Source organism: Olsenella phocaeensis (assembly GCF_048189965.1).
GTDB classification, from domain to species: Bacteria; Actinomycetota; Coriobacteriia; order Coriobacteriales; family Atopobiaceae; genus Olsenella_I; species Olsenella_I phocaeensis.
This window is the reverse complement of record NZ_DBEZHV010000009.1, coordinates 55,973-103,272: the sequence shown is the minus strand read 5'-3', so window position 1 is coordinate 103,272 and position 47,300 is coordinate 55,973. Positions and strand designations below refer to the sequence as shown.

Below are 47,300 nucleotides of genomic sequence, written 5' to 3'. Positions count from 1 at the left end.
CGCGAGGGCGACCTCGCGGAGGGGCGGCGGGAGGGGAGGGGGGCGCCCTCCCCGGAGCGCCTCCCCGCCGCCGGGGCGCGCGCCGTGGCCGGGGCGACGGGGGGCGTCCGCGACCGCCCGGGCGGGGGGCCGGCCCCCAGGGGGCCGGGTCGGGCCACCAGCCGGATCATGCGCTCGGACGTCCCGAGGACGAAGGCGGTCGCGAGGACCGTGCGCGAGGAGGGGGAGGGCATCCTCGACTGGTTCCCCCGCAACGCGACGAACGCGGTCCCGGAGGGGCCCAGCTCGGCCACCCAGTCCGTCAAGAGGGCCTCGGGGGGCTTCGGGGACCTGGCCTGCCCGGAGGCCATGGCCTTCCTCAGGCTGGGACGCCTGGACTTCTCGGCCCGGCTGGCGTCGGGGTGTGCTAGCCACCAGAAGTGACGATGAGCCGGTTTGTCCAAGGGGCTCAGAAACATGCCCGCCATGGCGCCCACGTTGGGTACCGTGGAAAGGGAGTTGACCGCCGTGGCATCCACGCCAGGCATGGCCGCAGCCATGGTGTTGAGGATGCCGCCGACCGCCTGGGCCGTTGCCTGCATGACTGCGATGGAGAGGATGGATACCTTGAAGAGAAGCCCGTCTTGCTTGCGTTTGGTCGGTGTCATCGTGTGCCTCCGTCCGTTGGCTGACAAACCACGTGCTCGCTGACTGGAACTATAGGGACGGGTGGTCAGCCTGTTTGGACTGGTGGTCTTGTGCGGTGGGCGTGGAGTCCGCTCTGAAGGTGGGCGACTTGGCGAGAGAGGAAGACCCGTGGTGCCTTACCGGCCGCAGAACCTGGCGAAGGAGTTCGAGAACCACCAGGAAGGCCGAGTGGTGGGGTGCAGGCGGAATGCAGGCCGCAGGCGCGACCGGAATCGGGGCGTTAAACACCACATTGACAATGGTATAGCAAACCTGCGGCCAAGGCTCGCCGGCTGCACTGGCTTCAGGATCGTCACCGTGCGCGGCATGGGATACAAGGCGACTTTCCAATGAAGAGGGACGGTCGCATCAACACGAGTACGGCTCCACGATGGAGAAGCCCAGGTCGCGCAAGCCGGCGCAGAAGAGGTCCCGCTTGCGGGTGTAGAGCTCGGGCAGCCCCTCGTAGTAGGAGTCAGGCAGGGTGAGCCCGGCCACGGCCGCCTCCATGAGGGGCGCCGCAGCGCCCACGGTGAGGAAGTCGTGCACCTTCTTGGCGCGGTCGATCACTCCTCGGGGGCGATCACGTAGCCAAGGCGCCAGCCGGTCATGGCGTAGGTCTTGGGGAGGGAGGAGCAGGAGAGGGTTCGGCCCCACATGCCAGGGAGCGACGAGAAGTAGGTGTGCTGGGGGCTATGGTAGACCCTGGGTGAAGTTGGTGGACGGCCCGTTCACGCCTGTGACAAGAAAATGTGACGGAAGCCCCGGGGCGTCGTCGAAGAGGTCATACCAGAGCCGCATGAGGTACACGCGCAGCGCGAGCTCGATCTCCTCGCGGCCCTCGCCCACCTCACGGCAACGGGCACCGCCACGCCTGTCGTAGCGCTCGTTGCGAAGCAGGAGTCGCGAACAGCCTTCGCAAAACACGGGTCAAAGGGAACATCGGCGCCGTGCGTCATCAGCTCCCGTCACATCCCGACAAGGCCAATCCCGCCCGCTACAGCGTGGGCAGCAAGGGCGCAACGACATCGGCGGCCGAGTTGAGCATGACGGCCAGGGTAAATCCGGCAAGCGCCATCATGAACACCCCAAGCAGGGCAGTGGCGATGCCGGCAGCGACGTTGTGCTCGTTGACGTATATCGCCTCGGCCGGCTCGCGCGGGTTGACCAAAAGCGTGCAGGGATCCCCCACCCCGAGAGGCTCGCGGCCCCTCTTCGTCGGCTTCCGGTTGGCAGGACCGGCTGGCGGCTCTGGGGGCCGGTATCCGGCAGCGGCACGGTCCACCCTGCCGCTCAGGTCGTCGGCCTCGTATGTCTGGTCCTGATAGTCGAACGTGGCGGTGTACACCCGTGAGTAAGACTTGCCGGTGGGTATGATGCGGGAGTCGGTGATCGTGGCCTCGACCTGCGCCGTGCAACGCCGACGCGCGGTCGCCTTGCTGATGCCCCAGACGACCCCGTACGCGCCGATGCACAAAAGCGCCGTGCACGTGTACGCGAAGGTGACGAGCGCGCTCGCGGTCTCTGGGAGGGCGAAGATCGCGAGGGTGACGATGATGCCGGCCGCCGCGAGAACCTTCCACCCCGTGCCCCTCTTCCTCGAAGACGAGCCCTGCGTGAACAAGTAGCAAAGTATGGCGATGGACGCGGACATCCAAGCGCAGAGCAAGGCGATGCCGCTATCGGGAGCGAACGATTCCATGCGGCTCCTTCCAAAAGGGCTCGATGCGAGAGCACCGTCCCCTATGCCTGGCGCCGCATCCGCTTCGCCACGCGAGCCTAGAGGTCGATGTATGTCTTGCTCGAAGGCAGCCTGTCGGCGGAGGGGATGTCAACGTAGTTCTTGGCGTAGTCGTTCGGGTTGACGTACACGTCGATGTGGTCGCCCGCATGGAGCGCATCCTCGACCGGCCAGTAAGCGCAGGCGCTGGTGAAGCGGTAGTTCTGCCCGCCCTCCTTGTACGTGCACCGGACCTGCCGGCCGGGCACGCCGTTGAACGTCCGGTTGTCGAGGACCGTTACCTCCTGCACTGTCGCGTCGAGCCGTTTGCCCGTCTGCTTTAGGTTCCCGACGCGCCGCCGGCGCACACGGGGAACGATCAGGAGCGACAGCCCTGTCACCAGGCAGAGGGCGCCCGACCCTCCGAAGCCCGCCAGGGTCATGGTGGCGAAGCCGGGGACGGCGACGTTGCCGGGACGCTCGGGGTCGACCAGAAGCTCCAGCTGCTCCCCCTCGTACATCGAGCCGTCGTAGGAGTTCAGGAGCACGTCGTCGTAGCTCTTGCCGTCATACTCATAGCTCACGTACACGTCGTAGTTGGTGCTTGTGCTGCTGTTGCTGCCAGTGCCGTTGCGGGTTCTGTAGACGTCGATCCGGTCGATCTGCGCCTGCACCGTCTCGCCCGCTGCGTACTTCTGGTTCGTGCTCACGAACAGAGCGATGCCAATCGTGAGCACGATAGCCCCGATCACCGTAAATATGGCACCCAGTATGGTGAGGAGCTTCCTGCTGTCCATGTATCTTGTTCCCTTCTGTCTGCGGGCTCCGGTTCCCCAGGCAAAGCTCATATAGTAGGGTACTACGCTGCATGAGGGGCCTTACCATCTTTCCCCTCGGGTAGGCGGGACAGAGCAAACGATTTCAACCGCGTTCACCTTGGTCAATCTGCCGCTCCAGCTCGTATTCGTGGCCGACACGCACTTTCCATGCGATAGGTAGTGCGGGACGGCTGCGTGCTTCTGCCTTTCCGTGGACCTTACATGCGAGCGGTAGTCGGGCCGGAGCCGTGCCTTGGGCAGCCGTCGCATCGGTTGTAGAGCGCCTGCCAGCTGGGATACACCAGCTCGTCGCGCACCTCAGCGGTGTTCCTGTCATGCTTTATATAGAGTCCCACAGCCCGTTTTCTCTGTTCGGATGAACATGGCACCAGAACCTCCAGACGTCATCGTTTGGTGCGGATTTCTGATACCACCCCCAGTGTCAACCAAACTGGGGCAGGTTCAGTCCCCCATCATTCTTCACGAAGCCATCATCCCTCGCGGACGCGGGCCTGTCGCAGAGCCTCCCCATCATGTATCGCCGCTTCCTGGGCGCGCCCCCGGGCCAAGAGGCCCCGACCGCAGACCCTGATTCGCAGCTAGCCGAGATGTGTACGGGAGACGCGATTTTGGGCGATGGCGGCAAGAACGCACCCCCTCCGAGCTGCGGTTCCCCAGGGCGGCCCGGCCGCCCGGGGTGCCATTCCCCGCAGTGGGGGGAAACGCGCCCCCTCCGCGGGCCGCCTGCCTGCGCAGACGGGAACGGGCGCCCGTACACATCTCGGCTAGCTGCGAATCAGGGTCTGCCGCGCCCGGCTCCAGGAGCAGCACGCCCCCTCGGGGGGCGAGGACGGTCAGGAGCCCGTCGCCGAAGGGCCTCCCCCGTGGCCGCGGCAGAAGGCGGCCGGCATGCCAGCCCCGTCCCCGTCAGAGGCGGGGGAGGTCCTGTGGGGCTCGGCGAGCCTCTCGAACATCAGCTAACCCTCCCCTCGCGCACAAGCGGCAGGACGCCGCCGCACATGGCGGCGCCGACCCCGCCGAACGCAAGCGCAAGGCCCTCGCTGGACGCGAAGCCCATGCAAAGCATCAGAGCGCAGGCTGCCAGAACGACGATGGACACCGCCCTCGCCGCACCGGCAAGTGCGGGCCTTGCGGGAAGCGCGAGCAGAAGAACGCCCAAAACCACGAGGCATACCCCAATGGTGCGGTGCGGGCCATCCCACACGCTGAAGCGAACGCGCCCGGAATTCTCCACGCTCGAGCGCACAATGTCGCCAGCGCCCAACTGGGCAAACGTGCTGGCGCGCGTGCGTATCAGCGTGCTCAGCGAAATTGGCGTGCGTATCAGCGTACTCGGCGGTACTGCGTGTGCGCGTCAGCGTGCGTGACGCAGCCGCAGCGTGACGCAGCCGCGGCCGCAGCGTATTGTCTCCGCCGTCGCGCCGGCGGCATGCGCCCCCCTCTCGCCTGTATTATCAGCGTGTTGCGCCCTTGCCGAGAGCTTGCCTGGGCATGCCCACTGCGAGCACAATGCCATACGTGCAAACGCAAAGCTGATCGCCGAGGAGCGCCAGACATGTCCCTCTACCTGCCCGAGCAGTACGACCCCAAGATGAGCGTCCGCCAGACCGAGAACGCCATCAAGTACATCCGCGATACCTTCCAGCGCGAGATGGGCCGCGAGATGAGGCTCTCGCGCGTCTCTGCCCCGCTCTTCGTGGAGAGGAGCTCCGGCCTCAACGACAACCTCAACGGCGTCGAGCGCCCCGTGAGCTTCGACGTGCCCTGGCAGCCGGACGAGACCGTGGAGGTCGTGCAGTCGCTGGCCAAGTGGAAGCGCATGGCGCTGCGCAAGTACGGCTACCAGCCGGGCGAGGGAATCTACGCCAACATGAACGCCGTGCGCCGCGACGAGGAGCTGGACAACCTGCACTCCTGCTACGTGGACCAGTGGGACTGGGAGCGCGTCATCCGCCGCGAGGACCGCAACGAGGAGACCCTGCGCAGCACCGCGTCCGAGGTCTTCCGCATCATCAAGCACATGCAGCACGAGGTCTGGTACAAGTACCCGGACGCCTTCTACCGCCTGCCCGACGAGATGCACTTCGTGGACAGCGAGGAGCTGCTGCAGCGTTATCCCGGCCTCACGCCGCGCGAGCGCGAGGACGCGATCACCCACGAGCTGGGCTGCGTCTTCCTGATGCGCATAGGCGAGAGGCTCTCCAACGGCGAGCCGCATGACGGTCGCGCGCCGGACTACGACGACTGGCAGCTCAACGGCGACATCCTCTTCTGGTACGAGCCCCTGCAGCGCGCGCTCGAGATCTCGAGCATGGGCATCCGCGTTGATGCCGCGGCACTGCGCTCCCAGCTCCAGAAGGCGGGGTGCCCCGAGCGAGCCGAGCTTCCGTACCACCGCGCGGTGCTGGCGGACGAGCTGCCCTTCACCATCGGTGGCGGCATCGGACAGTCCCGCCTGTGCATGCTGCTCTTGGGCCGCGTCCACGTTGGAGAGGTGCAGGCCAGCATCTGGCCTGAGGACATGGTGCGTGCCTGCGAGGAGCACGGGATGCGGCTGCTCTAGCGTTCTAGCATGGCCGCTCCGGTCATGGCCTCGCACGACCGTCGCGTGCGCCCGCATTCCAGCCAAAGGGCTCGGGCCTCTCCCCTCCGTGCTACGCTCTTCCCGTCACGATGCCGTGGGGACGGCACGGACGTCGTCGGAAGGGGAGTGCCATGCTCGACTTCACCTACTTTGCGCCCACCAAGATTCACTTCGGCCGAGGCCAGATCAGCCACCTGAGCGAGCTGCGCCAGAGCGGCGATCGGGTGCTTCTCTGCTACGGCGGCGGCAGCATCAAGCGCAATGGCATCTACGACGAGGCGCTTCGCGTCTTGGGCGAGGCCGGCATTCAGGTCTTTGAGCTCGATGGCGTCGAGCCCAACCCCCGCATCCAGACGGTGCGACGCGGCGTCGAGCTCTGCCGCTCCAACGGCATCGACATGGTCCTCGCCATCGGTGGGGGCAGCTCCATCGACTGCGCGAAGGTGGTCGCGGCGGGCGCCCGCTACGACGGGGACCCCTGGGACCTGGTCATCCATCCGCAGCTGATCGAGGCCGCGCTACCCATCTACACCGTGTTGACGCTCTCGGCCACGGGGTCCGAGATGGACGCCTTCGCAGTGATCAGCGACCTCGAGAAGAACGAGAAGTGGGGCACGGCGTCGCCTGCGCTGCTGCCCACGATGTCCGTGCTCGACCCCAGCTACACCTTCTCGGTCCCCGTGCGGCAGACTGCCGCCGGCACTGCGGACATGATGAGCCACACCTTCGAGAACTACTTCCACTTCGAGCCGGGCAGCTTCCTGCAGGAGCGTCTGGCCGAGGGAATCCTCAAGACCTGCATCCACTACGGGCCCATCGCCCTGGCCACGCCGGACGACTACGAGGCGCGCGCCAACCTCATGTGGGCGTCGAGCCACGCCATCAACGGCCTGGTGAGCGAGGGCTGCTCGCCGGCGTGGTGCGTGCACCCCATGGAGCACGAGCTCTCGGCCTTCTATGACATCACGCATGGCGAGGGGCTCGCGATCCTGACGCCCGCCTGGATGGAGCACGTGCTGGACGAGCGCACGGCTCCCGTGTTTGCGCGCTATGGCCGCAACGTCTGGGGCGTGACTGAGGCCGACGACATGGCCGCGTCGCGCGAGGCCATTCGCCTTACGCGCGAGTTCTTCTTCGGGACGATGGGGATGCCCGCGACGCTGCGCGAGGTGGGCATCACGAGCGACGAGCACTTCGCAGTCATGGCCAAGAAGGCGGCGGCTGGCTCCAAGGGCAGCTTCGTGGAGCTGAGCGAGGAGGACGTCGAGCAGATCTACTCTGCCGCCCTCTAGCGGGAGCGAGGGCCAGGCGAGAGGGACGCGCGTACGGCGCTGGTGGCGGTGCGAGGCGTGGCCGGTTGTGTTACGGCTGCGGCTCGTGCCGCCAGTACGTCGTTGCGCATGCCTCTGGGTCGCTGGCACGCCGTTGCGCGCATTCGTCTGGACTCGCCACGCAGTTGTGCACGTCCCCGGCATCCTCCACGCTAAAGCGCACGCCCGTCCCCCTCGCCATCTGCGCAAACGCAGGGTCTGCTGTGCGCAGCAGCGTGCTGGGCGAAAGGGGCGTGCGCAATCGCGTGCGGGACGAGGCGCGGAAGGTCTGGCGCGCTCGCTTCAGCTTTAAGGAGGGGAAGGGCTACAAGTACAGGCCCGTTGTCGTTCTGGCGTCTGCTCCCTGACGTCAGTTACGCCATATTAGCAGGTAGATAGGTATATTTGACATTACGGGGCATCCTTGCGGGCACTCGGTCGGTCGGGTTATGATGTGGCCGGAGTGAATTATTCATCGGTTCCGCAGGAGGATGGCATGGAAACGAAGTCCATCGGGGTGGTGGCTCTGCTTGTCGTCTCTCTGGTCCTAGTTGTTTGGGGAGCGTTGCTCGTGTCCGGCAGGGGTCTCAGGTCCATTGCGGGAAACAGGAAGGCGACCGATGAGCAAATCGAGGCCCAGAAGCGAGACGGGCTGGGCCACGCGATTGGCGGCATACTGATTGGGATGGCCGCCATCTGCATGGTAGAGCTCATCGTGATGTACCTCTGATGGCCCATGCCTTTGAAGCGATCATCGATTGCTTGGGTTGACCGCATCGCTCAGATTCCGGTCTCGTACCTGGGGATTGCAGGACGCATCGGCCGACTGAGCGACAGGGATCCCTTGGCGCTCGCTTGCATTCTGAGTAAGATTGCATCGAATGTTCACTGATGTCTTGCGTGCTGGGCGGTCCATGTGCGGCCGTGCCGCCAGTACGTCGTTGCGCACGCCTCCGGGATCCTCCACGCTAAAGCGCACATCTCCGGCATCCGCCACGCAGCTGCGCACATCTCCGGCATCCTCCACGCTAAAGCGCACGCCCGTCCCCCTCGCCATCTGCGCAAACGCAGGGTCTGCTGTGCGCAACAGCGTGCTGGGCGAAAAGGGCGTGCGCAACAGCGTGCTGGATGAAAAACGTGTGCGCATGCGCGTGCGGGATGGGCACTTCGTGCGCTCGTGCGTGCCAAGCGAGAAAGGCACCGCTCATCTCGCTTGAAAGACTTCGAGATAGTACCCGATTTGGGTACTATTCGGGTAAGTACTGCAAAGGAGGTAAAGTATGGCAACTGTGACACCCCCTCATGACGCGGAGATAAAGACACGCGCTCCCCGCAAGGTGCGCGATGGGGCGCGGAAGGTCTACGCGCGCTGGGGCATCAGCCTGAATGACGCGATCAACATGTTCCTGGTCAAGTCGATAGAGGTCGGCGGCCTTCCCTTTGACCTCCGTCCTGAGGCTCCGAGCTTCGAGGAGCTCTCGGCGCTGGCATACAAGGCACAGCTGGACTCCTCGGACACCGCCATCCTCCCTGCGGACTGGGACGAGGATGAGTGACTTGAACCTATGCAGATGGGAGGTCTGGCACGCCCGCTTCAACTTTCAGGAAGGGAAGGGTTACAAGTACAGGCCCGTTATCGTGCTGGCGTCTGATGGCAGAGACCAGCTGGTCATGATGGTTACCAGCGCCACCAACAAGCTCCATCTTGAGAATGACTACAGGCTTGTCGACTGGGCACAGGCGGGGTTGGACAAGCCGTCGATCGCTCGGGTGGATCGCATTGCCCAGATTCCTGCCTCGTACCTGGGGACTGCGGGACGCATTGGCCGATTGAGCGAGAGGGATGCCCTGGCGCTTGCCGGCATCCTGCGGAAGGTCGCGTCGGAGGCGCGCTAATGCCTGCAAGGCAGGTCGGCATGTGTGCGAGCTGTGCCGCCACGCAGTTGCGCACGCCTCCGGCATCCGCCACGCGCTTGCGCACACTCGCCCCTCTCACCATCTGTGCAAACGCAGGGTCCGCCGTGCGCAACAGCGTGCTGGGCGAAAAGAGCGTGCGCAATCGCGTGCCGAGCGAGAGCAGCAGCTCGGGCGACGCCGCGAGCTCTATCTGGCGAAGGGCGCACCGCTCTTCGGCGGCCAGGTCTTCGTGCCCGACGACCTGGACGTCATCGAGCTGGGATAGTCTTTCCCCAACGCGAACCGAAGGGACGTCACATATGAACATGCAAGAGGCCATGGCCGCGCGCCACACGGTGAGGAAATTCGACGGACGGTCGCTCGACGACCAGGGTCTTGCCGCCCTCGAGGGGCGCGTCGAGCTCCTCAACCACGAGCATGGCACCCACATGGTGCTCGTCCACGACGACGGACATGCCTTTGGCGCGCTGCTCCGCATGACGCTCGCCCGCGGCGTGCGTGACTACGTCGCCCTCATGGGTCCCGAGGACGGCTCGCTCGACGAGGCGCTGGGCTGGTGCAGCTCGGACCTCATGCTCCATGCCCAGACCTTGGGCCTGAACAGCTGGTGGGTGGGCGGGACCTTCAGCCGCGGCGGTGCTTCGCGTGCGGCGGGTATGGCCCAGGGCGAGAAGCTCGTGGGCATCGTCTGCGTGGGCCATGGCCTCGAGCAGGGGAGGCCCCATCGCTCCAAGCGTGCGGACCAGGTGAGCTCCTACGCAGGCGAGGAGCCCGAGTGGTTCAGGGCGGGCGTCGAGGCGGCCCTCCTTGCCCCCACTGCCATCAACCGTCAGGCGTTCATGCTGGAGGGCTCGGGCCGCACGGTGCATGCGAGCTATGCGCCCGGGGCGCTCGCCGGCGTCGACCTGGGCATCGTGAGGCATCATTTCGAGCTGGGCGCTGGCAGGGAGAACTTCGACTGGGCGTAGTCCCCGTGCTACCCGTACCTCTCACCATGTGACAATGTTGAGTTGCGCTGTCCTGGTGATTGACCGCAGAACTTTGCGGATTGGATTGACGATGCGACAGATTCACATTCCGAGACAAATGGGGCAAGCGGTTCGTTCGAGGAGGCTCGAGCTTGGGCTGACGCGGCGGGAGCTTGCGGACAAGGCCGGGGTGTCCGAGCGGCTTGTGCTCTCGCTTGAGCAGGGAGAGGCGACGGGCATTCGACTCGACAAACTCTTGGGGATCTTGGGCTCCCTTGGGCTCTCGCTGTACGTTGGTGGTGGCTCGAGCACCGCGACTGCCGTGCGGCAGGCGTCTGCTTCGCCTCAGGTGTCTGACGAAGAGCTAACGAAATGCTATGAAGAGACCTACGCGGACTTTGTTGCCGAGTCCCTCTCCGATGCGTATGGCTGGGAGGGGTGAGGATGTCCCGACAGCTTGTCGCAATTATGGGAACCAAAGAGGTCGGCATGCTCTCGCAGACCGACTCGGGCAGCTTCGAGTTCAGGTATGCCGATGGCTACGATGGAATTCCCCTCTCCCTTTCCCTTCCCGTGAGGAATGGTGCATATGCGGAGCGAAGACTAAGGCCCTATCTGTTCGGCCTCTTGCCCGACAGCGAGGCAGTCCGCCGAGACATTGCACGTGAGTTCGACGTGAGCGCCAATAATCCCCTGGCCCTGCTTGAGCATATCGGCCTGGACTGTCCTGGCGGGGTCCAGTTCTGCACGCCAGACAGCGTGTCTAAGGTGCTGGGACGCTCCTCACGCTACGTGTCCCTCTCTGACGAACAGATTTGCAATCGCCTCAGACGGCTTCGCCAAGGCCCGGAGGACTCTTGGGTGGGGAGGGGGGAGCATTGGTCGTTGGGTGGCAATCAGGGGAAGTTCGCACTTGCATTGCGAGAAGGCGCGTGGTGCTCCTGCGAGGGATCCGCCGCGACCACGCATATCTTCAAGAACGGGGTCCTTGGCTATAGCCTCCAGGCTCTGAACGAATACGTGTGCATGAGACTTGCTGCTGCATGCAACCTGCCCGTATCAAGGGTCGAATACAGGATGTTCGGAGATGAGCCCGCAATCGTCGTTCGTTGCTATGACAGGGCGGTCGGCCGAGAGGGCGAGATCGCTCGCATCCACCAGGAGGACCTATGCCAGGCCTTGGGCGTCATGCCCGACATGAAGTACACGATTGACGGAGGCCCCGGGGCGTTGGACGTCGTACGGTTGCTGTCGAAGACCAGCAGGGCACGCACAAATGTTGAGCTGTTCACCAGGATGCTCTTCTTCAACACGCTGATAGGGGCTCCAGATGCTCATGCCAAGAACTATTCGGTCCTGCTGGGCGGAGGGGGCGACGCGCTTCTGGCTCCGATGTACGACGTCGCATCTGGCCTTTGCTACGAGTCCATGCGCAGGGACGGACGGCTTGCGATGGGCATAGGGGGAGAGAATCGCTTCGGTCGGATGAGCAGAAAGGCATTGAGCAAGTATGCAGAGGGTGCGGGCATGAGGGGCTATGGATTCGACGAGGCATGGTGCGTGGAGACTATGCTGCGGATCGCGTCCGATGTAATCGGCAAGATTGGCGGGGTGTTCGATGCCAGCGAGGGTCTTCCGGGCATCGAGGAGCTGAGATCCAGGATGGAGACGCCAATAACGCGCAACTTCGAGCGCATCATGGCACAGCTCAAATAGAACAAGGACTTGCGCTCGCTACCTCGCGGACGCGTGCTCCTGGGCTGCGGCCACGAAGCTCTCGATCAGCCGCCGCTGGTGCCAGTCGCTGGCAAACATGAGCTCCGGGTGCCACTGGACCGCCCACACGTAGCTCTTCTGGGGCATCCACACGGCCTCGACGAGCCCGTCGTCCGACCAGGCCATGGGCTCAATTCCCGGCGCGAGCTCGCGCAGGGCCTGGTGGTGCTTGCTGTTGACGCCCATGGACGGCTCCCCGTCGAGCAGCCTGCCAAGAGGGCTTCCCTCGACGATGCTCACGTCGTGCCACGGTGCGTCGAAGGGCGGGTCCATGCGGTGGGTGTGGCTCTGCGGGCACTGCGTGGGGATGTCCTGGACGAGGTTGCCGCCCAGCGCGACGTTGATGACCTGGATGCCACGGCAGATGCCCAGCACGGGCAGGTCGCGGCTCACGGCGCGAGGCACCAGCACCATCTGCAGGGCGTCGAGCTCCCTCTGGGGCTCGTCCACCTGGGGCAGCGGGCTCTCTCCGTACAGATGGGGATTGACGTCGTAGCCGCCGGTGAGCAGGATGCCGTCCACGTGACCCAGGATCTGGTCGATGTCGGTCACGTCGTCGGTGTAGGGAAGCATGATGGGAATCGCCCCACAGGCAGTCAGCGCCTCGAAGTAGCCGGGACGGATCACCGTCTCGTCCGTGTCGGGGTTGGTAAGGGGGGTCACTCCTATGATTGGCTTCATGCTCGCATCCTCGTTCGTTTGGCAACCTATTGAGCATAGACCACAATTGCACCCATGGCAGGCAATTGACAAAGTCGAAAGACCGTTGCCGAGTGGTCGTGGCTTGGCTAGGGTGGGCGTGACAAACGTGACGCCGGACGGTCGACATGGGTCGTCCGTATGGGCGAGAGGAACGGGAGGATCCCATGGAAGGCGAAGGCCAGACGAACGACCGCGTCGAACGGGAGGGCGGCGTGGCAGGGCTTGACGACCATGAGCGTCGTGTGACCCAGGCGGGAAACCCCGCCCGTCCCGAGGGAAGCTTTGGCGCGCAGATGCTGCGGCGCATGAACCAGAGCCACGAGGGTCTCACCAACTGGGCTCTCGACTTCCTGGACCTTGCTCCCGACACCCGCGCTCTGGACGTGGGCTGCGGGGGAGGGGCCACCATGGGCCGCCTGGGACGGCGCATCGCCGCTGCGGGCGACGGCGCCATGCGCGGGCACGTCACGGGCCTCGACTACTCCGAGGTCTCGTGCGAGCAGTCCCGCCTGGCCAACGCCGAGGCCATCGCAGAGGGCAGGATGGACGTGGTCTGCGCGTCGGTTGCCGAGCTACCCTTCGCGGACGCGAGCTTCGACGTGGTGACCACGGTGGAGAGTTTCTACTTCTGGCCCGACCCCGAGGCGAACCTGTGCGAGGTGGCGCGCGTCATCCGTCCCGTGGGCCGCTTCCTCCTGGTGGCGGACGTGTACCTGCGGGAGGGGCTCGATCCCGACACCCTGGCCAACATCCGCAGGTACGACCTGACGGTCCTCTCGCCCGAGGGATACGAGGAGCTCGTGCTGAGGGCGGGGTTCGCCTCCTGCCGCTGTCACCTGAGCGACGAGGGCTGGATTGCGGTGGATGCCGTGCGCTAGGTGCGAGCCCCTGGCGGGGCGCCGACATGGTTGACTGACGCCAAGGCGGTAGGTCCCGATGGGCCCGCCGCCTCTTCCATGGCGACCGCCCCGCCTGCCTTCCGCGCGAGCCTGGGCGCCGCCTGCAAAATGCCCGTCTTTCTCAGCTGATCCATTGGTATTATCTGGTATACCTAAGGCATACGAAGTAATACCAATGCAGCAGCAAAACGTAGCAAAAAACAGCTCGCAGGGGTGAACATGAAGGAAAAGCTGACGCCGGTGGTGGCCAAGGTCCTTCCCGACGAGAAGGACCGCTTCTTCGAGGCGACCGAGCAGATCGGGACCACGCCGTCCAACGCCATCCGGATGTTCATCTCGGCGTTCAACCGAGCCGGTACGTTTCCGTTCGAGATAGTCGCCCCGAAGGTGGGGGATGGGGGGATCGCCGATGCGCGCGGAGATACGGTGGCGCTTTCTTAGGGTGTCCATCTTGCTTGCGAGGGTCCTTCCCTGCACGATGACCTCGCGCATGCGCAGCGCCTACGTCTCGAACTCCCTCCGCTGCATGTGGCACTAGCCAGACGCGCCTGGCCATGACTTGGGTCCAGAGGCGTCTGGCCTCTGGCGCGCCTGTCGTCTGGATTCCAAAATGGGTCCTCTTCCTCCTTGCGCGCATGCCAAGCATGCTCTAGAATGCTCCTCGATTCAGCAGGTTTGTTACTCCTCGGAGGCATCACTTGCGCGGGCGTCGGGCCCCATGGCCCACCTGTCGCTGTGCCGTTCCAGGGAGTATTTTTATGTTTATCGTCAGCAAGATAAACAACAACGTGGCCATCGCACTGGATGACAGCGGGCGCAAGCTCGTGGTCTTCGGTCGTGGTATCGGCTTTCCCAAGACTCCCTACGAGCTCAAGGATTCCACGCAGATCGAGTGCGCCTTCTATGGCATCGACAAGAGCCTGCTTCCCATGCTGGTCTCGCTCTCTGACAAGGTGCTTGAGGCCTCCGCGGAGATAATCGAGCTGGCAGGCGACCGCTTCGGCGAGCTCAATCCCAACCTGGTCCTGACCCTCGCCGACCACCTGCAGTTCGCCATCAGTCGAGAGGAGGGCGGGATCCACCTCGAGAACCCGCTCTCGACCCAGATCGGCATCGTGTATCCGCGCGAGGTCGAGGTGGGCTGGAAGGACCTGGACGTCTGCGAGCGCTGCTGCGGGATTCGCCTGCCCGACTCCGAGGCCTACACCATTGCCGTGCACATCGTCAGCGCCGAGATGGACCAGGCCTCTGGGGCGGGCGGCATGCACCTGGTCATGGAGAGCACCGAGCTCATAGAGGAGATCGTCTCCATCGTGGAGTCCTTCGCGGGCGGGGTGCTGGACCACAAGTGCTATGCCTACACCCGCTTCATCACGCACCTGCGCTACCTGGTCTCGGTCCTCCTCGGCGACGCCGAGCCGCCCGAGGGGGGCATCGACGCGGATGGCATGCTGGCCATGATTCGCAAGGCCTACCCTGCCGCCTATGCCTGCACCGAGCGCATCGTCGAGCACCTCCGCAAGCGCAGCTCCTGGGAGTGCACAAGCGAGCAGCGCCTCTACCTCGCCATGCACGTCAACCAATTCCTCAAGGCCCAATAGCCCCCACGGCGCCGGCGGCGTCGCGCGGCGAGGCCCCAAGTCAGCCCTACAAGCCCCTAGGAAAGGGAGTACGGATGGATCCAGCAAAGAGCGCGGCAGAAATCCTCGAGGCGGTGGGAGGCAAGGAGAACATCTCTGACGTCTCGCACTGTTTCACCAGGCTCAGGCTCGTCCTCAAGGACGAGGGCAAGGTCGACCAGAAGAGGGTCGAGCAGACCGAGGGCGTGATCCAGGTGGTCAAGGCCCAGGGCCAGTTCCAGGTCGTCCTGGGGGCCAAGGTCGAGAAGGTCTACGACGCGCTCCTGCCCATGGCGGGCATCGAGGGCACCGGCCTCGTCGACGCCGAGACCGGCAAGCCCGTCGCCGACGAGCCCAAGGGCAAGCTGGGCGACCGCATCCTGCAGACCGTCGCCAAGATGTTCACCCCGCTTATTCCCGCCATCGCCGCGGCCGGCCTGATCAAGGGCCTGCTCACCGCCGCGAAGCTCATCTTCGCGCGCCAGGGCATCGACATCGCGACTTCCGACACCTACGTGCTCCTCTATGCCGCGAGCCAGATTATCTTCTACTTCATGCCCGTCTTCCTGGGCTACACCGCGGCCAAGGCGCTCAAGTGCAACGAGATCATCGCCATGGTGCTGGGTGGCTTCCTCTGCTACCCGCAGGTCGACGCCCTGATTCAGGACACCTCCACGGCGACGGCCATCTTCGGCCTGCCCGTGGTCAAGGCGGCCTGGACCATCGGTGAGTCAACTAAGGTCTTCAACTACACCGAGTCGGTCATCCCCATCCTGCTGGCCGTGCTCGTCCTCATGTACGTCGAGCGCTTCCTCGAGAAGTACGTCCCCGAGATCCTGCAGATCATCGTGGTCCCCGGCGTCTCCCTCATCGTCATGCTGCCCCTCACCCTCTGCCTCCTCGGGCCCGTGGGCATCGTCATCGGCAACGTGATCCAGGTCGTCTACTACGCCCTCATGAACTTCAACGCCCTGCTCGGCGGTGCCGTGGTCGGCGGCCTTTGGGGCGTGCTCGTCATCTTCGGCGCCCACCGCGCCCTGCTTCCCGTGGGCCTCAACGACGTCGCCGTGAGCGGCAGGCAGAACCTGCTCGCCTTTGCCGGCGCTGCCAACTTCGCCCAGGGCGGAGCCGCCCTCGGCGTCATGCTCAAGACCAAGAACGAGCAGCTCAAGGGCGTCTCTGCCTCTGCGGTCATCTCGGCCGTGCTCGTCGGCATCACCGAGCCCGCCATCTACGGCTGCAACCTGCGCTTCAAGAGGCCCATGGTCTGCGCCATCGTCGCCGGTGCGATCGGCGGCGCCATCATGGGCGCGGGCGGGGTCTACGGCGACGCCTTCGCCAACAACGGCGTCCTGACCATCTTCACCTACGCCGCCTTCGGCATGACCCCGTTCGTCTTCTACCTTGTGGGCTGCCTGGTCGCCTTCGTGGGCGCCTGCGTCGCCACCTACGTGGTGGGCTTCGAGGACCTGCCCGCGACTGTGGGCGAGAAGGCCCCTGCGGCCTCCGTCGCCGCCCAGGCCTAGCCAGATCGTGGGAGAGGAGCACGCAATGCCAGCAAGCTTCCCCAAGGGCTTCAGGTGGGGCGCCTCGTCCTCGGCCTTCCAGATCGAGGGGGGCTGGGACGAGGGCGGCAAGGGCCCGAGCGTCGCGGACCACAACGCCTTCAAGCGCTCCGACCGCCAGGCCGACACCAAGGTCGCCAGCGACCTCTACCACCGCTGGCGCGGTGACGTCGCGCTCATGAAGGAGCTCGGCCTGGGCATGTATCGCTTCTCCATCGCCTGGACGCGCATCGTTCCCGACGGCGACGGCGAGGTGAGCGAGGAGGGCGTCGCCTTCTATGACGCGCTCATCGACGAGCTGCTCGCCGCGGGGATCGAACCCTGGGTGACCCTGTACCACTTCGACCTGCCCTGGGCGCTCGTGGAGCGCTACGGCGGCTGGGCCGACCGACGCTGCGTCGACGCCTTCGACCGCTACGCCCGGATCTGCTTCGAGCGCTTCGGAGACCGCGTCAAGCACTGGCAGACCATCAACGAGCAGAACCTCATGGTCCGCGTGGACGAGCGCATGAACATCGCGGCGTCCGACCCTCTCGAGGCCGACCGCCTGCGCGCCCAGATGGACTACCACATGTCCCTGGCGCACGCCCGCGCGACGAGGTCCTGTCACGAGCTGGTCGAGGGAGGGCTGGTGGGTCCTGCCATCTCGTCCACCTGCACCTACCCGCTCACACCCAAGCCCGAGGACGTCTGGGCCGCGCGCAGCAACGACTACCTCAAGACCCTGTACAACCTGGACATGTGCCAGTACGGTGCCTACTCCGGCTTCTACATGGACTACCTCGAGAAGCGCGGCATCGTGCCCGTCATGCTCCCCGAGGATGCGGAGACCCTGCGCCATGGCAAGATGGACTACCTGGCGCTGAACTACTACCGCACCCTCTGCGCGAGCTACCTCCCCGTCGACGACGAGCACCCCCTGGGGTCTCGCGCCTTCCGGGGCAACGAGGTGGACTTCGACCAGTACGGCTGGTGCCGCGACGAGAGGAACCCCTCCCTCGAGGCCAGCGAGTACGGTGCCCAGATCGACCCCATGGGCCTGCGCATCGTGCTCGACGAGTACTACGCACGCTACCGCGTGCCCATCATCATCACCGAGAACGGCCTGGGGGCTCCCGACGAGCTCACGGCCGACGGGCGCGTGCACGACGACTATCGCATCGACTACCTGCGCGCCCACGTGGGGGCCTGTCGCGACGCGATGCGCGACGGCGTCGAACTCATGGGCTACTCGCCCTGGTCCGTCATGGACCTCCTGAGCTCGCACCAGGGCTTCCGCAAGCGCTACGGCTTCATCTACGTGGACCGTGGCGAGCACGACCTGCGGAGCCTCGAGCGCGTCCGCAAGGACAGCTTCTTCTGGTACCAGAACGTGATTAGGACCAACGGGGCCGAGCTCTAGTCGGGCCAGGCACACGTTCCAAGAGGGGAGAGCCGCTTCGGCGATGGCCGCGGCGGCTCTCCCCTTCGCATGGCGCGCCTCCCCGGCGCTTGCATCGGGCATGGTCGGGTGGGGGAGAGGGACGCGCCGCGACGGGCCGTGCGCCTTGTTGGCGCGGACACAGGAGGGCGGGGCGGCCCGAAGTTGGACCGCCCCGCCTGACGTGCGACTATGAGCGCCCGCGCTACTGGATCTGGGACACCATGGCCATGTTGGTCGAGGTGATGTAGTCGCCCTGGGAGGGAGAGGTCTGGGGGTCGCCGGCGGTGATGACCACCAGGTCGTCCTTCTCGACCAGGCCCTGCTCCTTCGCCACCGTCAGCGCGTTGTAGCAGGTGGCAGAGAGCGAGCCCTGCTCGGTGGTCTTGTAGGCGTGGACGCCCCACTGGAAGCAGGTCTTGCGGATGGCGTGGTTGGACGGCGACATCGCGTAGATCGGCAGCTTGGGACGGAAGTTCGAGATCAGGCGCGCGGTTCGGCCGGAGTGCGTGGGGCAGATGATGCACTTGGCGTTGACGCGGTCGGCGATCTCGACCGCGGCCAGGCCGATGGAGGCGTTGACGTTGCGCAGGCCGCCGCGGTCGTGGAAATTGTGGCGCTCGAGCAGGTAGCGCTCGGTCTCCTTGCAGATGGAGGCCATGGTCTTGACGGCCTCGATGGGGTACTTGCCGGCAGCGGTCTCGCCCGAGAGCATGACGCAGTCGGTGCCGTCGTAGACCGCGTTGGCGACGTCGTTGACCTCGGCGCGGGTGGGACGGGGGTTGCGGATCATAGAGTCCAGCATCTGCGTGGCGGTGATGACGGGCTTGTAGGCGTCGTTGCACTTCTGGATGATGGTCTTCTGGATATGAGGGACCTGCGCCGCGGGAATCTCGACGCCCAGGTCGCCGCGGGCGACCATGATGCCGTCGGAGACCGCCAGGATCTCGTCGAAGTTCTTGACGCCCATGGCGCTCTCGATCTTCGGGAAGATGTAGACGTTGCGCATGCCACTCTCGGCGCAGATCTGGCGAATCTCCTCGACGGCGCCGGCGTTGCGGATGAAGGACGCGGCGATGGCGTCGATGCCCAGCTCGCAGCCAAACATGATGTCGGCGCGGTCCTGCTCGGTGACGGAGGGCAGGCCCACCTCGACGTTGGGCACGTTGACGCCCTTGTGCTCGCCCAGCTCGCCGCCGTTGGTGACCTTGCAGTACATGTCCTCGCCCACGACGTGGTCGACCTCCAGGCCGATGAGGCCGTCGTCGATCAGGATGGTGGAGCCCTTCTCCACCTCGTGGGGGAGCTCGGCGTAGTCGAGCGAGAAGCGCTCGGCCGTGCCCTCGATGGAGGTGTCGGTGGTCACGATGATGTCGTCGCCGGTGTTGAGGGTGACCTTCTGGCCGTCCTTGAGCAGGCCGGTGCGGATCTCGGGGCCCTTGGTGTCGAGCATGATGGCCACGGGGATGGACAGCTCGCTCGAGATGCGGCGGACGCGCTCGATGTTGTTGCGGTGGTAGTCGTGGCTGCCGTGGCTGAAGTTGAAGCGGGCCACGTTCATGCCGTTCTTGATGAGCTCGGTCAGGACCTCGTCGCTCTCGGTCGCGGGACCCATGGTGCAGACGATCTTGGTTCTCTTGGCAGGCATGTTCGTTCCTTTCGGTCTTCCTATGTGACTCAGGCTGGTCCGAAAGGGGACCAGCCTGATTTTGGCGTCCAACAAAACTGACGACCGATGATTATAGGACGTCCGCAGATGCGTCATTGACAAATGGGCAACTTGCCTAGCAAACGACGCTGCGCTCCACAAAATCGGTACCGTTGGCGAAGGCGCGGGCGTTCTGGAGCGTGACCTTGGCTATCTGGCCCAGCGCCTCCTTGGTGAAGAAGGCCTGGTGGGAGGTCATGACCACGTTGGGGAAGGAGCAGAGGCGGGCGGTGATGGAGGAGCCCAGGATCTGGTCCTCGCGGTCCTGGTAGACGTTGGCGTTCTCCTCCTCGTAGACGTCGAGGCCGGCGGCGCCGATCTTGCCCGACCTGATGCCGCGGATGAGCGCGTTGGAGTCGACCAGGCCGCCGCGGCCCGTGTTGACGAAGATGACGCCGTCCTTCATCTTGGCGATGCTCTCGTCGTTGATCATGTGGTAGCTGTCCTCGTTGAGGAAGGCGTGGAGCGAGATGAGGTCGGCGCGGGCGTACAGCGTGTCGTAGTCCACGTACTCGTCGATGATGTGCTCGTCGTCGACGAGGCTCTGGTTGGGATAGAGGTCGGAGCCCAGGACGGTCATGCCGAAGCCCTTGCAGATGCGGCAGAGCGCGGCGCCGATGCGGCCGGTCCCGATGATGCCCGCGGTCTTGCCGTGCAGCGTCACGCCCACGAGCCCCTCGAGCGAGAAGTTGTTCTCGCGCACGCGGATGTAGCCCTTGTGGATGCGGCGGTTGGCGGTGAGGGCGAGACCCATGGCATGCTCGGCGATGGCCTCGGGCGAGTAGGCGGGGACGCGCGTGACCTTCATGCCCAGGGACTTGGCGAAGTCCACGTTGACGGCGTCGAAGCCGGCGCAGCGCATGAGGATCAGTCCGACCCCCAGGCCGCGCAGCACCTCGAGCGTCATGGCCGAGATGTCGGCGTTCACGAAGGCGCAGACGGCGTCGTAGCCCTGGGCAAGTGTGGCGGTGAGCGGGGTGAGGTTGGTCTCGGTGAAGTCGACCTTGAGCTCGGGGTAGTCGGAGAGGATCGAGTTGAACGAGGACTTGTCGTAGCTCTTGGTGCCGAAGACGAGAACGTTCATGTGACGATTCCTTTCTCTGGGAGCCGCAGCCCCGATCCAAGTACGTTCTGACGTCTTGATTCTAACGCAGGTGAGGGTCCTGAGGCGCAGGTCGCCGCTCGCCCGTCGGGTCGCGGGGAGAGCGGGTGGGGGTCGGTGGGGGTCGGCGGAGCCGCGCGCGAAGTCGGCGGGCGCGCGCCCGGGGGACGGTGGGGCGTCCGCGCCGAGCCGGTGGGCGAGAGAAGTTGTTTGCTGTTCTCGCATACAACTTCAAAACCGGGCAAGCGTTCTACCTGCTAATATATAAGTCTTAAACAGTTGTATGCTGTTTTTCAGGCGAGAAAACCGCATACAACTCCGGAGGCGCGGCACGCGGGGCCATCGAGGGCTCGCACGGGGGGTGACGCCCCCGTCCCGGCCCGGCTCGTCCGTCGGGCCCGGGCGAGCGTCTCGTCTGCCGGGAGGGTGCGAAGCGTCTAGCCTCAAGGGTGTAAAATAACTAACGAATTAGGAGTAAAATATGGAACAGCGAGGTAAATACATGTCTAGTAAACCCAACAGACTGACTCCGGACGGATATCTGCCGCGCTTGACCGACGCTCGCCTCGACATGCTCATGGGTGCCTTCGGGTGCGTGGAGATCACGGGGCCCAAGTGGTGCGGCAAGACCTGGAGTGCACTTTCCAGGGCGGCCAGCGTCACCGAGCTCGACAGGGGCGAGCAGAGGCAAATGGCCGAGGTCGACCCCTCGCTGGCCCTTCTGGGGGACGCGCCGCACCTGGTGGACGAGTGGCAGGAGGTGCCTGCGGTGTGGGACGCGGCGCGGCGCTTCGTGGATGACTCCGCGGCAAAGACGGGCAGGCTCCTTCTCACGGGCTCCACCCAGCTTGAGCCGGCGAGGCGGGGAGAGGTGCATCACAGTGGCGCGGGGCGCATCGCTCGGCTTCGCATGCGCACCATGACGCTTGCGGAGCTGGGGGAGTCCACGGCCGAAGTGAGCCTCCGGGGCCTCTTCGAGGGGTCATTCTCGCCTGCCACCAGCCCCACCTCAGTCGCCGACGTCGCTCGGTGGTGCTGCAGGGGAGGTTGGCCTGCCGCACTTGGCGCGCCCGACGTGGTTGCGTTCGAGATGGCATCCCAATACATTCAGGCCGTGCTGGACGACAACGTGATGCAGGAGGGGCTCTCTGCCGACACGGCGCTTGCCGTGCTCAGGTCCCTTGCCCTCAACTCGAGCCGTGCCGCGACGAAGAGGACGCTCATCCGGGACATGGGCGCTCGGGGGGTTTCCGTCGACACGCTGACGTCCTATGTCGGGCTCTTCGAACGGCTCTACCTGGTCGAGGAGCTTGCGGGCTGGGAACCCCCGCTCAGGGCGAAGGCTCGGGTGCGCGTGAGTCCCAAGCGCTACTTCACGGACCCCTCCCTTGCGGCGGCGCTGCTTGGCGCCACGCCAGAGAGGCTCGTGCGCGACACGCAGACGCTGGGAGACCTCTTCGAGTCCCTGGTTCTTCGCGACCTCAGGGTGTTTCTCTCCACCTATCCTGGCCTGGGGAACTCCGTCCACTATTACCGTGACGACAAGGGGCTCGAGGTGGACGTGGTGCTGGAACACGGCGGTCGTTGGGCGGCGGTCGAGGTGAAGCTCAGCGACACGAAGGCGGATGCGGCAGCGCGCAACCTGCTTAGGTTGAGGTCCAAGCTTTGCGCGAACGCTGCGGCCCAGGTGGAGCCCCCTGCCTTCCTTGCCGTCGTGGTTGGGAGGGGGAGCGTCGCCTACCAGAGGGAGGATGGAGTGTTCGTTATTCCCATGGCGACCCTTGGGTCCTGAGGCGCAGGTCGCCGCTCGCCCGTCGGGTCGCGGGGAGAGCGGGTGGGGGTCGGTGGGGGTCGGCGGAGCCGCGCGCGGCGGGCGAGGGGCGACAATCGGCGGAGCCGCGCGCGAAGTCGGCGGGCGCGCGCCCGGGGGACGGTGGGGCGTCCGCGCCGAGCCGGTGGGCGAGAGAAGTTGTTTGCTGTTCTCGCATACAACTTCAAAACCGGGCAAGCGTTCTACCTGCTGATATGTAGCCCCTCGTGTCAAGGGGCAAAAAGGTCCCAGCCCAAGGTTTCTCGACTCGGGCTGGGACCTTCCCCCTATGACCAACCGTCCCGGTCCGCGGCACTCAAGCGTGTCTGATTCGACGCACGACTGCGAGTCTGACATCCGCGTGTTGGCTAACGCATTCCGATGCCTCGGCTGGGGAGTTCCGCGCGTCTAGGTTCGTGCATGGCCCGTCTCCGGGCTGCACATAGCGGATTCGCGGGTTGCCCCACGCGCCATCTCGTCGGGACGCGGGACGATGTGGTTTTGTCGGTGCGCCCTACTCGGCGCCCGTCGCGAGCGCCCAGACGAAGCCGGCCATCTCGCGGGCCACGGCGACCTTCACGAGGTTCGGGGCCTTGCCCCTCCTGGAGAGCGCGGCGTAGCGGTCATGGAGCCTGCGGTTCGCCTTCCTTGCCGACGCGGCGTCGCGCGGCGCCAGCTTGGCCGCCGCCTCCCGCTGAGTCTCCAGCGCGGGCGGCCACGCCCTCGCATGGTGCCAAGAGGCCTCGACGAGCAGGCGCCTCACGTGCCCGTTCCCGGTCTTCGTGATTCTGCCGCGCGACCGGGACTCCCCGCTCGAGGACTCGGAGGGCACGAGGCCGACGTAGGACATGAACGACCGCGCGTCGGGAAAGCGCGAGAAGTCGCCGACCTCCGCCGTGATCGAGAACGCGGACACGGTGGCGATGCCCCTCAGCGCCGAGAGCCTCGCGACCGTCGGCCCCCACTCGGGCGTCGCCGCCTGCTCGGCGATGGCCCCGTCGAGGCGGTCCCGCCTCTCCTCGGCGTTGGTGACGCAAGCGAGGTAGTCGTCGTAGACGAGCCGCTCGCTGGGCTCCCCGAAGTGCAGCGACGACAGCCAGGCGCGGCGCCTCCTGGTCCACGTGGCGCCCCCGTCCCAGACGATCCCCTTCCTGAGCGGGAACTTGGAGAGCTGGTGGCGCGCGCATCAGGTCCTCGCGGCAGTCCTCTCGTGCACGGGAAAGGTCGCGCGCCGCCTCCTGGGCGGGCGTGGGCACGGCGACCTCGACCACGTTGCCGACGGCGAGCGTGCGGGCGAGGAAGGCGGCGTCGCGCCTGTCGGTCTTCACCCTGTCCCCGGACGGCCGGAGCATCTTCGAGACGGCCCCGACGACGCACGGCACGTCGGCGGCCTCGAGCTTCCGCTGCAGGTCGAAGCCGGTGGGGCCGCTCTCGTAGACGCACCTGGCCGGCTGCGGCAGCCCCTTGCACCACCCCGCCACCGCGCTGGCGTCGTAGCCGAACGACGACCGGAGCACCTCGCCCGTCTCGACCACGAGCGCGGAGGCGCAGATGGACCTTGCATGCACGTCAAGACCGACGTATGTAGAATTGAGCATGGCTGGGACCTCCCGTGATTGTGATATGCCTGACACCGACAGCGGCAAGGCTAACTCACGTTGCCCCCGAAGAGGGCCCATTCGGTCATCACCAGAGCGAGTCCCAGCCACCTCTCTTCATATCGTCTAGCCCAAGCAGCTGGCACGGAACCGGTCCTGACGAGATGGCGTGGGCGTCGCCGAGGAGTGGCGCCCGCACCGAGGTGGAGGAGAGGGACATGATCTATGACGGCATGGCTGGCGTCGAGCGCTACGGTGGCCTCTACAGAGGCTTTGACGTGCTCATCGACTGGTTGGGGAAGAACGACTACCGTGCCCTCGAGGCAGGCAGGCACGAGATCCTGGGTGACAGGGTCTTCGCGCTGGCGCAGGATGCCACCACGCGCAGGCGTTGGGACGCGCATTACGAGGCGCACCGTCGCTACATGGACCTCCAGGTGGACGTCGAGGGTTACGAGGCGTTTCTCGTGACCCCGGGAGCGACGGAGCCCCTCTCGCCTTACGACGAGGGGGCGGACAAGCAGTACCTCGATGTGGCGGTGGGAAACGATGACGAGTTCGGCGGGGAACTGGGCCACGGGCGCTTCGCCCTCTTCGTGGTGGGGGAGCCGCACATGCCCAACCTGGCCCCGGCGGGCATGGAGCCCGGCCCCATCCGGAAGGTCTGCTTCAAGATCCTGGCCGACGAGCTCTGGGATTAGGGCGAGTGGGTGGGGATGGGGTGCCGGAGCGTGGTGCGCGTGTGTCCCTCGTGGCCGCGTCCCTTGCCGCGAGAGGGGCGATGTGGGTGCTTCACCTGCCACTTGGGGCAAGAAGTGGGTGGTTCCGGGTGCTTTTCGCCGAGAAAACCACCCACATCGAGCTTTCCGTGGAACGGTGACGTTCCCGTGGTACGGCGAGTGGCCTCTCGCATGTACAATGTCTTGCTTATAAGGTGCCTGGCACGGCAACCTTGGTGAGCCCTTGCCCCTCCTGGGGAATTATGATCGGGCATCAATCTGCCAGGTGCGTCGCCGTGGCGGCAGGGGGCCGCCACCAGACCCAGGGGGGATAGCAGTGAGAGAGTATCTGGTTCCCGCGCAGGACGTGCTCAAGGAGTGCGGCGCGGACGAGGAGCAGGGGTTCGGTGTCGGCAGGGCCGCCGAGCTCCTGGAGCAGAACGGGCCCAACAGGCTCAAGGAGGCCGAGAAGGACCCGCTGTGGAAGCGCTTCTTCCAGCAGATGGCCGACCCCATGGTCATCATGCTCATCATCGCGGCCGTCATCTCGGCCCTGACGGGCATCGTCCAGGGCGAGGCCGACTTCGCCGACGTGATCATCATCATGTTCGTCGTCGTGCTGAACTCGGTGCTGGGCGTGGTCCAGGAGGCCAAGAGCGAGGAGGCGCTTGCCGCCCTGCAGGAGATGGCAGCCGCCACCAGCAAGGTCGTCCGCGACGGCAAGGTCGTCAGCGTGCCGAGCTCCGAGCTGGTCGTGGGTGACATCGTGATCCTCGAGGCGGGCGACTCCGTCCCGGCGGATTGCCGCATCCTCGAGAGCGCCTCCATGAAAATCGAGGAGGCGGCCCTCACGGGCGAGTCCGTGCCGGCCACCAAGCACGCTGAGGTCATCTCCCTCGAGGAGGGCGCCGACGACGTGCCCCTGGGCGACCGCAAGAACATGTGCTACATGGGCTCCACCGTCGTCTTCGGCCGCGGCCGCGCCGTCGTGGTCGCCTGCGGCATGGATACCGAGATGGGCAAGATCGCCGACGCCCTGGCCCAGGCCGAGGAGGGGCAGACGCCCCTGCAGGTCAAGCTCGACGAGCTCTCGCGGGCCCTCACCATCCTGGTCGTCGCCATCTCGGCCATCGTCTTCCTGACCGGCTTCGTGAAGCACGGCCTGGGCTTCATCTCTGACCTCGGCCTGGTGCTCAACACCTTCATGATCGCCGTGTCCCTGGCCGTCGCCGCCATCCCCGAGGGCCTGGTCGCCGTCGTGACCATCGTCCTCTCCATGGGCGTCACCAAGATGAGCGAGAAGAACGCCATCATCCGCAAGCTCAGCGCCGTCGAGACCCTGGGCTGCACCCAGATCATCTTCTCCGACAAGACGGGCCCCCTGACCCAGAACAAGATGACCGTGGTCGAGCACGCGACCGAGGACCTCACGGCCCACGTGCGCACCATGGCCCTGGCCTCCGATGCCAAGTGGGACGACGCCGAGGGCGTCGCCACCGGCGAGCCCACCGAGGCCGCCCTCGTCGCGGATGCCGCCAAGGAGGGCTACACCACCACGAAGCTCGCGCAGAGCCGCCCGCGCGTGGGAGAGGCGCCCTTCGACTCCGGCCGCAAGATGATGTCGGTCGTGGTCAGGGATCACGACGGCTACGAGCAGCACACCAAGGGCGGCCCCGACGTGGTCCTGGCCCGCTGCACCCGCTACATGAGCGAGGACGGCGTCGTGCCCATGACCGACGAGCTCCGCCGCCAGGTCATGGACCAGAACAAGGCCATGGCGGACCGCGCCCTGCGCGTCATGGCCTCGGCGCGGCGCGACTGGGGCAAGGAGATGCCCGAGTCCTTCGAGCCCGGCTTCCTCGAGCAGGACCTCACCTTCGTCGGGCTCTCCGGCATGATCGACCCCGTCCGCCCCGAGGTGAAGGCGGCCATCGAGGAGGCCCACTCCGCCGGTATCCGCGTGGTCATGATCACGGGCGACCACATCGACACGGCCGTGGCCATCGCCCGCGAACTGGGCATCATCGAGAGCCGCGAGCAGGCGATCACCGGTGCCGAGCTCGACCGCATCTCGGACGAGGACCTCGCCGACGAGGTGGAGCGCTTCGGCGTCTACGCCCGCGTCCAGCCCGAGCACAAGGTGCGCATCGTCGACGCCTGGAAGAAGAAGGACAAGGTCGTCGCCATGACCGGTGACGGCGTCAACGACGCCCCCTCCATCAAGAAGGCCGACATCGGCGTGGGCATGGGCATCACCGGCACCGACGTCACCAAGAACGTCGCCGACATGGTCCTGGCAGACGACAACTTCGCGACCATCATCAACGCCTGCGAAGAGGGTCGCCGGATCTACGACAACATCCGCAAGTGCATCCAGTTCCTCCTGAGCTCCAACCTGGCCGAGGTCATCACGGTGTTCGTCGCGTCGCTCATGGGTTTCACCCTGCTCGAGCCCACGCACCTGCTCTGGATCAACCTCATCACCGACTCCCTGCCCGCTCTCGCCATGGCGACCGAGGGTGCCGAGCCAAACATCATGGAGCGCCAGCCCCGCGACTCGAAGGACGGCATCTTCTCCAACGGGATGGGCCTCGACACCATCGTCCAGGGCACCATCATCTCCGTGCTGACGCTCGTCGCCTACTTCATCGGCCTGGCGACGGAGGGCGTATCCCTGGCCGACGTGGTCGCGGGCAACGGCAGCGGGCTCGAGGGCATGACCATGGCCTTCCTTACGCTCTCGATGGTCGAGATGTTCCACTCGCTCAACATGCGCAGCCGCCGCGAGTCCGTCTTCACCCTCAAGAAGCAGAACTTCTGGCTCTGGGGCGCCTTCGTCGTGGCCCTGCTCCTGACCTTCGTGGTGATCGAGACGCCGCTCTCCGAGGCCTTCGACTTCGCCGAGCTGGACCTCGTCCACTACGCCATCTCGATGGGCCTCGCCGCGCTGATCATCCCGATCGTCGAGCTGGAGAAGGCCATCATGCGCCGCGTCGACAAGGCGAAAGCCTAAGCGTTGGGTCGTCGCAACGACAGAGGCAGGCGTGCCAAGAGGGGCGTCGGCGGGGGCATGGGGCTCCCGTCGGGGCCCCTCTCCCTTGCCGACCTGCCCGACTTCTCCGAGCTGCGCGCAAGCGGACGCCAGGAGGCCGCCTTTGCTGGAATCATGGACAGGGAGGGGACTGCGGGCGGCCGCGAGGGGGAGGGCGAGCTGAGCCTGGGCTGCGTGGTGCGCCTGGACCGGGGCTTCCCCGTCGTCCTCTGCCGGGAGGGGGCGTTCAGGGCGGAGTTCGCCGTGGCGCTCTCGAAGGCCGGCCGCGTGGATGCCAGCAAGGGGCGCGCCGCGGTGGGCGACTGGGTGGCCCTGCGACGCCCGCCCGCCCATGACATGGGCATAATCCAGGAGGTCCTCCCGCGCGAGAGCGACATCGCCCGCTGGCGCGGTGGTTCTCGGGGCGAGCGCCAGACCCTTGCGGCCAACGTCGACGTCGTCCTCGTCGTGCAGGCCCTGGGGGAGACGCCCGTCCCCTGCGACCGCATCGTGCGCTCTGCCGTGGTCGCCTGCGACTGCGGCTGCCGGGTGGCCGTGGTCCTCACCAAGGCGGACAGGGCTGGGTCGTCGCTCCTCTCCCGCGACGTCGGCTCCATCCGCGCGGTCCTGGGCGAAGACGTGCCGGTCTGCGCCAGCTGCTCCGTGGAGCCCGCGACGGGAGGTCGCCCGGGCCTGGAGGCGGCCGCCCTCGCGGCAGGGGCGAGCTGGGGCCTGGGTGGCGTCCTGGAGCTGGTGCCTCGTGGTTCCGTCGCCATCGTCCTGGGCGAGTCCGGGGCGGGCAAGTCGACCCTCCTCAACTCCCTCCTCGGGCACGACTCGCTCGAGACGGGGAGCGTGCGGGCCTCCGATGACGCGGGGCGCCACACCACGGTCGCCCGACGCATGGTGAGCGTCCCCGGAGGAGGGGTGGTCGTGGACGAGCCGGGACTCAGGAGCTTGCCCCTGGTGGGGCACGAAAGGGGTCTCGCACTGGTCTTTCCCGACCTCGCCGCCGCGGCTCGCGACTGTCGCTTCCGCGATTGCACGCACACGCACGAGCCCGGCTGCGCCGTGAGGGCGCTTCTTGAGTCCGGTGCCGTCCGCCGCCCCAAATACGACGCCTACGTCGCCCTCGCGGGCGAGATGCGCGCCTCCCTGGACATCCTGGACCCAGACGTGGTCCTCTGACTTTTCTACAAACGCCTGCTCAGACCATAGATGCGCGCAGCTGCCTGCCAGTTACGCGCCAGCTTCGTGCCAGCCCGGTTTCTAAGGACGCGGGCGGACCCCTCCTCTGACGTGACAATTTCCTCACGGGCGAAGTCGCCCTGGGGAAGTTGTCTGGGGAGGGGTTCGCATGTCGCTGAGGTTCAGGGTCGTCTTCGCCTCCGCCTGCGCGGTCCTGGCACTGCTCCTCTGCCACGTCTACGTGCAGGGCGTGCGCGAGGAGGCCGACCGCGCGCGTTCCGATGCCATCGCGCGCTACGGCGGGGAGATCGTGGGGCTGGTGGTGGCGGGAGAGGGCCTGGAGCCTGGGCAGGTTGTTGGCCAGGCGGACGTGGCCGTGCGCGACTGGGCGGCCGCGCTCGCGCCGGAGGGTGCCGCGACCCGGCTGGAGGACGTCGTGGGGCGTGAGGTGAGCGTACCGGTGGCGCGCAACGCCCCGGTCACGGAGCTTGCGTTCAGGAACGCGTCTGACTCGGCCCAGGTTCCCGCGGGACACGTCGGCCTCTCCCTTCCCATCACCGACAAGCTGGGCATCTCGCGCAACGTCGCCGTGGGCTCCCAGGTCATCGCCTATCGCGTGGGCGACACGGGGTCGGAGCTTCTCGCCCGTGACATGCAGGTCATCTCCTCCCCAGGCACCTCTCCCATCGCCGGCTCGGGTCAGTTGGGCCTGGCCGTGCTTCCCGAGGACGTGTCGGCGGTCCTCTCGTCCAGCGCGAAGGGCGGCCTGAGGCTGGTGCTCCCCGCGGAGGACGTCCGGGACGGCGAGGGGGCCGAGACGGCCAAGGCCCCGGAGGAGCTCGAGGATCCCGCCGACTCCCCGGCTGTCGAGGGGGTGCGGGCTGGCGGTGAGGAGAAACCGTCCAAGCCGGGTCAGGCGGGTGTCGACAAGGACGGGTCGGACGGGAAGGACGGTGCTGCGGGCCAGGCGAAGGGGGCCGCCCCGGAAGGGTCTGGCCCGGGTCGGGAGAAGGACAGGAAGGGTTAGGTGCGGGCATGAGCGAGCTTTGGTTGGGATGCACGTCACGTGGCAGCAGGGCGGAGGTTGCCCGTGCCCTCAGGTCGGTCGAGCCCTTCGCGGTCCTCTCGTTCGCCGATGACGCGACCGAGATGCGGAGTCGCTTCCGGGAGGAGGAGCCCCAGAGCGTCGGTGCCATCGTGGGGCTGACGGGAAGGGGAGTGTCTGACGTCAACCTCGCCGCGGCGCTGGCCCAAGACGGCCTTGCGAGCGAGGTGGTCCTGGTGGGCAGGCAGGTCTCCGGGTCATTGCGCTCGCGTGCGTCCCGGGCGGGCATCGACCGGGTCATCGACCTGGACGAGCTTGGCACGTCGTCTGGCTGTCCCGGGGGCTCATCAACGTCCAGCGCGAGGGGTCGCGCGGCGGGGTCCCTGGGGCGGCAGGCAGAGGGAGGCCATCCGCTCGGCGCTGGGGATGCGTGCACGTGCGACAACCGTCCTGCGCATGGAGACGCAACGGGCCTTGGCGAGCCCATGGGAGGCTCCGTCCCCGAGTCGGGGCGCGCCGGCGGCGTGCCGTCGGGACGCTCGCCCGCGCATCGGGAGGGGGTCGGCGCAGCTGGCGGCCGGGGGCAGGGCGAGACGGGCCTGCCTGCCCGTGGCGTGCCCGCGGAGGGAGGCGTTGGGCTACCGGCCGGGGAGCGCGCGCCGGTCCTCGCCTTCGCCTCGGGCAGGGGTGGCGTGGGGAAGACCTCGCTCGTCGCCTCCGCCGCGGCGGTCATGTCGTCCTGGGGGCTGCGTGTCGCCCTGGTCGACCTCGACCTCGGCTGCGGTGACCTGCACACGCGCTTCGGCGTGGGACATCCCGTGGACCTCGCCCGGTTGGCGGGGGAGGTCCCGCCCACGCCCGAGCAGATGGGCCGCGGCTGCGCCCGCTGCATGGACGAGGTGTACCTCTGGGGTCCCTGCGAGCGCCCCGAGACGGCGGAGCTCGTGTCGCCTCTGGTGAGGCCCCTGATCTCGTACCTGAGCTCACGCTTCGACGTGGTGCTGGTGGATGGCCCCGCGGGCTTGAGCGACGCTGCGGCCCAGGCGGCGCAGCTTGCCGACCGCCTGGTCTTGGTGCACGACGACCGGCAGGGCGGCCTTGCGGCACTGGGCAGGACGAGCGCCTTGGCCGTGAGGCTGGGCGTCGCCCGCACCCGCATCGTGCGCGTCAGGAACATGGACGACCTGCGAGGGGACGAGGAGGTCGACTTCGCGCGGATCGAGCCCGGGCTCGAGGGCGCACGGCTCTTCAGGGTGCCTGACGGCGGGGAGGAGGCCGAGGAGCTCTTTGCCGCCGGAGAGACCGAGAGGCTCCTCTCGTCCCGCTCGGAGTTCTCTGAGGCGGTCTCGTACCTCATGGCCCAGCTGCTGGCCGAGCTGGGGGCGCTTCCCGACGGGGAGGAGACCAGGCATGCCCTGGAGCTCAAGCCGGGAAGGAGGCGTCGCGGCCTCTTCGGGCTCAGGAGGGAGGTGGGCTGATGTCCGTCCTGCAGATGGTGCGCGATCAGGAGGCCGCACTCGTCTCGCCTGCCTCCGTACGGGAGGAGCCGCCGCAAGGGGGACTTCGCGGCACTCGCGAGCTCATGGACCTGAAGGAGCGCCTCAAGCGGGAGCTGGTCCGCAGGCTGGGGCTCGAGGTGGTGGCGTCCATGGCATCGTCCGCGGACTCCACGCGTGCCAGGGGCGAGCTTTCCGTGGCGTGCCAGGCGATCCTGCGCTCGGGCGACTTCTCCACCCTGGGTCCCCACGAGCGGGGCGAGCTCGAGGGTTGGGTCTTGGACGACATATGCGGGCTGGGTCCCCTCCAGCCGCTCCTCGACGATGACAGCGTGACGGAGGTGATGGTGAACGGCAGGGAGGGCCTCTTCTTCGAGCGGGAGGGGAGGATCCATCCCGCGCGTGCCGTGTTCGACTCGGACGAGCAGATTCTCATGGTGGTGGACCGCATACTGGCTCCCCTGGGCAGACGCTTCGACCGCAACTGTCCCATCGTGAACGCGCGACTCGCCAACGGGGACCGCGTGAACGCCGTGTCGCCCCCCATCGCGATCGACGGGCCCATGGTGACCATCAGGAAGTTCTCCAACCGGATCAGCACGCTTGGGCGCCTCGTCGAGCTGGGGTCGCTGCCCGACTGGTATGCCCAGCTCCTCAGCTGGGCGGTGAGGTTGCGCCAGGACGTCGCCGTGGCGGGAGGAACCGGATCGGGCAAGACGACCCTCCTCAACGCCCTCTCGTGCGAGATACCGCCATCCGAGAGGATCGTGACCATCGAGGACTCCGCAGAGCTCAAGTTCGACTCCCATCCCAACGTGGTCAGGCTCGAGGCGCGCACCGCATCCATCGAGGGCTCGGGCGAGATAAGCATCCGCGACCTGGTGAAGAACGCCCTGCGCATGAGGCCCGACCGCATCGTGGTGGGCGAGGTGCGCGGCGAGGAGGCCATCGACATGCTCCAGGCCATGAACACGGGGCATGACGGGTCTCTGACGACCCTGCATGCGGGCACGGCGCAGGAGGCGGTGTTGCGCCTGGTGCTCATGGCGCGCTTCGGGATGGACCTGCCCACCGACATCATCGAGGAGCAGATAGCGACTGCCCTTGACTTCCTGGTCATGTCGCAGAGGCTGCCGGACGGCAGGCGCGTCATTGCCTCGCTCAACGCGGTCACGCGGAAGGGGTCCGGCGGCGTGCGCCTGGAGGAGGCGGTCCGCTTCGACGAGGCGTCGCGCTGCTGGAACCTTGGCTTCGAGCCCGCGTTCGTGGGCCGGGGCCTGGAGGAGGGGGTCTTGGACGAGGGGGAGGTGGCGCTTTGGAGGCGGCGTATGTCCTTGGCCTAGGTGGCTGCGCGTGGCTTGGGGGCTTCGCGCTCGTGGGAGGCGGGCTGCCTCGTGCGCGTGCGGAGGGCTGGAGGACCCGACGGCTCAGGCGCCTTGCCGGAGTCGCGGCCGAGCGCCTGGCCGCCCTCCCCCTGGTCCACCTCCTGGCCGGGAGGGATGACTGGGGCCTTGCCGCAGACGAGTTTGGCGGCCTCGTGGCCCAAGTCGGTCTTGCGACCTCTCGCGAGGGGTCCTGCGCGCTGCTTCTCGCGGGCAGCTTCCTGGCAGGCGTCGTCCTCGCCCTCCTCTTTGGCACCTGGCTGGCGCTGCCCCTGGCTGCGTTCTTGCTTGCCGTGGGCGTCCCCCTCTGGGGGCAGTCGACGCGGAGGAGGAGGGAGAGGGAGCTCGCGCAGGCCATGCCGGGGGTGTTCCGCACCCTCGCCATGGCCCTGGCTTCGGGCGAGACGCTCTCCCAGGCCATTGACTACCTGGGGTCGAACAGCCCCGACGTCGTGGCACCGGCCTTCGCTCGCGTCTCGCTGAGGCTGCGCTGCGGCATCTCGGTCGAGGGGTCGATGGACGCGCTCCGCGGGGAGCTCGAGGCTCCCGGCGTGGGCCTTCTCGCCACGGCCCTCACCATCTCGCAACGCACGGGCAGCCCGCTGAGGGAGCTCTTCGAGCATGCGGCGCAGATGGTCGAGCGCCAAGGGGAGTTCCAGAGGCTGCTCGCGGTCAAGACCGCCCAGGTAAGGCTCTCCGCCCGCGTGGTGTGCGCGTTGCCGGCGATTCTCATCGGGGTGCTCTCGCTCGTGTCTCCCGACTTCCGGTCGGGGCTCGCCACGCTCTTCGGGGCAGGCTGCGTGCTGGTCGCCGCAGGGATGGACGCCCTCGCGCTGCTCATCATCCGACGCCTGATGAGAGGGGTGCTCTGATGGCTGGGATCGCCCTGCACGGCGCGGTGGCACTCCTCGCCTTCGTGGCCTGCCTTCTGCTCCTGGGGCCACCGCATGCCGGTCGCAGGGGGAGGGGGGCGGCCCGTGCGCCCTCTGCCCGTGGGCCGGCGCTCGTTGCGGGCCGGCTGCTGGAAGTCGTGGAGGGCTATGGACCCGTGGCGAGGGCGAGGGTACAGGCGGGCAGCTCGAGGGTGCGGATGGGCTGCCTCCGCGAAATGCCCTCGATGCTCGATGTGGTGACCTTGGGACTGCTCTCCGGGCTCTCGTTCGATGCGTCGCTCGAGCTCTACTGCCAACGTTACGAGGGCCGGCTTGCGGGCGCGCTCTCGTCCGCCCTCACCTCCTGGCGCATGGGCGTCAGCTCGCGCGAGGCGGCCCTGAGGGCGATGGCGGACGAGCTGGGGGTCGATGCTCTGGGGAGCTTTGCCCAGACGGTCGCCCAGGCCCTCGCCTTCGGCTCGCCTTTGGCCGACGCCCTCGAGGGACAGGCTCAGGCGATCAGGGACGAGCAGCGCTCGCAGGTGGAGGAGGAGATCGAGCGGGTTCCGGTGAAGATGCTCGTCCCCTTGGGGACCCTCATCGTCCCGGCGATGCTCCTGGCGATACTGGGGCCGCTCCTCGGCTCCTCGCTCGTGTTGGGTCATTAGCTGCGCCCCAGTCAGGGGCAGGGAAGAAAGGTGGAAGAGATGCAGGGACTTGGCGTGTGGGTTGCTGGCTTGGCGGTTCGGGCCCGCGAGCTCGTCGCAAGCGAGGACGGGCAGGGGACGACCGAATACGCGATCCTCGTCGGCGTCCTGGTGGTCATAGCCATTGTGGCCATCGTCGCTTTTCGCGGGAAGGTACAGGAGCTCTGGACGGCCATCTCGGACGGCATCAACTCGCTGTGACGAGGAAGTCCCACCTGCGCCGCACGGGCAGGACGGTCCTGGTGGCGTCCTGCCTCCTCGCGGCAGCCGTCATCGTGGGGGTCCCACGGCTCTTGGAAAGGGGAGGTGTCCCGGGCGACGCCGTCCTGCGACAGGTGGGAGGGCACGGTGAGGGTGATGCCGAGGGCACTCGTCGTGGCGGTGACGGGTCGCCCGCGCCTCCGGGTGGCATGTGGCCGGATGGCAAGGCCGAACCAGGTATGTCCGTCGGGAGCGGGGGCGGCGACAGGGGCCAAGCGGGCCAGGGGAATGCCGACGTCCCTCGGGAGGGAGGGAGCCATGTCCTGGTCCATGACTCCCGTGACGTGCCCGACCTGGCCGGGGAGCTGCTCGGGAGGTATCGCGAAGGGGGTGGTTGCGTGCTCGTCAGCGCGGGTTATGCCGACCTTTTGGGAAGGGTCTGGGTTTGCGTCGTGCAGGGCGATGGTTGGGTGGACGTGTGCGAGGTCTCTGCGGCGCCTGGCGGTGGGTGCAGGGAGGCGGTCACACGGCTGAGGGCGGACGAGTGGGGGGAGGGGGTCGATGCGTTGTGAGGCTCGGCTTTTCGGGGGCCGTGTCCGTTCTGCCCGGTCCGCCCGCTCGACGTTCAGGGGGACGGGGGCTTGCGCCAAGGCTCTTCTGTTGGGCACGTGTGGCCAGTCGACGGTGGAATACCTGCTCGTCACCCTGGCGTTCCTTGTCCCCACGCTCGTCCTCGCGGCCGTCTGGAGACAAGCGAGCGGCGGCGGGCTCATGCGCGGAGCCCTCGACGCGGCCTCCCACGGCTTCGGCGCGGGAGGGCTCGTCGCGGCACTCCAGGACGTCCTCCTCTATTGAGGAGCCGGGAGGGAGGGGCGCCTTGGATGGTGTCACGGCCGGCTTCGTCCCCGTCGTCCCGTACTCGGCCTCTGGGCAGGCGACCGTCGAGGCGGCGGTCCTGCTGCCCTCCCTGATGCTCGTCCTGGCCATCCTGCTGGAGCCCGCCTGCCTTGGCTACTCGCTGGTGGTCATGCGGTCGGCGGCCGCGGAGACGGCCCGCGTGGCGCTCACCAATCATGGGTCCGACCTCGACGGGTGCAAGGCCTTCGCGCTGCGCAGGCTCGCCGCGGTGCCCGACGTGCCCCTCTTTCACGTGGGAGGGGAGGAGGGCTGGGAGGTCAGCGTGTCGAGCTCCGGCGGCCGGGTCGAGGTGGGCCTGCGCGGCCATGCGAGGCCGCTTCCCCTCCTCGGGGCGGCGATGGCGCTTGCGGGCAGGAGCGACGGACGGGGAGTGGTGCTCGAGGCAAGGGCAAGCGAGGGGCTGAGGCCATCGTGGTTGGGAGGGAGCTATGCGAGTTGGCAGACCATCTGGGACTAGGGGAGCCGAGCCGAGCCCCCTCGCCGCCTTCGTGCGGGACGACGGCGGCTATACCACGGTGGCGGTGGCCGTTGCGCTCCTCGTGAGCCTCTCCCTCGTGTTCTCCCTCGCCACCCTCGAGTGGGCCTCCTCCCGCTCTGCCGACGTGCAGGCGGTGGCCGACGCCTCGGCGCTAGCCGGGTCAAACGTGGTGGCGGCGTATTCGACCGTCGCCCAGGTGGTGGACGCCTGCGTCCTGAGCATGGGGCTCCTGGGCTCCGTCATCTGCGCCTCCGCGCTCGTCATAGCCGCCATACCTCCGCTCCAGGCGATGTCGACGGGGGTGTTTGCTGCGGGAAGGAAGGTGCTCGACGCGAGGCGCGGCTTTGCGCGCAGCGCTTCGGAGGGCCTCTCTCGCCTGGAGGCGGCCCTCCCCGCCCTGGTCATGGCGAACTCCGCGTCCTGCGTGTCCGCCAACTCCAAGGGTGACGTGCGCTACGTGGGGCTCGCCGTCCCCTTTCCCCAAAAGAGCGAGTCCGACTTCTCCGGGCTCGACGACGGGCTGGACGCCGAGGAGATGGAGGAGGATGCCAGGAGGCTCGCCGAGGCGTCCGCTCGGAAACAGGCCGCCCACGAGCGTGCCGAGGCGGCAAAGGAGAGGGCCTGGCGAGCGGACAACGTGGACGACCCCTATTGCCTGAGAAGTCGGGCCGAGCGGCTTGCGGGCCTGTCCGGAGGGCAGAACCCGTCCTATCCGGAGCCCTCGTCATGGCGCTTCGACTTCGCGCGGCTCCGCAGCGCTAACTACTACTTGACCCGTTGGTCGGCAGAGGGCGAGACGGGCTCGGATGCGGACGAGCTCCAGAGGTCCTGTGCGCGCAAGGCCTTCTTTCGCTACGCCTACGAGCGGACATCGGAGGCGCATTGTGACGAGTCGGAGGAGGGCTGCTCGATTGACCTGCCCGAACTCCCCCATACCACGGCGGGGGTCAGGGAGACGACCCTGTACACCGACGTCGTCTGGCCGTGCACCATCGAGGATGGCGTGAGGACGCTGCACTGCTCGCTCGACTGCCCCGGTGCCCGGGGTCCCTATGCGGGCCTTGCGAGCCTCGCGGACATCGACGCGGGGTCTGCCGCCGTCTGCCCCGACTGTCGCATGGACGCGGTGGCCATGGGCAACGTGGCGGACGCGTCCACCAACATATCGAACGGCTACGAGCACTACTGGAGGATCGTCGTGGAGGCCTCGCGCGAGTACAAGGCGGCAAGGGACGAGGAGGTTCAGGCAGAGCGGGAGATGCAAGAGATAGCGGAGCATGCGGACGGCGCGTTCGAGCGTGTTATGAAGTTGCTCTCGGTGGGGAGGCCGGGGCTCTGCCCTCCCGGCGCCTACGGATGCGTGGCCGTGGTGTCTCGCCCGGACCTCACCCCCGTGCCGGCTGGGATCTCGCACTTCTCCTCCGAAGGAGAGCTCCCCCGTGGCGTCGCCGTCTCTGCCGCCACCTTGGCCCCGGACGAGGGAACCGATGGACACAACGTCCTCTCGAGCGTTTTCGAGGGTGTCACCCGTTCGGACGGGGGCCTGGTGCTCGACCTCGTGGGTGGCATCACGGGCATCTGGGGAAGGCTGCTCGTCTCGTATGGCTCGTCCTACGAGAGCGTCTCGGGGGTCACGGATGACGTGCTGGACGGCATAGGGGGCGTGTTCGGCGAGAGGGTCGCGTCGTGGCTGCGCAAGAAGATCTCTGCGACGGTGACGTCTGCGGGCTTCGAGCCAGCGGACATGAGGCTGCGAAAGCCCGTCTTGGTGAACAGCCAGCAGGTCTTGGACCGGGCAGGGCTCGAGAGGGTCGGCAAGGTGAGGGAGCTGGTGCAGGCCCTGCCGATGGAACCCAGGGAGCTCTTGGGCCGCTGTGCGCAGATGGTCTCCGACGAGCTTGGGGACAAGACCTTCACGGTTGCCGAACTGCCCGTTCCCGGCATGGAGGGCACCACCATCCCCCTGACCATAGACCTGGCCACGATTTTGGGGGCGCTGACATGAGGGTGGCATGGACATGGGCCGGGGCGAGCGACGCTGGAGTGTCGCGAGGCGAGGCGGGGCAGATGGTCGTCGAGCTCGCGGTGCTGCTTCCCATCGTGATCGCGGTGGCCCTCGTCGCATTCAACATGGTCCGCTTCCTGCAAGCCTGTGCGGCCTTCGACAGGGTCGCGCCCGACTGCGTCATCGCGCACGGGGTGAGCCCCGCGGGGGAGCAGGATGTCGCGGCTGCCTGCGCGCAGGTGAGGGCGGCGATCGAGGAGGGGCTCCCGGCATCTGGCTGCGAGGTGGCGGTCAGCTCGGGGGACCTAGGCCCTGCGCCAAGGGGGGAGGGGGTGTCGTTTCCCGTCTCGCCCCTCCTCACCACGTTCACCTGCACCCTCTCGTACCGTCCTTGGCCGAGCTCCTTCTCGATGGCCGGGATCGACCTGAGGGTCCCCGCGTTCCTGCGGCACGAACGCTCCATCACCGTCGACCGCTTCAGGCCTGGGGTGGTGGCTTAGGTGAGGGGGATGGGAGGGCGCATGGTGGGGGCGCGACTCGCGAACGGGACGATGTTGGGCCGATTCGAGCTCAGGGAGCGCTTCTGCGAACGGGCGCGAGGGCTCTTGGGAACGGGGTCCGACGCCATGCCCATCGTGATCATGCCCTGCCACTCGATCCACTGCGTGGGTATGCGCTACGCGATAGACGTCGCGTTCTTGGACGGGGGAGGGAGGGTCCTCCTCGTCCGGAGGGCCCTGCGCGCCGGGACGATTCTGTGCTGCCACGGTGCCGCGGCCGTGCTGGAGAGGCCTGCGGGCTCGGGGCCATGGCCTCTCGAGGGCAGTCATGTCGAGCTGTTCGATTTGTCGGGAGGGGAATCCCGACCCAAGAGGAAGGTATCTGAGCATGGATGAGTACGGAACCACTTCCTTGGCGCTGGAACCACCCGTCCAGCCCGAAGGCCAGGGCGAGACGACCAAGCGCTGTCCCCGCTGTGGCATGGAGCTCTTCTCGGACATGGACGTCTGCTACGGTTGCCTCTTCGACTTCTCCCGTGCGGGCTCGTCAGGTCCGGACCTGCCCCCACAGGACGACCTGGACGAGCCTCGGGGCTGGGACGAGGGGATGCCACCCTTCGAGCTCGAGGAGAATGGCAGGACGCTCGAGCTGTCCGGCATGCCCCTGGGTGCCAGGACCAGCGGGATCCCGTCGGTGTGGGTCAGGGGCAGCGAGCTTGAGGTAGTGGTGCCCATCCCCGAGGATGGCCTCAACGTGGGGCGCTTGCCCTCGAACGACGTGGTGCTGCATTCTGCCGCGGCCTCGCGTCGTCATCTGCGGGTGTCCCTCGTGTCGGGAGGTGCCGTGGTCGAGGACCAGGGCTCGACGAACCCCGCCATGTTGCGTGGGCGCGCGGTGGACGACCTCGCCCGCATGCAGGTCGGCGACACCTTGGACGTGTGTGGGACGCTCCTCACGCTCGTTGGGCCCGTTCCCTCATGAGCGACGGCGATGGGTGGCGCATTCCGCTTTGGTATCCTCTTACGGAGAGGGCTTCTAGTGCCCTCCCACGAGACGGATCGGAGGGAACCATGTCGCTTCCCCGCAGCCATGCCCGCAAAATGCGGGTCCATGCCGTATTGTTTGCCGCGATTGCCCTGGTTGCTGCCGCTGCATTCCTGCCCCTGCGAGCACTGGCAAAGGACTACGCCATCACGAGCGTGGACATAGACGCCACCGTGGCGACGGACGGCAGCCTCTCGGTCACCGAGGACCGCATCTACGACTTCGATGGCTCGTTCCATGGGGTGTACTGGAAGATTCCCAAAGGGGAGTACGAGGGCAGGGAAGTGCAGGTGACCATCGGCGAGGTGGGCCTCGTGACCGACGGCTCCTTCGAGTCCTTCACCATGTCGAGCTCGGGCGACGACGGCACCTACACGGTGACCGACTACGGCAGCTACCTCCAGGTGAAGCTCTATTCGGCGCACGAGGACGAGTCGGCCACCTTCCGCATCAACTATGTCGACTCCCAGCTCGCACGTCGCTACGCCGACACCTCCGAGCTCTACTGGAAGTTCGTCTCGGATGGCTGGGACGTCGAGTCCCAGAACGTTCGCTGCGTGGTGCACCTACCCGTGCCCTCTGGCCAGACGGTGAGCGCGGGCGATAACGTGAGGGTCTGGGGGCACGGCCCCCTCGATGCCAGCGTGTACGTCGTGGACGGCAACGTCGTCTACAGCGTGCCAGGCGTGGGAAGCTCCGAGTACGCCGAGGCGCGCGTCGCCTTCCCGTCCGAATGGCTCTCTGACGCGACTGCCTCGAGCGAGGCGAGGCTCGACTACATCACCTCGCAGGAGCAGGGCTGGGCAGACGAGGCCAACGCCAGGCGTGCGAAGGCCCGGGCGATCTCGTATGGGCTTTCGGGCTTCGGGGGCCTTGCCGCCATCGCGTCCTGCGCCTATGCGATATCCAGGCGCCTGAGGTACAAGGAGACGCACAAGCCCCAGTTCGACGACAAGTACTTCCGCGACGTCCCCTCCGCAGACCACCCCGCGGTTCTGGGGGCCCTCATCAAGGGCGGCACTCCGCAGCAGGAGGACCTCACTGCGTCACTCATGCGTCTCACCGACCTTGGGATGGCAAAGCTCAGCATGGTGAAGACGAGCCGCAAGGGCCTCTTTGGCCGGACCCACCAGGACAGCGAGTACCGGCTCGAGCTCACTCCCAACAACGTGGGCCGTTCCATCGCCCGTACCAAGGGGCCAGGCGAGGCACAGGCGCGACGCATCGACGAGGACACCATAAAGTTCCTCTTCCGCAAGATTGCCCCAAAGGGCACGCGCAGCGACTCGACCACCCTCTACTTCTCCGAGATTGGTGACGTCGCAAAGTCCGATGCCGAGACATACAGGGACGCATACGAGGACTGGGAGACGACCGTGGAGGCCTGCCTCACGGAGCGCCGCTTCTCCGAGGACGAGCATTCGAACGGTCGTGTGGGCCTGGCGCTCTTTGGCGGCATTGACGTCATCCTTGCCGTGGGCCTGGCGTTTCTCATGCTGATCGGAGAGGTCGCGGGGACGTGGGGGCTGCCCGCGGCCGTCCTCCTTGCCGTCGCAGGAGTCTTCTCGATCTGGAGCGCCCGCGGCATGGAGAGCCTCTCTTCCGAGGCGATCGAGCTCAAGGCGAAGCTGGAGGCACTCAGGCGCTGGCTCCTCGACTTCACCCGCCTTGAGGAGGCCATTCCCCAGGACGTGGTCCTCTGGAACCAGCTCCTGGTCCTGGCTGTCGTCCTCGGTGTCTCCGAGGAGGTCATCAAGCAGCTCAAGATTGCCGCACCACAGATTCTCGAGGATCCCCAGATTATGCCTGTGTACGGTTGGTATCACACCGAGCCCGGCCTGGGCAGGCCCGTCGCGGACTTTGGCGAGAGTCTCTCTCGGGCACACCAGGTCAGCACCGCCGAGCTCGCCAGCTCGTCCTTCAGCGACGGCGGTGGAGGTGGTGGCGGGTTCTCCGGTGGTGGCGGAGGCGGCTTCGGCGGAGGCGGCGGAGGCGGTGCCTTCTAGTCGGGAACCTTCACGAGAAGGAGATTCGAGAAATCCGTTGACGGCTTGGGATTCTTTGCTATATTAAATAGGCTTGCAAGCGCAAGCGCTTCGGCTGGGTAGCTCAGTTGGTAGAGCAGGGGACTGAAAATCCCCGTGTCAGGGGTTCGATTCCCTTCCCCGCCACCATAAAAAAGGCCCGTCTACCTGGTGAAAGGGTAGGCGGGCTTTCCTCTTGGGTGGGTATCTGTTCCTTGCGGTGTCCCATGCAAGCGCGTACACCTTCGCGCGCCTCCCGCATGCCAAATCGCGCGGGGTGCGCTAAGGCGACGTGACCGAATGTTTTCCCGACTGTGACTTTGCCAAGGCGCGCTTCTCGAGGGTGCTAGCCTTTGCCCGCGGGAGCGGTTTGTCGGTGATGCGCAAGGGGGCGCAATGGCTTCAAAAGAGGGGGGCAATGGCACCGTGGGTCGACGGCTTGCGCACGTGTTTCCCCATGCGCTGCCCGTCGTTCTCGCCTACCTGGTCATTGGGATCCCTTGCGGCGTGCTCGAGGCGCAGATTGGCTTCGGTCCCCTCCTCGCCCTCGCCTTCTCGTCCACCTTCTATACCGGCGCAGGCCAGTTCATGCTGCCCCAGATGGTCCTTGCTGGGATGCCGCTTCCCACGACCATTGCGAGCATCGTGCTGGTGAGCTCGCGACAGCTTCTCTACTCGGCGGGACTTGCCCCCTACCTGGGCAAGGGTTCGCGCCTTGACGCGTTTGCGCTTGCGGCGACTGTCACGGACGAGTCCTTCGGCGTCAACCTCGACCGCTTTGCGGGAGATGCCGGCTGGGACGTTCGCGACGGCCTTCTCCTCAACCTCCTCTGCATGTCCGCGTGGGCGCTTGCCAATGCCGCAGGCGTGCTCGTAGGTGGCATGGTGAGCCTACCCACCGCGCTCATGTCATTTGGCATGACCTCGATCTTCGTGTGCCTGCTCCTGGGGCAGCTGCGTGACGGGTCCACCTACGTCGCGGCCCTTGTCTCGGCACTCCTCGTCCTCGTCTGCAAGCTCGCTGGCCTCCAGGGCGCAGCCGTGCTCCTCGGCGCCGCCGGTGGCGTTGTCTGCGGGCTTGTCTGGCAGGCCTGGGGCCGGAGTGGGGGTATCCGGTCATGAGCGCCTCTCAGATCGCCCTCACTTGGGCTGTCACCTTTGCTGCCATCCTCTCCTTCAGGACGTTGCCTCTGCTGCTCCTGAGGGGAAGGAGCCTCTCGCCCCGCGTCGGGGAGGCGCTCGGGCTCATACCGGCCGCCGCCTTCGCCGGTTTGGTGGCAAACGACCTCCTCGACCCCTCGGCCATCGCGCGCGACCCGCTGGCAGCGGCGTCCGGGCTGGTCGCCGCCGTCATCGTCGCAATCGTGGCGCGTAGGACGAAGTCCCTGGTCCTCTGTGCCGCAGTGGGCATGTTGGCGTATGCGTTGTTGGGCCTTCTCGCCTAGCCCTTCGAGACGGGCGAGAGGATCCCCCTGCAGTCCTGCTGAGCACGCCGTTGCGCACAAGCAAATTATCCAGCACGCTGTTACGCACATTGGCGGTATCTGCCAACTGCGGAAACGTCAGGCTGAATGTGCGCAACGGCGTGCGCGATGCGGCGAATGTGCGCAACTGCGTGCGTGGTGCTGCGACTGTGCGCGATGGCGTGCTAGGCGTCTGGGGGCGTGTGCAACGGCGTGTGTGGTGCTGTAGCGAACACGCAAACGTGTGCGGCAGCGTGCAGGATGTTGCAGCTCGCACGCTCGAACGCGACCGCCCGCCTTGCGGCGCGCCGTCTCCAGCTAGTAGCGCACGCGGAAGCCGACCTCTCCGGGCACGGGCTCGAGCTCGACCTTCGAGTCGATGCGATAGTCGATTGGGTAGCGGGCGTATGCGTTCGAGAAGCGCCCAAAGAACTCAGATATGGCGTCGTCCGTCCCCTGGAGCTCCATGCTCACGCTGCCGTCGTCCTCGTTCCTGACCCAGCCCGTGCAGCCCGACTCGCCGGCCACGTGCTGGGAGGTCCAGCGGAAGCCGACGCCCTGGACCTCTCCGCGAAACACCAGGCCCAGCCGTCTCGTCCCCTCGGGCAGGGGACCCTTCTCCTTGCCGTTCCGCCTCCGCAGACCAAAGCCAAGCATGAGGCAGCCCCCCGTTCGGACGTCCAAAACCCTTGGGCGTACAATACCATCAGTAGGTTCCGCCGTGTCCGCTCGACGCCGGGCGCGGTCCCAGGTCCACCCGCGCCGAGGAGGATGCATGCCAGCGAAGTTCAACCTGATGACGGATTCGCCCTGCGACTTCACGCAGCAGATGGTGGAGGACTCCGGCATACGCTGCCTGCACTTCAGTTACACCGAGGCCGGCCGTGAGGGCGGGCTCAGCGGCGAGGACGACCTCTTCCAAAGCCGTGACCCCCACAGCTTCTACGAGGAGATTCGCAAGGGCGCCTGCCCCATGACCTCCCAACCCTCCCAGCTGGAGTTCGAGCGCGCCTTCCGCGAGGCGGCGGAACTCGAGCTCCCTGCCGTCTACCTCTGCTTCTCGAGCGGCATCTCGGGCTGCTACGAGGGGGCCCAGACGGCGCTCGCGCGTCTGGAGGAGGAGGTGGGCCACAGCCTGCCCATCAGCATCGTCGACCTCAAGCTGGGATCGACGGCGCAGTACCTCTTCGTGGTCGAGGCGATCCGCCAGCGTGACAAGGGCCTCACGGCAGACCAGATGGTCCGCTGGGCGGAGGAGGCGCGCTACTTCGTGCAGACCATCTTCATGGTGGACGACCTGGACGCCCTGCATCGCGGCGGGCGCGTTCCCAAGTCGGTTGCCGTCTTGGGCGGGGCCCTGGACGTGAAGCCCCTTCTCACCTTTGACCTCGACGGGGCGCTCAGCGTCATCGGCATCTCACGTGGGCGCAAGAAGGGCCTGCGCAAGCTGGCCTCCTTCTACGAGCGGAACCACAACGACGACCTCTTCTCCAACGTGGTGGCCATCGGCAACGCCGACTGCCCCCGCGACGCCGATCGCCTCGCGGACATCATCCATAAGGGCAACGACTCTGCTGTCACCATGGTCTCGACCATAGGGCCGACCATCGGTTGCCACGTGGGTCCCGGCATGGTCTCGTGCTGCTTCTGGGGAGAGGACCGTCGCCACGGGGCGTCGGTGGCAGACCAGATCTCGCGGAGCGTTCGAGACCAGTAGCACGGACGCCGGGTAATCGCGCCGCCACGTCAGATGGCGCAACGCCCAGCACGAACGTCAGACACGGCGCGCAGGGGAGCGCACGCAACTAGGAGGACACATGAACGCCAGCAGAAGAGACTTCCTCGCCCTCTCGGCCGTAACCGCAGGCCTGGGCCTCGCCGCCTGCGCGCGCCCCGGCGGGCAGACGAGCGACCAGGCCACTGACCAGCAGCAGGAGCAGTCCTCCGTCAACCTCGAGGAGTTCGAGGGGCTGGCACTCAAGGACGACGCCTGGAAGTACGACGCTGCCAACGACTGCTACTACCAGCTGGGCGTCAAGTACTGCTTGAAGCCCGGCAGCGAGTCCTACGAGTCCCTGGCCATCTTCGTGCCGGGCGCCTACTTCGACGCGCAGAAGTCGGGCGAGAGCTACAAGTGCACGGTGAAGTCGGACGCCACCCTGGCCGGCCTCACTCCCAAGACGGCGCCCGTCGTCATGCCTGTGAACTCCGCCCGCCTCAACGCCCAGGCCTGCCCCACTTCCTACTCCTACGACGGCCTGAGCCGCTACCTCTCTGCCGGCATGGTGTACGTCTATGCGGGCTTCCGCGGTCGCTCCGCGGGAATCGCGAGCGACTCCCAGGACCTCTATCCGGGCGGCGCACCCTGGCCGGTCGTCGACCTCAAGGCGGCCGTGCGCTACCTGCGCTACAACGCCTCCAAGCTCCCCGCCAACCTGGACCGCGTCTTCGTCGCGGGCTACGGCGCGGGCGGCGGCGTCTCGGCGGTCCTCGGTGCGGGCGGGGACTCCGCGCTCTACCAGAAGTACCTGGAGGCCATCGGCGCCGTGACGCACGACCACGAGGGCAACGCGGTGTCCGACGCCATCTGCGGCTCCGCCTCCTGGTGTCCCGTCACCTCCTTCGACACCGCTGACGGGGCGTACGAATGGATGATGGGCCAGTTCTCCACCACGGGGACGCGCAAGGAGGGCAGCTGGACCGCCCAGCTCTCGCACGACCTCGCCGACTCCTACGGCGACTACGTGAACCAGCTCGGCCTGACGGACAACAAGGGCAACGCCCTCGGGCTCGAGGAGACCTCGGACGGGAGCTACCTTGCGGGCGAGTACTACGACCAGCTGCTAGGCTGCATCGAGGACGGCGCGAGCAGCTTCCTCTCCAGCACCGAGTTCCCCTACACCTACACGCCCGCCCGAATGTCCGACTCCTGCTTCCCGGGCGACCCCAACCTCGCCGCCTCGGGCGCGGACGAGATCGACGCCCTGAGCTCCGCTGGCTCCACGTCCACGACCTCTGGTGCGGGCACGTCCGGGACGGGCGGAGATGGTACGGGGGCGGAGTCGTCTTCGGCCGGATCCGTGTCGGCCACCGGCGTCTCCCAGGTGCAGTCCACGGTCTATGAGTCTCTGGGTAGCTACCTCTCTGCCCTCAACTCGGACTCGCGTTGGATCACCTACAGCAGCTCGCGCCAGACCGCGCGCATCACGGAGCTTTGGGACTTCGTCGCGAAGTGCCGCCCGGCACAGAAGGAGGTCTGCGCCTTCGACGCGCTGGACCGCTCTACCATGGCGAACCAGCTCTTTGGCATCGACGCCGAGTCCACCCTCCACTTCGACCGCACGGTGTCGGACCTCCTGGCCAATAACCAGGTGAGCTACGCGACCTTCGAGGGCTGGGACGGCAGCTACGTGAGCTCCTGGAGCGCGGACGTCGTGAAGAAGGACGCCTTGGGCGTGAGCATGGCCGACCGAGTCCAGTCCATGAACCCGCTGTACCACATCTGTGGCAGCTACGAGGGCTTCGGCCAGGCTAAGGTCGCCCCACACTGGCGCATCAACACGGGGCTCTTCCAGACCGAGTCCGCGCTTTGTGGGGAGCTCAACCTCGCGCGCGCCCTCTCGGCCTACGACGGCGTCAGGGACGTCGCCTTCACCCCGGTGTGGGGGAGGGGCTACGAGCTCGCCGAGGCCTCGGGAGACCCGCAGGACAGGCTTGTCGCCTGGGTCCTCTCCTGCCTGGAGTCCGAGGCTGCCGCCGTTCAGGCAAGTTAGGCTATCGCCGAGAAGGAAATAGATAAAGATACGGCTACCCTTACCTGAGTGCAAGAGTAAACAGAGCAGAATTTGAGATTTTCTCCCCTTCCGTGATAGACTCGAAGAAGTCGAACACGGAAGGGGTGCTGTCTGCATGTATGAGGTCGGGGAGTACATCGTTCATCCGGGCCAGGGTGTCTGCAGGGTGGATGAGGTGGTCGATGACCCCCAGCCCAGCTATCAGCTCATGCCCGTGGGCGTGAGGCAT

General features: G+C 66.7%; 47 protein-coding genes and 1 tRNA gene (1 of these 48 cut by a window edge). 38 read left to right on the top strand and 10 right to left on the bottom strand.

Features of this window, described 5'->3' with window-relative positions; genetic code table 11:
* On the top strand, nt 1-423 hold a 423-nt coding region (locus ACMPH2_RS04740; RefSeq protein ID WP_417118747.1), incomplete at its 5' end, for a transposase.
* A 612-nt stretch (nt 424-1,035) separates the two neighbouring features.
* Here the strand turns inward: ACMPH2_RS04740 and ACMPH2_RS04735 are convergent.
* The 5 genes from ACMPH2_RS04735 to ACMPH2_RS04715 all read right to left on the bottom strand — a co-directional run bounded on the left by ACMPH2_RS04735 (nt 1,036) and on the right by ACMPH2_RS04715 (nt 3,560).
* Entirely contained in the window at nt 1,036-1,236 is a 201-nt protein-coding gene (locus ACMPH2_RS04735; protein ID WP_417118746.1) for a hypothetical protein, read from the bottom strand.
* Nucleotides 1,237-1,359: 123 nt separating this feature from the next.
* A complete protein-coding gene (locus tag ACMPH2_RS04730) occupies nt 1,360-1,593 on the bottom strand; it encodes a hypothetical protein (RefSeq protein WP_417118745.1) in 234 nt (77 codons plus the stop codon).
* 70 nt (nt 1,594-1,663) lie between these two features.
* Nucleotides 1,664-2,368, bottom strand: a complete 705-nt coding sequence (locus tag ACMPH2_RS04725) for a DUF3592 domain-containing protein (RefSeq protein ID WP_417118744.1) — start codon at nt 2,366-2,368, stop codon at nt 1,664-1,666.
* Between the two features lie 77 nt (nt 2,369-2,445).
* A complete protein-coding gene (locus tag ACMPH2_RS04720; protein ID WP_417118743.1) occupies nt 2,446-3,183 on the bottom strand; it encodes a DUF3592 domain-containing protein in 738 nt (245 codons plus the stop codon).
* A gap of 239 nt (nt 3,184-3,422) precedes the next feature.
* Nucleotides 3,423-3,560, bottom strand: coding sequence for a hypothetical protein (locus ACMPH2_RS04715; protein WP_156439406.1), 138 nt, complete (start codon nt 3,558-3,560; stop codon nt 3,423-3,425).
* Nucleotides 3,561-4,780: 1,220 nt separating this feature from the next.
* Here ACMPH2_RS04715 and asnA point away from each other — a divergent pair.
* From asnA to ACMPH2_RS04675, 8 genes are all read left to right on the top strand, one after another.
* Nucleotides 4,781-5,788, top strand: coding sequence for an aspartate--ammonia ligase (asnA, locus tag ACMPH2_RS04710; RefSeq protein ID WP_417118742.1), 1,008 nt, complete (start codon nt 4,781-4,783; stop codon nt 5,786-5,788).
* A gap of 152 nt (nt 5,789-5,940) precedes the next feature.
* On the top strand, nt 5,941-7,101 hold the full coding sequence (locus ACMPH2_RS04705) for an iron-containing alcohol dehydrogenase (protein ID WP_417118741.1): 1,161 nt from the start codon (nt 5,941-5,943) through the stop codon (nt 7,099-7,101).
* Nucleotides 7,102-7,615: 514 nt separating this feature from the next.
* The gene (locus tag ACMPH2_RS04700; protein WP_062530456.1) at nt 7,616-7,849 is read left to right on the top strand and encodes a hypothetical protein; all 234 of its coding nucleotides are present in this window, start codon (nt 7,616-7,618) and stop codon (nt 7,847-7,849) included.
* A 550-nt stretch (nt 7,850-8,399) separates the two neighbouring features.
* The gene (locus ACMPH2_RS04695; protein ID WP_009277803.1) at nt 8,400-8,675 is read left to right on the top strand and encodes a type II toxin-antitoxin system RelB/DinJ family antitoxin; all 276 of its coding nucleotides are present in this window, start codon (nt 8,400-8,402) and stop codon (nt 8,673-8,675) included.
* Nucleotides 8,668-9,015: a type II toxin-antitoxin system PemK/MazF family toxin gene (locus tag ACMPH2_RS04690; RefSeq protein WP_062530458.1), complete on the top strand. Its 348-nt coding sequence runs from the start codon at nt 8,668-8,670 to the stop codon at nt 9,013-9,015. The genes ACMPH2_RS04695 and ACMPH2_RS04690 overlap by 8 nt, the downstream gene beginning before the upstream one ends.
* Before the next feature lie 320 nt (nt 9,016-9,335).
* A complete protein-coding gene (locus ACMPH2_RS04685; protein WP_062530462.1) occupies nt 9,336-10,004 on the top strand; it encodes a nitroreductase family protein in 669 nt (222 codons plus the stop codon).
* Between the two features lie 91 nt (nt 10,005-10,095).
* A complete protein-coding gene (locus ACMPH2_RS04680; RefSeq protein WP_072500690.1) occupies nt 10,096-10,446 on the top strand; it encodes a helix-turn-helix domain-containing protein in 351 nt (116 codons plus the stop codon).
* 2 nt (nt 10,447-10,448) lie between these two features.
* On the top strand, nt 10,449-11,720 hold the full coding sequence (locus ACMPH2_RS04675) for a type II toxin-antitoxin system HipA family toxin (RefSeq protein WP_062530464.1): 1,272 nt from the start codon (nt 10,449-10,451) through the stop codon (nt 11,718-11,720).
* An 18-nt stretch (nt 11,721-11,738) separates the two neighbouring features.
* On the opposite strand, the gene ACMPH2_RS04670 is transcribed toward ACMPH2_RS04675, so the two are convergent.
* Entirely contained in the window at nt 11,739-12,461 is a 723-nt protein-coding gene (locus ACMPH2_RS04670) for a gamma-glutamyl-gamma-aminobutyrate hydrolase family protein (protein ID WP_072500691.1), read from the bottom strand.
* 185 nt (nt 12,462-12,646) lie between these two features.
* On the opposite strand from ACMPH2_RS04670, the gene ACMPH2_RS04665 reads away from it, so the two are divergent.
* The 5 genes from ACMPH2_RS04665 (at nt 12,647) to ACMPH2_RS04645 (ending at nt 17,967) form a co-directional block, all read left to right on the top strand.
* Nucleotides 12,647-13,360 carry a class I SAM-dependent methyltransferase gene (locus ACMPH2_RS04665; protein WP_417118740.1) on the top strand — a complete coding sequence of 238 codons (714 nt, stop codon included), beginning with the start codon at nt 12,647-12,649 and terminating at the stop codon, nt 13,358-13,360.
* 240 nt (nt 13,361-13,600) lie between these two features.
* Nucleotides 13,601-13,822, top strand: coding sequence for a type II toxin-antitoxin system RelB/DinJ family antitoxin (locus tag ACMPH2_RS04660; RefSeq protein ID WP_062530470.1), 222 nt, complete (start codon nt 13,601-13,603; stop codon nt 13,820-13,822).
* A gap of 317 nt (nt 13,823-14,139) precedes the next feature.
* Entirely contained in the window at nt 14,140-14,982 is an 843-nt protein-coding gene (locus ACMPH2_RS04655; RefSeq protein WP_072499834.1) for a PRD domain-containing protein, read from the top strand.
* Between the two features lie 74 nt (nt 14,983-15,056).
* The gene (locus ACMPH2_RS04650) at nt 15,057-16,526 is read left to right on the top strand and encodes a PTS transporter subunit EIIC (RefSeq protein ID WP_072499835.1); all 1,470 of its coding nucleotides are present in this window, start codon (nt 15,057-15,059) and stop codon (nt 16,524-16,526) included.
* Nucleotides 16,527-16,551: 25 nt separating this feature from the next.
* The gene (locus tag ACMPH2_RS04645; RefSeq protein WP_072499836.1) at nt 16,552-17,967 is read left to right on the top strand and encodes a glycoside hydrolase family 1 protein; all 1,416 of its coding nucleotides are present in this window, start codon (nt 16,552-16,554) and stop codon (nt 17,965-17,967) included.
* Nucleotides 17,968-18,190: 223 nt separating this feature from the next.
* Here ACMPH2_RS04645 and pyk read toward each other — a convergent pair whose 3' ends face one another.
* Complete coding sequence (gene pyk, locus ACMPH2_RS04640; RefSeq protein ID WP_062530480.1) at nt 18,191-19,633, bottom strand: pyruvate kinase; 1,443 nt, start codon at nt 19,631-19,633, stop codon at nt 18,191-18,193.
* A gap of 136 nt (nt 19,634-19,769) precedes the next feature.
* Nucleotides 19,770-20,777 (bottom strand): 2-hydroxyacid dehydrogenase, encoded by a 1,008-nt coding sequence (locus ACMPH2_RS04635; RefSeq protein ID WP_062530482.1) that lies wholly within the window; start codon nt 20,775-20,777, stop codon nt 19,770-19,772.
* 520 nt (nt 20,778-21,297) lie between these two features.
* Here ACMPH2_RS04635 and ACMPH2_RS04630 point away from each other — a divergent pair.
* Entirely contained in the window at nt 21,298-22,587 is a 1,290-nt protein-coding gene (locus ACMPH2_RS04630; RefSeq protein WP_072500442.1) for an ATP-binding protein, read from the top strand.
* Between the two features lie 532 nt (nt 22,588-23,119).
* Here the strand turns inward: ACMPH2_RS04630 and ACMPH2_RS04625 are convergent.
* The gene (locus ACMPH2_RS04625; RefSeq protein ID WP_417118739.1) at nt 23,120-23,521 is read right to left on the bottom strand and encodes a transposase; all 402 of its coding nucleotides are present in this window, start codon (nt 23,519-23,521) and stop codon (nt 23,120-23,122) included.
* Nucleotides 23,522-24,421: 900 nt separating this feature from the next.
* Between ACMPH2_RS04625 and ACMPH2_RS04620 the strand changes: the two genes are divergently transcribed.
* The 20 genes from ACMPH2_RS04620 (at nt 24,422) to ACMPH2_RS04525 (ending at nt 43,259) form a co-directional block, all read left to right on the top strand.
* Entirely contained in the window at nt 24,422-24,904 is a 483-nt protein-coding gene (locus tag ACMPH2_RS04620) for a NanQ anomerase/TabA/YiaL family protein (RefSeq protein WP_417118738.1), read from the top strand.
* A gap of 355 nt (nt 24,905-25,259) precedes the next feature.
* Nucleotides 25,260-27,935, top strand: a complete 2,676-nt coding sequence (locus ACMPH2_RS04615) for a cation-translocating P-type ATPase (RefSeq protein WP_417118737.1) — start codon at nt 25,260-25,262, stop codon at nt 27,933-27,935.
* A 3-nt stretch (nt 27,936-27,938) separates the two neighbouring features.
* Complete coding sequence (rsgA, locus tag ACMPH2_RS04610) at nt 27,939-29,141, top strand: ribosome small subunit-dependent GTPase A (protein ID WP_417118736.1); 1,203 nt, start codon at nt 27,939-27,941, stop codon at nt 29,139-29,141.
* Between the two features lie 169 nt (nt 29,142-29,310).
* Nucleotides 29,311-30,168, top strand: coding sequence for an SAF domain-containing protein (locus ACMPH2_RS04605; protein WP_417118735.1), 858 nt, complete (start codon nt 29,311-29,313; stop codon nt 30,166-30,168).
* Nucleotides 30,169-30,176: 8 nt separating this feature from the next.
* Complete coding sequence (locus tag ACMPH2_RS04600) at nt 30,177-31,664, top strand: nucleotide-binding protein (protein ID WP_417118734.1); 1,488 nt, start codon at nt 30,177-30,179, stop codon at nt 31,662-31,664.
* Entirely contained in the window at nt 31,664-33,025 is a 1,362-nt protein-coding gene (locus ACMPH2_RS04595) for a CpaF family protein (protein WP_062530491.1), read from the top strand. Before ACMPH2_RS04600 ends, ACMPH2_RS04595 begins: the two co-directional genes overlap by 1 nt.
* Complete coding sequence (locus tag ACMPH2_RS04590; protein ID WP_062530493.1) at nt 32,998-33,936, top strand: type II secretion system F family protein; 939 nt, start codon at nt 32,998-33,000, stop codon at nt 33,934-33,936. Before ACMPH2_RS04595 ends, ACMPH2_RS04590 begins: the two co-directional genes overlap by 28 nt.
* Nucleotides 33,936-34,604, top strand: coding sequence for a type II secretion system F family protein (locus ACMPH2_RS04585; RefSeq protein ID WP_062530495.1), 669 nt, complete (start codon nt 33,936-33,938; stop codon nt 34,602-34,604). The genes ACMPH2_RS04590 and ACMPH2_RS04585 overlap by 1 nt, the downstream gene beginning before the upstream one ends.
* Before the next feature lie 39 nt (nt 34,605-34,643).
* Nucleotides 34,644-34,844 carry a Flp family type IVb pilin gene (locus ACMPH2_RS04580; protein WP_009279672.1) on the top strand — a complete coding sequence of 67 codons (201 nt, stop codon included), beginning with the start codon at nt 34,644-34,646 and terminating at the stop codon, nt 34,842-34,844.
* The gene (locus tag ACMPH2_RS04575; RefSeq protein ID WP_156439404.1) at nt 34,841-35,416 is read left to right on the top strand and encodes a hypothetical protein; all 576 of its coding nucleotides are present in this window, start codon (nt 34,841-34,843) and stop codon (nt 35,414-35,416) included. Before ACMPH2_RS04580 ends, ACMPH2_RS04575 begins: the two co-directional genes overlap by 4 nt.
* 88 nt (nt 35,417-35,504) lie before the next feature.
* Nucleotides 35,505-35,699: a hypothetical protein gene (locus ACMPH2_RS04570; protein ID WP_156439405.1), complete on the top strand. Its 195-nt coding sequence runs from the start codon at nt 35,505-35,507 to the stop codon at nt 35,697-35,699.
* Nucleotides 35,700-35,721: 22 nt separating this feature from the next.
* A complete protein-coding gene (locus tag ACMPH2_RS04565) occupies nt 35,722-36,219 on the top strand; it encodes a TadE family protein (RefSeq protein ID WP_062530499.1) in 498 nt (165 codons plus the stop codon).
* Nucleotides 36,191-38,245, top strand: coding sequence for a hypothetical protein (locus tag ACMPH2_RS04560; RefSeq protein ID WP_062530501.1), 2,055 nt, complete (start codon nt 36,191-36,193; stop codon nt 38,243-38,245). Before ACMPH2_RS04565 ends, ACMPH2_RS04560 begins: the two co-directional genes overlap by 29 nt.
* Nucleotides 38,246-38,307: 62 nt before the next feature.
* Nucleotides 38,308-38,745 carry a hypothetical protein gene (locus ACMPH2_RS04555; RefSeq protein WP_062530503.1) on the top strand — a complete coding sequence of 146 codons (438 nt, stop codon included), beginning with the start codon at nt 38,308-38,310 and terminating at the stop codon, nt 38,743-38,745.
* A 21-nt stretch (nt 38,746-38,766) separates the two neighbouring features.
* Entirely contained in the window at nt 38,767-39,141 is a 375-nt protein-coding gene (locus ACMPH2_RS04550) for a DUF192 domain-containing protein (RefSeq protein ID WP_062530504.1), read from the top strand.
* Nucleotides 39,134-39,727, top strand: coding sequence for an FHA domain-containing protein (locus ACMPH2_RS04545; RefSeq protein ID WP_062530506.1), 594 nt, complete (start codon nt 39,134-39,136; stop codon nt 39,725-39,727). The genes ACMPH2_RS04550 and ACMPH2_RS04545 overlap by 8 nt, the downstream gene beginning before the upstream one ends.
* Nucleotides 39,728-39,816: 89 nt before the next feature.
* On the top strand, nt 39,817-41,796 hold the full coding sequence (locus ACMPH2_RS04540; RefSeq protein ID WP_062530508.1) for a DUF2207 domain-containing protein: 1,980 nt from the start codon (nt 39,817-39,819) through the stop codon (nt 41,794-41,796).
* A 92-nt stretch (nt 41,797-41,888) separates the two neighbouring features.
* Nucleotides 41,889-41,964, top strand: a tRNA-Phe gene (locus ACMPH2_RS04535).
* Nucleotides 41,965-42,210: 246 nt separating this feature from the next.
* Nucleotides 42,211-42,936 carry an AzlC family ABC transporter permease gene (locus ACMPH2_RS04530; protein ID WP_314639453.1) on the top strand — a complete coding sequence of 242 codons (726 nt, stop codon included), beginning with the start codon at nt 42,211-42,213 and terminating at the stop codon, nt 42,934-42,936.
* Nucleotides 42,933-43,259 carry an AzlD domain-containing protein gene (locus ACMPH2_RS04525; RefSeq protein WP_072499846.1) on the top strand — a complete coding sequence of 109 codons (327 nt, stop codon included), beginning with the start codon at nt 42,933-42,935 and terminating at the stop codon, nt 43,257-43,259. The genes ACMPH2_RS04530 and ACMPH2_RS04525 overlap by 4 nt, the downstream gene beginning before the upstream one ends.
* A 336-nt stretch (nt 43,260-43,595) precedes the next feature.
* On the opposite strand, the gene ACMPH2_RS04520 is transcribed toward ACMPH2_RS04525, so the two are convergent.
* Entirely contained in the window at nt 43,596-43,934 is a 339-nt protein-coding gene (locus ACMPH2_RS04520) for an acylphosphatase (RefSeq protein WP_062529798.1), read from the bottom strand.
* 118 nt (nt 43,935-44,052) lie between these two features.
* On the opposite strand from ACMPH2_RS04520, the gene ACMPH2_RS04515 reads away from it, so the two are divergent.
* The 3 genes from ACMPH2_RS04515 to ACMPH2_RS04505 all read left to right on the top strand — a co-directional run.
* Nucleotides 44,053-44,994 (top strand): DegV family protein, encoded by a 942-nt coding sequence (locus ACMPH2_RS04515; protein WP_062529800.1) that lies wholly within the window; start codon nt 44,053-44,055, stop codon nt 44,992-44,994.
* Nucleotides 44,995-45,094: 100 nt separating this feature from the next.
* Nucleotides 45,095-47,050, top strand: a complete 1,956-nt coding sequence (locus ACMPH2_RS04510) for a subtype A tannase (RefSeq protein WP_062529802.1) — start codon at nt 45,095-45,097, stop codon at nt 47,048-47,050.
* A 136-nt stretch (nt 47,051-47,186) separates the two neighbouring features.
* Nucleotides 47,187-47,300, top strand: the beginning of a protein-coding gene (locus ACMPH2_RS04505) for a CarD family transcriptional regulator (protein ID WP_062529804.1). 378 nt of this gene lie beyond the right edge of the window; only the first 114 of its 492 coding nucleotides appear in the window; the start codon lies at nt 47,187-47,189; its stop codon lies off the right edge, out of view.

Bases quoted from the DNA above. Each gene is read 5' to 3' on its own strand.
- ACMPH2_RS04720 (WP_417118743.1), bottom strand. From the start codon at position 3,183: ATGGACAGCAGGAAGCTCCTCACCATACTGGGTGCCATATTTACGGTG.
- ACMPH2_RS04520 (WP_062529798.1), bottom strand. From the start codon at position 43,934: ATGCTTGGCTTTGGTCTGCGGAGGCGGAACGGCAAGGAGAAGGGTCCC.
- ACMPH2_RS04645 (WP_072499836.1), top strand. From the start codon at position 16,552: ATGCCAGCAAGCTTCCCCAAGGGCTTCAGGTGGGGCGCCTCGTCCTCG.
- ACMPH2_RS04545 (WP_062530506.1), top strand. From the start codon at position 39,134: ATGGATGAGTACGGAACCACTTCCTTGGCGCTGGAACCACCCGTCCAG.
- ACMPH2_RS04560 (WP_062530501.1), top strand. From the start codon at position 36,191: ATGCGAGTTGGCAGACCATCTGGGACTAGGGGAGCCGAGCCGAGCCCC.
- ACMPH2_RS04540 (WP_062530508.1), top strand. From the start codon at position 39,817: ATGTCGCTTCCCCGCAGCCATGCCCGCAAAATGCGGGTCCATGCCGTA.
- ACMPH2_RS04620 (WP_417118738.1), top strand. From the start codon at position 24,422: ATGATCTATGACGGCATGGCTGGCGTCGAGCGCTACGGTGGCCTCTAC.
- ACMPH2_RS04690 (WP_062530458.1), top strand. From the start codon at position 8,668: ATGAGTGACTTGAACCTATGCAGATGGGAGGTCTGGCACGCCCGCTTC.
- ACMPH2_RS04670 (WP_072500691.1), bottom strand. From the start codon at position 12,461: ATGAAGCCAATCATAGGAGTGACCCCCCTTACCAACCCCGACACGGAC.
- ACMPH2_RS04650 (WP_072499835.1), top strand. From the start codon at position 15,057: ATGGATCCAGCAAAGAGCGCGGCAGAAATCCTCGAGGCGGTGGGAGGC.
- ACMPH2_RS04605 (WP_417118735.1), top strand. From the start codon at position 29,311: ATGTCGCTGAGGTTCAGGGTCGTCTTCGCCTCCGCCTGCGCGGTCCTG.
- ACMPH2_RS04585 (WP_062530495.1), top strand. From the start codon at position 33,936: ATGGCTGGGATCGCCCTGCACGGCGCGGTGGCACTCCTCGCCTTCGTG.
- ACMPH2_RS04725 (WP_417118744.1), bottom strand. From the start codon at position 2,368: ATGGAATCGTTCGCTCCCGATAGCGGCATCGCCTTGCTCTGCGCTTGG.
- asnA (WP_417118742.1), top strand. From the start codon at position 4,781: ATGTCCCTCTACCTGCCCGAGCAGTACGACCCCAAGATGAGCGTCCGC.
- ACMPH2_RS04705 (WP_417118741.1), top strand. From the start codon at position 5,941: ATGCTCGACTTCACCTACTTTGCGCCCACCAAGATTCACTTCGGCCGA.
- ACMPH2_RS04515 (WP_062529800.1), top strand. From the start codon at position 44,053: ATGCCAGCGAAGTTCAACCTGATGACGGATTCGCCCTGCGACTTCACG.
- ACMPH2_RS04600 (WP_417118734.1), top strand. From the start codon at position 30,177: ATGAGCGAGCTTTGGTTGGGATGCACGTCACGTGGCAGCAGGGCGGAG.
- ACMPH2_RS04595 (WP_062530491.1), top strand. From the start codon at position 31,664: ATGTCCGTCCTGCAGATGGTGCGCGATCAGGAGGCCGCACTCGTCTCG.
- ACMPH2_RS04510 (WP_062529802.1), top strand. From the start codon at position 45,095: ATGAACGCCAGCAGAAGAGACTTCCTCGCCCTCTCGGCCGTAACCGCA.
- ACMPH2_RS04655 (WP_072499834.1), top strand. From the start codon at position 14,140: ATGTTTATCGTCAGCAAGATAAACAACAACGTGGCCATCGCACTGGAT.
- ACMPH2_RS04555 (WP_062530503.1), top strand. From the start codon at position 38,308: ATGGTCGTCGAGCTCGCGGTGCTGCTTCCCATCGTGATCGCGGTGGCC.
- ACMPH2_RS04665 (WP_417118740.1), top strand. From the start codon at position 12,647: ATGGAAGGCGAAGGCCAGACGAACGACCGCGTCGAACGGGAGGGCGGC.
- ACMPH2_RS04525 (WP_072499846.1), top strand. From the start codon at position 42,933: ATGAGCGCCTCTCAGATCGCCCTCACTTGGGCTGTCACCTTTGCTGCC.
- ACMPH2_RS04675 (WP_062530464.1), top strand. From the start codon at position 10,449: ATGTCCCGACAGCTTGTCGCAATTATGGGAACCAAAGAGGTCGGCATG.
- ACMPH2_RS04635 (WP_062530482.1), bottom strand. From the start codon at position 20,777: ATGAACGTTCTCGTCTTCGGCACCAAGAGCTACGACAAGTCCTCGTTC.
- ACMPH2_RS04550 (WP_062530504.1), top strand. From the start codon at position 38,767: ATGGTGGGGGCGCGACTCGCGAACGGGACGATGTTGGGCCGATTCGAG.
- ACMPH2_RS04700 (WP_062530456.1), top strand. From the start codon at position 7,616: ATGGAAACGAAGTCCATCGGGGTGGTGGCTCTGCTTGTCGTCTCTCTG.
- ACMPH2_RS04630 (WP_072500442.1), top strand. From the start codon at position 21,298: ATGTCTAGTAAACCCAACAGACTGACTCCGGACGGATATCTGCCGCGC.
- ACMPH2_RS04685 (WP_062530462.1), top strand. From the start codon at position 9,336: ATGAACATGCAAGAGGCCATGGCCGCGCGCCACACGGTGAGGAAATTC.
- ACMPH2_RS04580 (WP_009279672.1), top strand. From the start codon at position 34,644: ATGCAGGGACTTGGCGTGTGGGTTGCTGGCTTGGCGGTTCGGGCCCGC.
- pyk (WP_062530480.1), bottom strand. From the start codon at position 19,633: ATGCCTGCCAAGAGAACCAAGATCGTCTGCACCATGGGTCCCGCGACC.
- ACMPH2_RS04695 (WP_009277803.1), top strand. From the start codon at position 8,400: ATGGCAACTGTGACACCCCCTCATGACGCGGAGATAAAGACACGCGCT.
- ACMPH2_RS04530 (WP_314639453.1), top strand. From the start codon at position 42,211: ATGGCTTCAAAAGAGGGGGGCAATGGCACCGTGGGTCGACGGCTTGCG.
- ACMPH2_RS04680 (WP_072500690.1), top strand. From the start codon at position 10,096: ATGCGACAGATTCACATTCCGAGACAAATGGGGCAAGCGGTTCGTTCG.
- ACMPH2_RS04660 (WP_062530470.1), top strand. From the start codon at position 13,601: ATGAAGGAAAAGCTGACGCCGGTGGTGGCCAAGGTCCTTCCCGACGAG.